Consider the following 56352-nt stretch of genomic DNA (forward strand, 5'->3'; position numbering starts at 1 on the left):
GGTCGGAGGAAGGAGCACGCATACCGTCTGGGCCATGGCCCAGACTCGCACGTCTCACCGACTCTGTGAATCCTCCGTCCGCGTCACCGCACTAGCCGTGCAATCGACCCCTCTGAGGGCGAACCAGTCCTCCAGTAGGCAGGAGACTCCCGCGTAGGCTCTGAGCGTTCCAGCCTGCAGGCCTCGGTCGCGCAGTTCCAGATCCAGCCAGAGCCAGGGGAGGAGCGCCGGGACGCCGTCGGGCCTGAGCACGATCGGCATGCGTTCTCCGTTCCCGAGCAGGATCTCGGTGCGGCCGTGTCTAGATCTGCCACGCCAGACCGGGGCGGGGGAGGGGAGGGAAGGGGGCTGCATCGATGGCGATCCCAAAGGACGAGACCATCATGCTTCGGATGCCGTCGACGGCAAAAGGGGCGGCCGAGCCGCCCCTGAGTCATTGCTAAATAACGCGATTTCGCCTAACTTGACACGAAATCACGGGTTTGGCTGGGCGAGTCTACATCTTTTTTCCCGCCCAAAAAATCGCCAATTCCCTTATAAGTCGCTGATTGGGTTAACTAATCCTCTTCCAGCCCCTCATCGTGTAAATTTACATTGGCGGCGTCCCGGACCTCTCCGACGGTGCGGGTTTGTCGTCGTCAATCGGATGCCCCCATCTCTTGCGATGGTGAGGCCATGACGAAGCGGAACCCACCGTTTACCCCAAGATCCGCGACTGCTCAGTGCGAGGACGCGGCCTGCCGATACCAGTCGATGTGGAAGGCTTCGATAAGGCACCCGGGGTGCGCGCCTGCCACTTGTTATCCTTCGGCACCGGTTCGACCGCGGCGACCGCTTGATTGCGAGCGGCGGCCACGAGGCCATCAGCATAAAATATAGCCAGCATCGACGAGCCGCACGCCGGCGGTAGGTCCTCCAACGTCAGTGCCGCATGCAACGAGGTAGGCACCGCCCGGTCCACGACCGGGGCTGGTGCTGTCGCGACGTCGACGATCAGCGGCGGCCAGACGTCACCGCAGGTCTCGGTCAGGCAAACTTTGTTGCCTATCCCGGTGGTCGCGCGCTTCCTGGCGTAGTGCACGTCCCGATCGTGGGGTGAAGCGATCATCGCCAAAGCCGGCGGGATGTCCTTGGCCTCCGATCCGCCGGCGGATGGTTCGGCGACGTGGAAGTTCTGCAGCCAAGCGCTGCGGTAGGCCATTACGGCGGGGACATTGCGCAGCCCGTTCGGCGCAGCTTTGGCATGTCGACAGCTGCAAGAAGATGATGCCCGTCCTCCCAACCGCTTCAGCGCACTCGCGGCGCCCCATCTGGCCGTGCTGGATACGGAAGTCGTTGATGGGATGGACGTAGCGCTTCATCCAGCTCGGATCGGTACGAAGCCGCAGCTGGTCCGGTCTGGAGAGCGCCAGAGCGTTCAGGGGAGCCGGTAAGGCCTCGATGGCGCAGCCGAGGGGGTTGAGGCTGCGGACCGCCCGTGAGCAGGGTGTCGTACAGCAAGGCTTCGGTGCCGCTAGCCACCACACGGGGGCTGAAATCACTCAGAACCGAGGCATCGAAGCCGGCGTCGGTCAAGTCGAGGCCGAGCAAGTACTCCCAGTTGATGCGAGCTCACCTCGCATCGGCCGCACGGGGGCGGACAGGTTCTCGGAAAACTGTAATCGCGTGATCAGAACGAGCCGCCAGGGGCAGGCCGCGTGCTGTCCGACGTAGGCGAACAGATCGGGCTCTCGCTCTAAACGGAGCTGCGCCAACGCCTCGAAAAGCGGTCTTTGTGGCCGATCCTAAGCACCACACCCGCAACCAGATCAGCGCCAACCGCCGCTACGAAGCTGTTGGCGCCTTAACAGGCTAAGCCTCCGTGATCTATGTCATACCACACGAAATGAGCGATGATCCCGCTTGATATCTTCGAGGAAAGCTGTAGTCTTGTTCTCTTCAGTGATTCGCGGGCGAGAGCCTGAGTCATTGTGTGCCCGGATTTGGGCCGCTCGAACGGCGTTGCCAACTAGGTGACGCTCGATGCGCTGGCTGTAGGCCAATACACGCACTTGATGTGTCATCGAAGCCTTAGAGCATAGGCCAAGTTTCGCTTGGCCCCTTATGCTGGTTGTAGGCACAATCAACTCAGCACCTCGGACATGCCTCTACAAACAAATGCCTCTTGCTGCGCTTTAAGCGATCAATAAGAGCTTCTGCTTGATTCGTTTTGGCACACATCTTGTCGCGAACATTCAAATCTTCGCGTCTGCAATTATGCAGTCACACGAAAATGCCCGCTGTCTTTGGCTGCATTGCTTTTAGCTGACAAGGTAAATTCTAGAGGCGACGCCACCTAGTACGTGCCGCTTGATGGGCAACTTGCTTCGGGGGTTCGTAATGAGTTACAGAAGAGTTCGACCATTTCGTGGAATTTTAGAGGGGAATCGCGACGACGGTATCATTTCGATTGAATTCATTGGGGCGGACGCAACAGTTTTCTATAGCCCAATCTGGTCCATAGATACGCTTCTTGAACTGCCGGCACTGCTCGGGCCGGGAGTTTATATCCTGTTGGGCCTTGGCGACGATGAATCAAAGCCCAGAGCGATCGTGGGCGAAGGAGGCATGTTACAGGAAAGGTTAGCTGCGCACGCTGGAGATGATGACCTTGATTTTGTTTGGGATGTATTGGCTGTAACCGGACCACGTGTAATGAACGAGACTATAAGGTTAATCTTACAGCGACGCTTCGTAGATGAAATAACGCATTGCGGAAGTGCAAGAATTGCGAACGGTCACGATGCAGACCGTTTCACTCGCTGTGATCACAGTTTAGCAGTAGCTGACAGCGTCATGGAAGACGTCAGGCCCTTCTTCAGCATGCTCACGCCTGGTCTATTCGCATCAACACCTCCGGTGCTGGTACCCATCAATGCTCGCCGCGCCGGGTTGCCGCGCGGAGTCGATGCCGAAGGTATGTCTTGGAGCCGGCATGAAATGAGGTTTCGAGGAGCGCACGCTTTGGCGTCAATGCGGGGACGAACAACTATGCTTCTACCCGGATCTCAAGTCCTGAACGGGGGGGATAAGCCGCTATGGGTAGCTCGAAAAAGAGACGAATTATTGCAGAGAGGCGCTATGCGGTCGATCGGAGACAACAGGCTGTTGCTTGTGGTAACAATAATATGTTTCGATACGGCGTACGAGGCCGCGACATTTGTCTCTGGCGGCGCGTCGATTTCAGCGCGCCTGATTTGGACCCCTATGGATCCTTAAGGCCGGAGTCTGGTTGCGCCAAATGGATCTCGATTATCCGGTTAATGCGAGAAATTGCCGTGGGTCAGCGCCCAACTATGAAAGATCTTGCCCATGCACCTATCATCTCTGCTTGTTGGGTGTCGCCGAAAGACACCAAATTGCTGCGCGGCTACGTTTACGGTCACCCAGAGATAACTGACGGAAGTTTGCATTCATTGCAACTCATCGTGATATCTCCCGATGACAAATGGGCTTGGGCTGATTCCATTTTCTGGAATCTTAAAACCAATCGCTAGCAGAGCAGGTGTACATAATATTCCAAGTGGCCCCATTGTTGGAATATCTTATGCATCCAAACTGCCTGATTTCGGCTACGCGTAGATATTCCCACACACCTTTGTATATGACTTACTTCTATATGGTGCGCATTCAAAGCAGTGTGGTGACGTGAGGGCAGGTTGGTGCAAAGAACATGCTGACACCAAGTTTTGCTCTCTGACCGATCGCCGACTATGATCATGATGAAAGGGTCCCTGCCCTTCATAGGCTATGGGATCGGATGGTTAATAGATCTTAGCCGAAACAGTCGATCCTATGCGTCACGTTCCATAAGATATCTTATGCGAATTCGAAATTCGTCCTTCCATCATGCTTGGAGCCGGACCAAAGGCAGGGTCATGTGGTGGAATTGGCCGGAAATTTGTGCCCGATGTGCCTACGAAAGTGCGAAAGCTATGCTTTGCACGGAGCCCATGTTGCAGAATGATCTTGGGAGGGGCATCAGGCGCCCTTCCCTGCCTATTCCGCCATCTTAAACGCGCTTCCGTCTACACTTTCACTCTTGAACGAAACGGAAGAAAGTAATTTATATCTAGATATATTTCAAAGTCGACTTGCTTCTCGATCCAGACGAAGAAGTAATTGTGCTGCATATCTTACTGCGCCAGCTTCGACCCAGTATCTTATGGTCTTGACAGGTGCCGCCGGACGTGACTCCAAGGTCGCGACGTGGCTTCGAGCGCGTAGTGTAAAGCTCGTTCGATCTAATTGATCTATACCTTCGTAACGGCTTGGCCATAAGTGCATCGCATCAGTCGAGCGGATCCGTTCAATGAGGTCGGACATTGTTGAACCAGCGGGTGCGATGTCGCGTACGCATCCCCGCGTACCGTGGACGTCGAAAATTACCTCGTTCCGGAGCTGTCCGCTTCTGACATCGGCGACACGTCCGGCTGGCCAAGATAGACCAGCTCTGCCCAGTGGCATGATGTGAGGCAATCGGGCCGTTCGACGGTTTATGGGGGACATACGCGCTTCGTTGACCAATCGGTACTCCCAGGGCCCCCTATGGAGTCGGTCGTGCACGATCTGCCCGTCGCCTCTCCATCCCAGAACGATTAGGTCCTCACCGGCTTGGACCTCGAGCGTTTGTTGCAATGCGCTAGCCTGGTTCCAAAGCGTCTGCGTGTTCCAAAAGCCTTGGCGACGACGAAGGGTGCCGGGCTCCGCGATCCGGTGCGTGACGACGAAACCGCAGCGTATGGCCTGACAGACGCGCACGGATGGTTCAGGGGATATATCGGTGCCGTCCTGCGACAAAATTCCTAGAGCGGCCTCGCGTATCACGTGCCTGAGCAGGGGAACTTCGATGGGCAGGTAGTCGGGTTCTTTGGTCTGCATGGGGCCCTCGGAAGTTGGACCCTTCTTCACATCACCCGAGTTTTGCTTTCAGTCAAATGCGTGCTCCGCAGACGCTGTTGAGGGCGCGCTGCGATCACGCTGGGGTAGCTGAAGTCAGCAAAGCCTATACCAAGCAGACCTGCACCGCCCGTGGCAGCATCGGCGATCCGGAAGGTGGAGTGGTACTCGCGGTCAGGCGATGGTCGTACTATAAATTTGGTGAGTAGCATGAGGGCGACCAGAGGCGGGGCCGAACATCGCCCTTCACAATCCTCAACGTGATCGTGAGGGACGGAGCGCCATGGCAAATCGCTTGACCGGCAAGTCAGTCGCTCAGTCAGCTCGGCCCAAAATACCGGTCAGGTCAATCCGACTCAATTGATTTGCGATGATGTAATTCGCATAGCAAAAATTCTGGAATGCGGCGATTAATTCTGCATCATCGGCACTTATACTACGATATGCTGCCCCGAGTCATCACGAAGTCATCGCGAAGGACGGCTGCAGCCCGCGACCAGGGCGGCGAGACCGCTCCGGGCGCCGGCCAGAGGGATCCGCTGCGTGTCGCCAGAGAGCGTCACGCGAAGGGTCTTGCCGGACAGGATCCGCACCCAGTCTTGCGTCAACGTTGTCGTGGTCTGGAGCACGATCTGGTCGTCGAGTTCCAGCTGTTTCGCCCGCATCGGCAGCGAGAGCGTGCCGCCCTCCGAGGCGAACTCGACCTCGGCCCGGGTGCCGTCCCGAGCGCGGTCTCTGTCGTCGTAGTAGTCGACACTCAGCTGTCCGCCCCGCGTGTCGCAGGTGAGCGCGAGGCTCTGCGCGCCGCTGTCCGGAATCTCGTAGGCAAGATGGACGCGACCGTCCCCTTCCCGCTTCTGCCAGCGCATCTCCTGCGCCATCGCAGGGACTCCAAGACAAGACCCTAGAATTGCCACGGTAAGAAAAGTGATCTCACGGCGCATGGCCTTCGATGTCCTCACGCTTCGTCCATGGAGTTGCTGCATGATGGGTGGATTCTGTTCCGTGCGTGTATCCGGCCGGTGGCGCGTGCTCGATGATGCTGCGTGCCAGGCCGGGAAGCCGTGGAAGCCCCCGGCGCTGTCGGGCGGCCTGTCGTCGCCCGACATGTGCCCGTCTTCGTCGACGCCGGGTCGAGCGCCAGCCCTTGTCCGCATGGTCGAAGGCGTGTGCCTCGGGCGATCCGGGGGCCGCCGTCGGTTGCGCGGAGCGCCAGAGCCGTCACGATCGCGTCCGGGAATGCGCCGAACCCGTCCTCATTCCTGTCACACGCGCCCTGCGGCCGTACGGCTGCGCGCCGGCGTTGCCTCATGGTGGCGCTCCCTCTGTCATGCGAACCGCAGCCAGCAGAACAGAGCCACGGTGCCCAAACCTGTCCGATGGCATCGTCGGAGCCGGTGGCCCTGTCCAGAGGACTAGCTCATCGCCGCGCCGTGACGTTCGCTGCAGCGCGGGGTACCATACGAGGGCGCTAGACATGGACAAGCCCCGTGCTCTTCCGGCGCAACACCGGCCGGACCCGGAGCCGACGGCACGGATGCTGCCGGCGCGCTGCGCGAGATGGATGAAGTCTTTGGGAAAGCGTCCGGGACGCGTCGGCAGGATCTCGACAACGGTGCAGGACCGGCTCGACCGCCCGCCCCTCGATCCGTGCGAGGCACGGGGAGATACGGGTCACAGCGCCCTCCCCTCTCCGCGGCCATCGGGCGTCCCCAGAGGGCGGCGTGCCCGTCGACCGAACCTTCCGGCGCTGACGAGGATCGTGCATGCCCCGTTTGGCGATCACCGGCACTGAGCAGCGATACAACACGGTCGCGGCCGTCGAAGACGGCGGGCGGTGGCGCATGATCCTGCCTTTTCCGCAGGACTCGATCCGGGCCGCCGCCCTGGTCGGCGCTGCGGGACTGGTCTGCCTGTCCGATGACGGGGAACTCTGCCTGATCGACTGGCGGGCGGGCCGGGATCGCGTGCGGCGCCGCCTGCCGGGCGAGGGACCCTTCAATCACAAGCTGTTCGTCACCCGCGATGCCGACCGGATCGCGGTCTATCGGAGCCATGGACCGAAGAACGACGAGCAGTACTTCGACGACATCGTCGTCCTGCGGGCGTCGGATCTCGAGATCCTGCAGCACGGGCGCGGGCTCGTCTGGCATGCCGATGGCCCTGTCGGGTCCCTGTCGCCCGAGGAAGCCTATCCGCCGCGCCCGGACGGGCCGACCATCCTGACCATTCACGGCGACCTGTTCGAGGATCCCGGAGGGCGACTGGCCTTCATCGGCTTCCGGTGCGGGCCGGGCGGGTCGGCCTACGGGCTGTGTCGGCTCGAACGGGCCGGCGCGACGCTGCGCTACGACCCGCTGCCGGACGCGGTGAGGCCCTACTGGTTCAGCCCCAGCGGCCGCTACGCCGTCACGCCGCACTCCGTCCCGCGCGGGGGCCCACCGGAGGCAGCGGCCGATACGGGTGACGCCGGCCCTCCCCGCCTCGGACAGGCCGTCGAACTCTGGACGACCGGGCCCGTCGCCCGCGCGGCGACGCTCGTCGCGCGGCCCGGCTCCGAGCCTCCGCGCGCGATCACCGAGGTGGCCTGGGAGCCCGACGAGCGGGCGTTCTGGATCAAGTCGGGGTATTTCTGGGATCGGACCACGGACTTCCAGCGCATCGGCCTGGACGGCACGCGCTCGCCCGTCTTCTCCTTCGCGCGCTACGACGGCGCGAAGGCCGTCTCCGCCTTCGCCGACGTGGCGGATGCGGAGCGGGTCGAGATCCGCTTCTTCAGCGACTCCGTCTACATCCCGCGCGCTCGGTGCGCCGACGCGGCGCCCGCCCGGACGATCACCCCGGAGGAGGACGGCTATCGGCCCCGGCCGTCGGCAGGCCCGAGCGCGTCGGCGGTCCGGCGCTTCCTGGCGCGCTCGCAGCCGGTGGTCACCGTCGCGGCGTTCTCGGCCGCCGCCATCGCCGAAGCCCTGGACGCGCTCACCGGCCGGATCCGAGCGGATCTGGGGGGACTCCTGCGGGGCGACGTGCTCGCGTTGACCTTCGAGGTCGGCGGGCGGGCGATGACGGAATCGGCCTTCTTCGCGCGCATCGCCCGCGAGCGCGTTGCCGTGGTTCCGGCGCTGCGCGCACTCCTCATGACTTATCTCGCGGTCCAGCCGGGGGTGGTGGAGGCCAGGAAGCTGTATCGCCAGATCTGGGGGCCCGAGGACGATCAGGGTGCGCTGGCACCGGCCATGCAGGCGCTGATCCACCTCGATCCGACGGCCCACGACGTCTTCCGCGACTACCTCGCCCAGCGCGACGGGGAGCACGAGGTCTACTCCACCGACGTGATGATGAGGACCTACATCGCCGAGGCGGGCTGGCGCGACCGGGCCATGATCCGGTTCGGCGTCTATTTCGCGCTGATCCGGTACAGGGATGGCCTGATCACCCTGAGTGGCGGATTCCTGGAGGAGTACGGCGTCCTCGATGCCGCCGCGGGCCTGCTGGAGCCCGCCGACTTCGCCGCGCTCATCCTCGAGGAACTCGACGGGTTCGCGGCGCGCCCCGATCTCGACTGTCGCCTCGGGAGGGACGACCTCTACCGCGAGCTCCGCGCGAGCCTCGCGACCACCGCTTACGGGCGGACGGTCCTGACGGCGCTCGCGGCCCGATCCGCCGCGTCGTCCCGCCTCGCGTGAACGACCCGCGCGCATCGCGCGGCGGTCCAGCCTCCGCGGGGCTGCCGGCCGAACCGACCTGTCCCCACTGACGTCCGGGCCGACAACCGATACGGTGGCGGGCGATGTACAAGCTCCCGCCCGGCAGCCTCTACCGGCTCCGCACCCTCGCGCAGACCGGCGCCCGCTTCTATCAGGTCAGCGGCTACATGCGGCGCATGGAAGTCCTGGGACTGGTTCTCGCGACGGGTCGGACGGATCCGGACACGAAGACCGTCGAGTACCGCATCACCGAAGCCGGCCGAGCCGAACTCGAGGAGCGTCACGGTCCGGCCTGGCCCGGCTCGGCCGAGGACTGACGCGCGGCGACGGCGCGACCCGAGCGCGATGGCCGGTGTCGCAGCCGCCGCGCGGTGCGAGCGGTTCAGGGAGAGGCCGCCGGCAACGGGGCCGTGACCGGGGCCGTGCCGGCGGATCGTCGACGGCTATCGGCTGCTGCCACCGCTGCCGCCCTGCGGCGCCGGGCGCTCCGGCTGGTTGGCGTTGCCCGCGGCTGAGGAGCTGTTGGAACGCGTGTCGGCGGCTTGCCCGGTCGGCGACCCCGTCACCGCGCCCGGCGCGCCGGTCGCGCCCGATTGAGGCGTGACGACGCCCGAGGAGGTCGGCGGCGCGCCCGGCGCGGTGGCCGGCGCCTGCGCGTAGGCTGTCCCGGCGAGGACGGCCGCGAGCGGCGCAGCGGCCGAGAGAGTACGCAAGAGAGTACGGTGTTTCATCGGGACCTCAATCATGGATTGAAGTCTTCAACGCCGGATGCGGGAAGAAGGTTCAGGGCGGACGAGAGCCGCCTTCGCGGAACTCGGCCCTGAAACGGCCCCGTCCGGCGATGAGCCGGACGGGGCTCGCGGGTCGCCCCCGGATCAGGCGGCTCGGACGGTGGCCATGAAGCGCCCCACCTCGGCAGCGAGATGCTCGGATTGGCGCGACAGCTCGGAAGCCGCTCCCAGAACCTGGCTCGCCGCCGCGCCCGTCTCCTCGGCCGCGCCGGCCACCCCGGCGATGTTGCTGGTCACTTCGCCGGTGCCCATCGCGGCCTGGCTGACGTTCCGGACGATCTCCTGCGTCGCCGCGCCCTGCTGCTCCACGGCCGCGGCGATCGAGGTGGCCACGTGGCTGATCTCCTGGATCCGCACGGTGATCGACCCGATGGCCGATACGGCCTGACCGGTGGAGGCCTGAACCCGGGCGATCTGCCCGGTGATCTCCTCGGTGGCCTTGGCGGTCTGCTCGGCCAGAGCCTTCACCTCCGTTGCCACGACCGCGAAGCCGCGGCCGGCGGCACCCGCGCGGGCCGCCTCGATGGTGGCATTCAGGGCGAGCAGGTTGGTCTGTCCCGCGATGGTCGAGATCATGCCGACGACGTCGCCGATGCGCGCGACCGACGCGCTCAGTTCCTGCACCAGCGCGCCGGTCTGGTCGGCCTCGTTGACCGCCACCCGCGCCATGTCGGCGGAGCCGTCGACCTGCCGGCCGATCTCCTGAACCGAGGAGCCGAGTTCCTCGGCGGCGGCGGCGACCGTGTTGACGTTGCTGGCGGCCTCCTCGGCCGCGGCCGCCACGGTGGTCGACCGGCTGGCCGTCTCGGTGGCCGTCGCCGTCATCGTCTGCGCCGTGGCCTGGAGCTCGGTGGCCGAAGACGAGACCATGCCGATGATCCCGCCGACCGCGCGCTCGAAACCGTCGGCGAGTTCGACCATCGTCCGCTTGCGTTCGACGGCCGCCGCCGCGTCGGCAATGCGCCGGATCTCGGCCTGCTCGGCGGCCTTCTGGGCCACCATGGCCTTGATGCCCTCGACCGCCTTGCCGACGGCACCGATCTCGTCGCCGCGGGCGGCCTCCTCGATCTCGGCGTCGACCTCGCCCCTGGCCATCCGCTGCAGCACGCCGACGAGGCTGGCCAGCGGCCGGTTGATCCCGAACAGCACGATCCCGCCGAGGATCCCGAATGCGACGAGAAGGCCCGACGCGGCGATGACCGTGAGCGTCAGCTTGATCTGCTCGGCGACGGCGACGGCGTGGTCCCTGGAGGCTCTGAGCTCCCTGGCGTTCGTCTCGGTCCGCATCTGGACGCCTTCCAGCACTTTGGCCCGCGCGGGGCGGCCCTCGTCGACCGAGATCGTCCGGGCCCCTTCGGCATCGTTCTTCATGCCCAGGGCGATGGCGCGGTCGGCCGCCGCGAAATACGCGCCCATATCGACCTTGATGGCTTCGTTCGCCGAATGCCGAGCCGGGGTGTCCGCGAGGGCGATGAGGCGGTCGATCGCCTCGTAGGCGAGCGTCCGCTCGCGCTGGAAGTGCTGACGCTCGGCAGCCATCGTGGCCGCATCGGTCTGTATGATGATGTTCTTCTCGGAGATCGTCGCGTTGCTCATGGCCAGCGCCATCTGCAGCGCTGTGACGGCGCGAACGGCGGCCACGTCGACGATCTGCTGGGTGTTCTTCTCGAGCTCATCGATCGCCGACCGCGCGAAGAAGACGATGCCGACGGCGGTCGCGAGCAGTAGGGCGGCCGGTATCGCGATCTTGGTGCCCAATCGCAAATTGCGAAGCCGACCCATGACATCCCCTCCAGTGTTCAGGATCGCAGAGAGCTCCGCAGGCTGCTCAATGCGGATAGAGTTGAGCCAAGATGCGGGTGCAAAACTAAATACAGGTTAATGATCGCGGTCTTCTTGCCGAGGATATCCAATAGTGATTTGAGGTTGCGCGCTCGGTATCGGAGCGCGATCAATAAAAACCGCGCTCGTCCGGGATTAAAGTTCCGCGGCGTGCTTCACAACCACTGGATGAACTTTCGTCGAGCGCGTGACCGCAATCGCGGACACCTCCCGCGGCGGTGTTCCAACGTCACGACCGGGGCGCAGCGACGCTGCCGGAGGGTGACCATCCGGACGAACCGGAGAAGCATTGCCGGCGGGCCGGGCGGCTGGCTCGGACCGTTGGCGGACCGTCTGCCCGGATGCGGAGGCGAGGGAGCGCCACCCGCGACCCGATCACACGGTTCCGCCGGACGCTCCGACTCGCCGCGGCGGGTGATGCCGGGCCGCAGGTCCGCGCGATCGCGCGCCGTTCCCGACCTGTCGCGGAGCGGGAACGTCCCGTCCGCGCGTGGACCGTTCGCGAGGCACGCAGCTCACCCTCCTCCACGTAGCGGGGAGGCCTGGGCCGCGCCGCATCGGCCAGCGTCTGATAACCTTTCCTTATCAGACGTAGCGTCACGCTCAGGCGCGACCGAGGGAGAGAGCCATGACGCTGCCCGCCACGCTTGCCGCCCGCGCCCGCGCCTTCGCCGACGCGGCGCTCTCGGAGAATTCCCGTCGGGCCTACCGCGCCGACTGGCAGCACTACGCGCGCTGGTGCGGCGGCCACGATCTCGCGCCCCTCCCCGCGGGTCCCGAGCAGGTGGCGAGCTACCTCACCTCCATGGCCGAGACCCACAAGCGCGCGACGATCGAGCGTCGGCTCGTCACGATCGGTCAGGCGCACAAGCTCCAGGGGTTGCCGTGGGTCCCGGCCCATCCGGCCGTCCGGGCGGCGCTGCGCGGGATGTTCCGGCGCTACGGCAGGCCGAAGAAGCAGGCCGCCGCGCTCGGCGTGCCCGAAACGCTCCGGATCGTCGCCGCCTGCGAAGGGACGGTGGCCGCGCTCCGGGACCGCGCCCTGTTCCTGTTGAGCTTCGCCGGCGCGTTCCGGCGCTCCGAGGTCGCGCGGATCCGCCACGAAGATCTCGCGTTCCGGGACGGCGCCGTCGATGTCTTCCTGCCGCATTCGAAAGGTGATCAGGACGGCGAGGGCACGGTCGTGACCGTCCTGGCGGGCGGGAGCCCCGCGACCTGTCCGGTCGCCGCGCTCCGGCGCTGGCTGCAGGCGGCGCCGGCCGACGGCTACGTCTTCCGGGCCGTCCGAGCGGACGGCACCGTGATGGACGACGGGCTGCATCCGGACTCGGTGGGCCGCATCGTTCAGAAGCGCGCGGCGGAAGCCGGCCTCGTCGCCGGACCGCGCGAGCGGATCTCCGCCCACGGGTTCCGCGCGGGCTTCATCACCGAGGCGTACAGGCGCGGATCGCGCGACGAGGAGATCATGGCGCATTCCCGCCACCGGGATCTCAAGACGATGCGGGGCTACGTCCGCCGGGCCAAGCTCGCCGACGCGCATCCGGGCCGCAACCTCGGCCTCTAGCGCCGAGGCGGCGCTTCGGGCCTTCGGGAAGCCCGCGGTCGCCGCCGCGGCGGCCGTCGACCGTTTCACGGCAGGGAATGGTGAATTGCGACGACTCGCTGTTCCGGAGCGCGCCGCGTCCCTGCATCATGGTCGCGCCGTCGGGTTCGCGCGTCCGGGCCGCGGCCCGGTCGGGCCGATCGCCGTCCCGCACTGCGGTCGCGCCGTCCGACCCGGCGGTGACGATCCCGACGCATGCCGTCCCGCCAGGATGAGGCGCGCCATGATGCGACACACGCACGGAGACGAGATGACGGGGCGCGGACCGGCCCGCGCGACGCGGCGGCGTGTGCTCGCCGGCGGCGTGCTGGCGACGGGCGCGGCGGCGTCGGGCACCGTGCGGGCGGAGGTCCACCCCGCGCGGGCCGGAGAGGTCCGCCACGGCACGGTCCGGGCCGACGGCGTGGACGTCTTCTACCGGGAGGCCGGTCGCCCCGACGCCCCGGTCATCCTGCTGCTGCACGGCTTCGCCAACTCGTCCTTCTACTTCCGGCACCTCATGCCCAAGCTGGCCGATCGCTTCCGCCTGATCGCGCCGGACCTGCCCGCCTTCGGGTTCACGCATGTCCCGGAGGATCGCGCCTACGTCTACGACTTCGCGTCGCTGTCGCGCACGACGGAGGCGTTCGTCGGCGCGCTCGGCCTCGACCGCTACATCCTCTACACGTTCGATTACGGGGCGCCGGTCGGATGGGATCTGGCGCTCGCCCATCCCGACCGCGTCGCCGGCATCGTGTCCCAGAACGGCAACGCCTATCTCGACGGGCTCGGCGACGCGGCCTGGGCGCCGCTGCGGGCCTACTGGGCCGCGCCGAACGCGGCCGCCGTCGCGGCGATCCGCGCCCGCATGACCCTCGACGGCGTCAGGGCCGCCTACGTCCAGGGTGTGCCCGACCCGTCCCGCATCGAGCCCGAGGCCTACACGCTCGACGCGGCCATCCTGGCGCGGCCGGGCAATGCCGACCGGCAGGTCACGCTCAAGCTCGACTACAAGCGCAATCTCGAGCGTTACCCGCTGATCCAGGCCTTCTTCCGCGCGCGCCGCCCGAAGCTCCTCGCCGTCTGGGGGCGCAACGACGCGTTCTTCATCCCGCCCGGCGCCGAGGCGTTCCGGCGCGACATCCCGGAGGCGCGCGTCACCTTCCTCGACACCGGGCACTTCGCCCTGGAGACGGACGGCGACGCGATCGCGGAGGAGATCCGGCGCTTCTTCTGACCCTCTCCACCGGGCATGGCGCGGACCGGATCGGACCGCCGCATCCGACACTATCCCCGGCCTGATCGTGACCCTACGGTCGCGGACCTGGATCACGGAGATCGGGCGGGTCGCGCCCGTCGAAAGGGAGATCGCGGTGCCGCAACCCCAGTCAGCCTCGTCGGCCATGCTGTTCCACATGGTCTCCGGAGGGCCGCAGCCGGTCGCCCCCTTCAGCCACGCGGTCGAGGTCGACGGCTTCGTCTTCGTCACGGGTCAGATGCCCGACACGCCGGACGGGCCCGGCGTCCTGCCCGACGGGATCGAGGCGCAGACCCGCAACGTGATGGCCAATCTCGCGACGGTCCTGGCCGGCCTCGGCCTGGGCCTCGAGAACGTCGTCGTCGCGCGCGCGTTCCTGACCGAGTTCAAGCGCGACTACGCCGCCTTCAACGTCACCTACAGATCCTTCTTCCCGCCCGACCGGCTGCCGGCCCGCACCTGCGTGGGCACGACGGGGCTCGCCTACGACGCCCTGGTCGAGATCGACCTGATCGCCCACCGCGGCGGCGCGACGTCGCCGTCGTCGGACGCGCGATCGGGCTGAGCCGCATCCTCCGCGCCCGGGCCGATCGGACGCGTCCGCGCTCAGCCTCGCAGCTGGCCGCCGCCGCGCACGACCAGGCCCAGGCCGACACACGCCGCGGTCAGGCCGAACACGACGACGTAGAGATGGTCGACCTGCAGTCCGGCAGCCGGGTAGTAGGCCGACCTCATCCATTCCGCGACCTGCAGGGCCGGATTGAACTTGGCCCAGTAGTACAGCCGTTCCGGCAAGTAGCTCGGCAGGAAGAGGACGCCGCTGGACACGTAGAGGACGATGCTGAACAGGGCGTAGCCGATCAGCCATCCGGGGAAGAAGCCGATGATCGCGACGTTGATCGTGCCGATCCCGATCCCGAGCGCGATCGCGGCGAGATAGCCGCCCACCGCCGTCAGCGGGTCCGCCGGGACCGGGTCCGTGCCGAGCGCGACCAGGACACCGCTCACGACCAGCAGGGCCAGGAAGCCGGTGACGATCTCGACGAGCACGCGGGAGAACACCAGGTCGAACAGCCTGACCTGCGGGTAGTAGGTCAGCGGCCGGTTGACGATCACGGACTTCATGACTTCACGCGAGATGTACTGGAAGACGAGCACGGGCACGGCGCCCGTGGCGAAGAACAGGGCCCTGTCGTCGCCGAGCGGCGCGGGCAGCTTCTGAACCGTGTAGATCGTGATCAGCACGAAGACGTGCACGCACGGCCAGAGAACGACGACCCCGTAGCCCCACATCGACGCGCCGAAGCGGGTGCGCATGTCGCGCAGCATCAGCGCGTGCAGGACGTGGAGGTAGGCCTCGACCGCGTTCCTCCGCGGCTTCACGCTCGTTCGCGCGCCCATGGACCATGGCCTCTGCTGTCCGACGGCGGTCGGGAGGGGACGACGGTGCGGATGTCCGGAGGGGCCGGGGCGATGATCGAGGTCGGATCCGCCCGGCCGCGCTGCCGCCTAGGCGGCGCGGGCCCGCGACGCGTCCCGCAGGCGCGTCACCGTCAGCCAGGCCGCGGAGACGAGGAAGTAGAAGGCGCCGAACGCCGCGTAGGGCGCGACATCCACGATCCCGGGGACCGCGGCGCCGGCCGCCTGCCGGATGAAGAAGCCGCCGGCGAGCGCCGATTGCGCGCCGCTCAGGACCATGGCCCACTGGGCGCCGGCCCGCCAGCGGCGCGCGCCGGTGAGAAGCTGGAGCAGTCCCGAGAGGATGGCCCAGGCGCCGAACACCGCGAGCACCGCGTTCGGGCCCCGTCCGAGGGCGACCGCGACCGCGAGCGCGGTCGCCGCGCTGATCGCCGCGTTGAGGGCCTGGCTGGGACTGCCCGCGAGGCCGCCGTTGCGCCGGGTGTCGGCCAGGTTGGCGAGCGCGTCCCAGGCGGGATAGGCGACCAGGAGCGTCGCGGCGACCGCCGGCATGCCTCTCCCGAAGCCGAGCGCGGCGGCTACCCAGGCCGTGGCGACGCCGGCACGCACGAAGTAGTAGGCGGTGAGCCAGGGCAAAGCAGGACCGCGATCGCGCTGCGGGTCGGTTCTCATCGTCGGCTCCTTCGTGTACTGAGCGCGGCTCGACGGACCGGATTTATTCGTGAACAATGCAGATGGACATGATAGATGCCGATTTATAGCTTCGTAGATCCGGATGCGCCGAGCGAATACGGGCTTCGATGGGCCCACGTTTAGGATCGGGAGCCGGCGCCAGCCATGTCGGAAACGCTGGAAAACTTGACCGATCTTCCGGAGGGCGGGCCGCGCAGCGCCGCGTCCGGCGACCTGCTGTCCCACGTGCTCGCGCAGATCCGCCTCACCGGGGACCGCGTCGAGTCCCGGCCGGTCGCGCCGGGCGAGCGCCTGGATCTGGATGCCGGCGCCGGCCACGTCCTCGTGGTGATCGCGGGCGCCCTACGCCTCGAAGGCGATGGGGAGCCTCTCGCTCTCGGTGCCGGCGACCTGCTGTTCCTGCCCCACGGCCTCGGAACCGGGCGATTGGTCGCCGCCGAGGGCGCGGACGTCGTCGCCTGCCGGTTCTGGTTCGATCCCTACACGCTCCGCAGCATGATCGCGCTCCTGCCGAAGCAGATCTGCATCCGGCGCGAGGAGGGCGCCGGATGGCTCGACGGCCTCGTGCACTTCCTGCTGGTCGAGACGACCGACGCCGAACCCGGCGCGGCCCTGATGATCTCGCGCATCATCGACCTCGCGGTCATACGCACGCTGCGGACCTGGGTTCATCTCGGCCGGACGTCGGGGTGGCTGGCCGGCCTGGCCGATCCCCGCATCGCCCGCGCCCTCAAGGTCATGCACGAGAGGCCGCTGCAGCGCTGGAGCGTGGAGGCCCTGTCGGACGTCGCCGGCATGTCGCGGTCGAGCTTCTGCGAGCGGTTCAACGCGCTCGTCGGTCGCTCACCCCTGCGCTACCAGAACGAGTGGCGCCTGAACCTCGCGCGGGACATGCTCGCCGCGGGCGACGCCCGCGTCGGCGAGATCGGCCTGCGCGTCGGATACGAGTCGGAGGCGGCGTTCAGCCGGGCCTACAAGGCGCTGTTCGGCCACTCGCCCCGGGAGGCGACCGGTCGCGCCGCCGGGGCGCGGCCGGAAAGCTGAGTTCCGGCGCTCCGACGCCGTCCCGCCCGGAGTCGCGGTCTCAGCTTCCGCGGTAGGTCGCGTAGCTCCACGGCGTGATGAGCAGCGGGACGTGATACTTGGCGTCCGGGTCCGAGACGCAGAAGCGCACCGGCACGCGGTCGAGGAACGGCCGCTCGGCGCCGGCACCCGTCCCGGCGAAATACGCGCCGACGGCGAAGACGAGCTCGTAGGTCCCGGGCGTCAGGGCGTCGCCCGCGAGCAGGGGGGCGTCGGTCCGCCCGTCGCCGTTGGTCGTGGCCGACGCGACGGTCTCCCCGGTGCCGTCCCCGCTGCCGTCCCCGGCCAGGCGCCGGAGCTCGACGGTGACCCCGGCCGCCGGCTTGCCGGCGGCCGTGTCGAGGACGTGTGTCGAAAGATGGCCCATCGGCGTCCTCCCGGACGGAAAGGCCCGCGCCCGCGGCCCGAGGCGGGCGAAGGTCTGTCGGGCCGAAGGAGACGGTGGAGACGAGCACGGGGCGGGGGGCTCGGACAACCCGAAAAGCGTCCGGCATTTCCCGAATGATTTTGAAGGTCCTTGGCGCCGCGGCGGGTCGCTGCCGGCCGCGGTTCGGGGCACACCCGGGGTCGCGGCTCGGGCCGAACCACGAGCCGACATCGAGGCCGAACCCGGCCCCACGACAGATCGCGGAGGATCCGTCCCATGTATCCGATCCTGCACGAATGGGGCGGGTTCCTCATTCGATGGACCCACGTCGTCGCCGCGATCGCCTGGATCGGCGCGTCGTTCTACTTCATGCATCTCGACGCCAGCTTGCGCGCCATTCCGGCAATCCCGACCGGCAAGGGCGGCGAGGCCTGGGAGGTGCACGGCGGCGGCTTCTACCAGGTGCGCAAGTATCTCGTCGCGCCCGACCGGATGCCGGAGCATCTGATCTGGCACAAATGGCAATCCTACGCGACCTGGCTGTCGGGCTTCTCGCTGCTGTGCTGGGTCTATTACGGTCAGGCCGACCTCTACCTGATCGATCCGGCGGTCCGCGTGATCACGCCGATGACCGGGGCGGCCATCGGCCTCGGCGCCCTCGCCCTCGGCTGGCTGATCTATGACGGGCTCAACCGCTCGCCCCTGGCCAACCGGCCGCCGCTGCTCGCGACCGCCGTGTTCCTCACGGTCGTCGCCTTCGCGTACGGCTTCCAGCAGGTCTTCTCCGGCCGGGCCGCGATGCTGCACACGGGCGCGGTGATCGCGACCTGGATGACCGGCAACGTGTTCCTCGTCATCATGCCGAACCAGCGCAAGGCGATCGCCGAGCTGGTCGCGGGCCGGGTCCCGAACCCCGCCTGGGGCAAGCAGGCGAAGAACCGCTCGTCCCACAACAACTACCTGACGCTGCCGGTGCTGTTCTTCATGCTGTCCGGCCACTACCCGATGGCGTGGTCCTCGCCCTACAGCTGGACCATCGTCGGTCTCGTGGTGATCGCGGGCGGCGTCGTCCGCCACTACTTCAACGTGCGCAATGCCGGCGGGGGCGACCGCTGGTGGACCTGGGGCGTCGCGACGGCCTGCGTGGCGGTGGCGGTCGCGATCAGCGTCGCCTCGTCGCCGGGCGCCCGCGAGCAGATCGGCCTGTCGACCGCCGCCGAGGCGGCCCCGGCTCCGGCCCCGGCGATCAGCCTCGCGGCGGCCGGGGCGGGCGCGCTCGAGGGCCCCGCGGTCGACGACGCCGTGATGGCCGTGGTCGGGACGCGCTGCGCCATGTGCCACGCCGCCGAGCCCCTGTGGCCGGGCCTGACGAGCCCGCCCAAGGGCGTGCTCCTCGACAGCCCCGAGCACGTCGCGCGCTTCGCGCCGGCCATCCGCCTGCAGGCCGTCCTGACGCACGCGATGCCGCCGAACAACATCACCGACATGCAGCCCGAGGAGCGCGCGGCGCTCGCCCGCTGGCTCGCCGCGCGATAACCGTCGGACCCCGTCTATTCGCGCCAACGCAGGATCCCGCCCGTGACCGCACCGGATACAGACGGCCCCCCGCGCGACTTCGTCGGCTACGGCGCGGCGCCGCCCGACGCCCGCTGGCCCGGCGGCGCCCGCGTCGCCGTCCAGTTCGTGCTGAACTACGAGGAGGGCGGCGAGCGCTCCGTCCTCGACGGCGACCCCCACGCCGAGATCTTCCTCTCCGAGATCGCCGGGGCCACGCCCTTCCCCGCGCGGCACATGAGCATGGAGAGCCTCTACGAGTACGGCGCGCGCGCGGGCGTCTGGCGGATCCTGCGCCTGTTCCGCGAGCGCGGCGTGCCCCTCACGGTCTTCGGCGTCGCGAAGGCGCTCGCCCGCAATCCGGCCGCCGTCGAGGCCTTTCTCCGCGACGGCCACGAGATCGCCGGCCACGGCTGGCGCTGGCTGCCCTACCAGGACGTCCCGGAGGCGATCGAGCGGGAGCACCTCGCCCGCGCGGTCGAGACGATCCGGAGCCTGACCGGCGAGACGCCGCTCGGCTGGTACACCGGCCGCGACAGCCCGAACACCCGGCGGCTCGTGGTCGAGCAGGGCGGCTTCCTCTACGATTCGGACAGCTACGCCGACGACCTGCCCTACTGGGTCCGCGTCGCCGGCCGGGACCACCTCGTGGTGCCCTACACCCTCGACACCAACGACATGCGCTTCTCGATCCCCGGCGGCTTCCCGTCGGGCGAGCAGTTCTTCGCGCACCTGCGCGACGCCTTCGACTGCCTCTACGAGGAGGGGGCGGGCGCCCCGAAGATGCTGTCGATCGGGCTGCATTGCCGCCTCGTCGGGCGCCCGGCGCGCCTGCCGGCCCTCGCCCGGTTCCTCGACCACGTCCTGGCCCGTCCCGACGTCTGGGTGACCCGGCGGATCGACATCGCCCGGCACTGGGCGGCCCACCATCCTCCTGGCGCCCCGGCGGCGGGACCGACCCCGGAGAGGACAGGTCCGTGATCACCATCGCCGCGCTCAACGCGCTCGCGCGCGACGCCTTCGTGGACCTCCTCGCCGAGGTCTACGAGCACTCCCCCTGGGTCCCCGAGGCGGCCTTCGACCGCGGGCCCTTCGCGGGGCGCGCGGACCTGCACGCGGCGATGGAGGCGACGGTGGCCGGCGCCGACCGGGTCCGCCAGCTCGCCCTGCTGCGGGCGCATCCCGAACTCGCCGGGCGGGCCGCCCAGCGCGGCGAGCTCACCGCGCATTCCAGCCGCGAGCAGGCGGGAAGCGGATTGCTGGGCTGCCCCTCCCCCGCGGTGGCGCGGCTGCAGGACCTCAACCGGGCCTACGCCGAGCGCTTCGGCTTCCCGTTCATCATCGCGGTCCGGGGCCTCGACCGCGACGCGATCCTCGCCCGCCTGGAGCAGCGGCTCGGCAACCCGCCGGAGACCGAGCGGGCCGAGGCCCTGCGGCAGGTCGGACGGATCGCCGCCCTGCGCCTGGAGGCCCTCGTCGCGGACTGACGCGCGCCCGTCAGACCGCCCGGCCGCCGACCAGGGCGAGCTGCTCGCTCACGTGCTGGCGCAGGGCCTCGTGCGTCATGTCGACGAAGGTCTTGGTCCGGGCCGACAGCATCTTGCGGGACGGGTAGAGCAGGCCGAGCGTCACGCTGGTCGGCGGGGTGTGCTCCAGGACCGGGACGAGCCGGCCCTCGGCGAGGTGCGCCGCGACCTCGAACAGCGGCTTCAGGACGATGCCCTCGCCGGCCAGCGTCCAGGCGGTGAGCGTGTCGCCGTCGTCGGCGTCGATGTGCCCCGAGACCGGCAGGGTCACGGTCTCCTGGCCGTCGACCAGGGTCCAGCGGAACTGCTCGGCGCCGGGATAGCGCAGCAGCAGGCAATCGTGCTGCAGCAGGTCCGCCGGCTCGGCGGGCGCGGGGTGCTCGGCCAGGTAGGCCGGCGCCGCGCACAGGACCCGCTCGATCTCCGCGACCTTCCGCAGGGTGAAGGTGGAATCGCGCATCTGCGACAGGCGGATCGCGACGTCGACCGCCTCCTGCACGAGGTCGAGGAGGTGCTCCGACAGGCGCAGCCGGACATCGGTCTCGCCGTGGCGGTCGCGGAAGCGCGGCACGAGCGGCGCGACGACCCGGCGGCCGAGGCCGAGCGGCGCCGTCACCTTCAGCACCCCGCGCGGCACCGCGCCCGCGGTCTCGACGCTCTTCTCCGCCTGCTCGACCGCCGCGGTGATGTCGAGGCAGCGGTCGTAGAAGATCCGGCCGGCCTCCGTGAGGCTCATGCGCCGCGTCGTCCGGGTGAGCAGGAGGCAGCCGAGATGCTCCTCCAGGGTCTGGATCCGGTAGCTCACCACCGACGGTGACAGCCGCAGCGAGCGGCCGGCGGCCGAGAAGCTCCCCGTCTCCGCCGAGCGCAGGAAGATGCGGATGCTTTCCAGAGAGATCATGGGCGGGGATCGTCAGGAGCGTTTCGGACCTGTCAACGGACTGTCCCGACAATGTGAACTCGGCGTCCGACCCGATCATCCCCCGCGGCGTGACGCTTCGGTCGGTGCAGCCCGCTCCGTCATTGCGAGCGCAGCGAAGCAACCCAGGGCTGCAGGACATCGGGGAACGTGGTGCCGGCTGGATGGCTTCGCTCCGCTCGCAACGACGGCGGAACCGATCTGATCGACCGAAACGGCATCAGAAGACGTGGAACGCGACGCCGGCGAGGAAGCTCTTCTCCTCGGTGCCCTTGAAGGTCGCGGTCTCGACGTTCCCGAACTTGTTGTGCCAGTACTGGAACCCGACGAAGACATCGACCCGGTTGGGCCGATCGTAGACGAGCTTGCCGAGATCGAGCACGAGGTTGGTGCGCGACAGGACTTCGAGCCCGCGGGGCGGGTTGAAGGCGAAGGCGGCCGGGTTGCTCACGCCCCGCCCCTTCGGCAGCACGATGTTGTTGAAGCCGACGAGGCTGAGCGGCAGCCCCGTGAAGGTCAGGGGAAAGTTGTAGACCAGCTCGAATTCCGGGACCGTGTCGAAGCTCTGGTCGCGGTCCGGCTGGAGATTGAACCCGTTCCGGTTCCACTCCTTGTAGGCTTGCACGGAGAGGTTGAGAAAGCCCGCCGGCACGTCGAAGGCGAAGTTCAGGCCGCCGACGATGTCGCGCTTCTTCGAGCCGAAGGCGTCGTTCTGGGCGTTGGCGTCGAAGCCGAAGGCGAGGGACACCTCCTTGACGAGGCCGGGAACGGTGAAGGCCTTCGTGCCCGTGAGCGCGTTGAGGCTCAGCGTGCCGCGATACAGCCCGTAGGCTTCGGTGTTGCCGTAATCGGCGAAGAACGGGGCGGCGACGGAGCCCGGCGCGTTGGTGGTGCCGGCCGGGAACTGGGACCCGGACTTGAGGATGTCGAGGGAGAAGAAGTTCGTCCCGTAGGCCCAGGCATCGGCGTGGGAGATGTTCAGGATGTGCTTGGGCGCCGCGCGGGAGACGAAGCTGCCGTCGGGGCGCTGGATCTGGATTCCGGGCGAGACGGTAGGGAACTGGTAGCGGTAGCTGATCTGGGTGTCGGCGAAGAGGAAGAACGGGCCGTCCTCCACCACCGTCGTGGCCTCGGGCGCCACCGGCGCCGAGGAGGCCGTCCCGAGGTCCTGCGCCCCCGCCGCGCACGTCATCCCGAGCGGCAGCAGCGCGGCCGCGATCCGACAAGCCATGGTCATGTCCGCCCCCTCCTCCCGGCCGCCTTCAGTGCGAAGCGTCGGCCCGCAAACCCGCGCGCTGGCGCGCGACCTCGTCCGGCGTGACCGCCTGACCCTGCCCGCCCCACTCGGCCCGCATCCAGGTCGCGAGGTCGGCGAGCGCCGCGTCGTCGATCAGGGCGGCGAAGGGCGGCATGGCCTCCATCCGCTCGTTGCCCGGGAAGCGCTGCGCCGGGAGCCCGACGAGGATCGCCCGCAGGAGGCCGCCCGCGCCCGCGACCCGCATCGCGGCGTTCGTCCGCAGCGGCACGGAGACGTGGGGGATCCCCTCCCCCGCCCCGCCGTGGCAGCCGGCGCAGAGGCCGGCGTAGCTGGCCCGACCCCGGGCCGCGACCGCCGCGGGGATCGCCGCGGGGGGGACGGCGACCGGCGTCTCGGGCTCGGCCGGCAGGGCGTCGCGGTCGAACAGGTAGGCGGAGAGCGCCGTGAGGTCGGCCTCGTCCATGTGCTGCGTCGAGAAATGCACGACGTCGAACATCTGGTGCGTCGCGCCGCCCTGGGCCGAGAGGCCCGTGCGCATGAACCCGACGAGCCCGTGCGGGGTGAAGCCCATCCGCGCGAGGCCCGCGGGCGTGATGTCGGGCGCCTCGACGCCCTCGATCGTGGCGCCGCGATAGACGGCGTCCGGGCGCATGGCCTGGAGCGCGTTGCGCGGCGTGTGGCACTCGCCGCAATGGCCGAGGGCGTCGGCGACGTAGCGGCCCCGGTTCCACAGGGGGGAGCGGCCCGGATCGGGCGCGGCGACCGTGGCCGGCAGGCTCAGGAGGTTCCAGGCCGCCAGGGTCCAGCGCTGGTCGAACGGGAAGGCGAGGGTATTGGCCCTGTTCTCCACTGCGACCGGCGCGCGGGTCATCAGGTAGGCGTAGAGGGCGTCGACATCCTCCGGCGTCAGGCCGCGATACGACGTGTAGGGCATCGCCGGGTAGAGGTGGCGGCCGCCCGGCGCGATCCCGTCGCGCAGGGCCCGGTGGAAGTCGGCGCGGCTCCAGCCGCCGATGCCCTGCGGGCTCGGCGAGATGTTGGTGGCGTGGATCGTGCCGAAGGGCGTCTCCAGGGGCAGTCCCCCCGCCCAGGGGGGGCCGCCCCGGGCCGTGTGGCAGGCGAAGCAGTCGGCCGCGGCGGCGACCTTGGCGCCGCGGGGGGCGAGGCCGCGCACGGCCTCCGCGCTCAGCGGGGTCTCGACGTCGCGCGCGACGACGCTGCGCTCCAGGGCGCCGGAGGCGACGAGGCCGGCCGCCGAGACGGCCACCGCGAGGGCGGCGGCGAGCCCGGCGCCGACGCGCCGCGCGGGGGTGGTGAGGGACGGGATCCGCACGGCGCGCCTCAGGCGGTCACCAGACCGGGGGTCGCCAGCACGAGGTCGCGCACCGCCTGATGGTAGCGGACGTAGCCCGTGCAGCGGCAGATGTGGCGGTCGAGCGCCTCGGTGACGACCCGCTCGACCTCGTCGCGGCGGATCGGCTCGCGGCGCAGGCGCTCGATCAGCACGCTCGCCCCGGTGACGAAGCCCGGCGTGCAGTAGCCGCACTGGAAGGCGAATTTCTCGATGAAGGCCTGCTGGACCGGCGAGAGCACGACGGTGCCGTCCGGCGCGGTGCGGGCATGGCCCTCGACGGTGCGGATGCTCCGCCCCTCGAACCAGTGGGCGCCGGTGATGCAGGCGCGCATCTCCCGCGGGCCGGCCGCCTCCTCCAGCATCACCGTGCAGGCGTGGCAGATGCCCTGCCCGCAGCCCATGCGGCTGCCGGTGAGGCCCAGCCACTCGTGCAGGACGTCGAGCAGGCTCGTGCCCACGGGGACGGGGATCGGACCGACCGCCGCGCCGTTCACGCGGAGCGAGAGGTCCTTGATCTCGATGGCGGCGCTCATGCCAGTGCCTCGCGGATGCGCTCGGGCCGGATGGGGAGTTCGTGGAAGCGGTGGCCGATCGCGTGCGCGACGGCGTTGGCCAGCGCCGGGACGACGGCGATCATCACGACCTCGGCGATGCCCTTGGGCGGGTCGGTCTCGGAGAGCGGCGGCAGGATCTCCACCGTCTGGTTCCACGGGGCCACGTCGCGGGCGCGGGGAAGCTCGTAGCGGTTCCAGTTCCACGTGCCGTCGCCGGGGCCGTCCTCGTAGAGGGGCAGCACCTCCTTGAGGGCGTGGCCGATCCCCATGGCGAGGCCGCCCTGCACCTGGCCGGAGACCAGCTCGGGCACGATCTGGCGGCCGCACTCGAGGATCGAGTGGTGGGACAGGATCGTCACGTCGCCGCTGGCGGTGTCGACCGCGACCTCCGCCAGGGTGGCCATCGGCGCGTAGTAGGTCGTGCCGACATTGTTGCGCTGGGTCGGAGGGTAGAAGACCGCCGCCCGGGGCACGAAGTGCCAGCCCGCATCCGCCATCAGGGCGCGGCGCTCGGGCGGGGCCCCGGCGCCGTAGCGCACCGCCAGGGCGTCGATCGGCAGGCGCGTCCGGCCCGTTGCGGGCAGGTCGAACTCGGCCTCGGCCCATTGCCAGCGGTTGAAGGTGTGGAGGGTCACGCCCACCGGCAGCCCGAGCCGGTGCGCCTCGGCGGCCACCGCCTCCAGGGACAGCGGCGGCAGGCCGCCGCCCAGCACCCGGCCGTCCACCAGCCGCAGCTCGTCGCGGGCGACCACGTGGTAGGAGGCCAGCGCCCCGCCGCCGCCGCCCCGCGCCCAGAGCGCGCGGGCGGCGGGCCAGACGGCGTGGTCGACGAGGAACCGCGCGGCCGTCCGGGTGGCGTGGCCGAGGTAGTAGGCGGAGTTGGTCGCGCTCATCGGCGAGGTGAAGCGCGGCGTCCAGCGGGGGTTCTGCGCCCGGCGGTCCTCCTCTTCCTGGGGCGTCGTGTAGGGCTGGTCGGAGGTCTCCAGCGGCATCTCGGGCCAGCGCACCACGCCGAACGCGGTCTCCGAAGGCACCCGGCCGAGGATCTCGGCCACCATGACCGCCTGCGAGGTGGTGACGCCCGGGCCCATCTCGTGGGCGACGTGGCGCAGGCTCAGGCGGCCCCGCGGGTCGAGCTCCAGCGACGCGACCGCCGCCTCGGCGCCCGTGCCGTAATCCTTGTGCACCTGCGCGAAGCCGACGCCGTAGCGGTGGCCGGGATGGGCGGCCTCGTAGGTGGCCTTGCGCGCCGCCCGGTCCCGCCAGAGCGGGTGCGCGGCGGCCTTCGTCAGGATCTCCGCGTTGCGCAGCGCCCCGGCCGGGACCGCGCCCTGGCTGTTGCGCTGGCCCGAGCGGAGCACGTTGCGCAGGCGCAGGTCGATCGCGTCGATGTCCAGGAGCGCCGCCGCCTCGTCGACCATCATCTCGGTGGCCGACATGGTCTGGAGCGTGCCGAAGCCCCGGGTCGATCCGGCCTCCACGGCCCGCGAGGCCAGGGCGATCGCCTGGAAGTCGCTCTTCGGCAGGTAGTAGATCGACTGCGCCGCGGTGGCGCCGACGAAGGAGACCGCGACGGAGTAGTTGGGGCGCCCGCCGCCGTCGCAGGCGAAGCGCCCGGTCATGGCCCGGAACCGGCCGCTGGCCCGGTCCACCAGCAGGACGTTGTCCATGCGGAAGGCGTGGCGCTTCAGCCCGTTCTGGAACTGCTCGAACCGGTCGTTGGCGAGGCGCACCGGCCGGCCGCCCGCGTAGAGCGCGGCCACGACGCAGAGGAACGGGAAGATGTGGTGGTCCTTCGTCCCGTACCCGACCGTGTAGCCGACCTTGAGATCGACCTCCCTGAGCGGGAACCGGGATTTCGAGACCAGCGCGGCGGCGGCCTCGGCCACGTCGTAGGGCGACTGCGTCGCCATCATCAGGCGCAGCGTGCCGGTATCCGGATCGTACCAGACGTTGCCGTTGTCGGCCTCCATGGCCGAGGCGTCCGTCGACTGCGACCGGTAGGTCCGCCGCATCACCAGGGCGTCCGCGCCGGCGCCGTCGATCTCGGCGGCGATGGCGGCCGCCGCCGCCATGCCCCGGGCGAAGGGGCCGTCGTCGCCGGCCTTCGGCCAGGCGGGCTCGTCGCCGGAGAAGCCGGCGAAGATCGGGGACTGCGCGAACGGCGAGAACCGGTCGGGCGCGTCCGGCGCGTCGCCCTCGATCCGCACCCAGCGCGAGGCGCCGTAATGGGCCGGCGGCCTGGGACCGGTCTCGGCGCCGTACTGCACGACGTCGTCGGCGAAGCGCAGGGCGCGCTTGGCCGCGGCGAAGCGCGGGAAGTCGGCGTAGATCAGGATCGCCACCGGCTGCCCGAGCAGGCGCGGCGTCTCGCCCTGCGGCACGAGGAACCAGTCGCCGAAGAAGTCGGCGTGCGGGACCGAGACCCCGTCCGCCACCAGGTCCTCGTGCCGGACGATCCGGTCCGGCCGCAGGGCGGCCGGGAGCCGCGACAGGTCGAGGCCGGTGAAGCGGCGGTCGGCGCGGGTCGCCGCGACGAGGAAGGCGTGGGCTTGGCCGTCGGGCCAGCCGGCGAGGTCGCGGGCCCGGTAGTCGCGGGAGAAGGTCTTGGCGCCCGTGACCTTGGCGACGGCGTCGAGGCGGTAGCGGGGCCGGCCCGGCGCGGCCCACGGGGAGCCGGCGGACAGGCCGGTCTCGGCGAGCTGCGCCCGGGCCGGGGGCGCCAGGAAGGAGACCTTCACGGCGACGCCCGCCGCCGCGCCGGCCTTCAGGAAGTGGCGCCGCGAGAGCGCCTTGATGGTCTCGGCCGACATGGCTTCTCCCCTCAGGCCCGGTCCAGGACGGCCGCGTGCGGGAAGGCGGGCTCCGCGTCGGCGACGCGGTGCCCGGCCCCGGCACCGAGACGGTCCGAGTTCAGCAGCAGGTTGAGGACGATCGCCCCGATGGCGCCGAGGGTGATCCCGCTGTGCAGGATCGGCCCGGCCCAGTCCGGCGCCGTGGCGGCGAAGAGCTTCGGCGCCGCCATCGGGATCAGGCTCAGGCCGATGCTGACCGCGACGACGATCTGGTTCCGGCGATCCCCGAGATCGGCGCCGCCCACGATCTTGAGCCCCGCCGCCGCGACCATGCCGAAGATCACGATGCCGGCGCCGCCGAGCACGGCCGGCGGGATCGACGCCACCGCGAAGGCGACCTTGGGCAGGAGGCTGACGCCCAGGATGATGAAGCCCGCCGCGACCGTGACGTAGCGGCTGCGCACCCGCGTCATGTTCACGAGGCCGACGTTCTGGGAGAACGAGGTGTGCGGGAAGGTGTTGAGGCAGCCCGCGATCAGCGTCGAGAGCGAGTCCGCCATCCGGCCGCGGGTCAGGGTCCGCTTGTCCACCGGGCGCCCGACGATGTCGCCCACCGCCAGGAACATGCCGGTCGACTCGACCAGCGTGACCATCATGACGATGCACATCGCCGCCACGGCCGTCAGGTGGAAGGTCGGCCAGCCGAAGTGGAACGGCGTGACGAGGGCGATGAGCGGGCGCTCGGCCAGCCCGTCGAGGCGGAACAGGCCGAGCGGCCAGGCGAGGCACAGGCCCGCGACGAGGCCGATCAGCACGGCGACGTTGGCGACGAAGCCGGTGGCGAAGCGGCTGACCACCAGGATCACCGCCAGCACGAAGGCCGCGACGCCGAGATGGACCGGGGCGCCGAAATCGGCAGCCCCGAAGCCGCCGCCCGCCCAGTTGATCCCGACCGGCAGCAGCGTGACGCCGATGATCAGGATGACCGTGCCGGTGACCAGCGGCGGGAAGAAGCTCGCGAGCCTGGAGAAGAACGGCCGGAGCAGCAGGCCGAACACACCCGCCCCGATGGTCGCGCCGAAGATGCCCGGCAGGCCGATCGTCGGATCCTGCGCCATCGCCACCATCGGGCCGACCGCCGCGAAGCTGACGCCCATGATGACCGGCAGGCGGATGCCGAAGACCCCCAGGCCGAGGGACTGGATCAGGATCGCGATGCCCGTCACCAGCAGGTCGCAGTTGATCAGGTAGGCGACCGTCTCGGTCGGTAGATTCATCGCCGCGCCGAGGATGAGCGGCGGCGCGACAGCCCCCGCGCTCATCACGAGCACGTGCTGCATGCCGTAGGCGAGGAGCTTGGGAAGGGGCGGGATCGCGTCGACCGCGTCCACCTCGCGCGTTGTCCTGTCGTGAGACGTCATGGGCGTGTCCTCCGCCAGCCGGGACCTGTCGAGGCGTCGTCCCGTGATGGTGTCGTCGGGGACCCGGCAGCGGTGGCCGGACCTCTTCCGGGTCCGGGCCGCCAGGAGCGGGTGTGGGGCCAGTCGCAGGGCGGGCCGTGGCGGCACGCCCGGGGGCGGGGGAGCGGGCTCTCGGCGGCCGCTCCGGGGTCATGCGCTGCCGACTTGGCTGGCTCTCAAACCTTGCATGGCTGGCCGCGAATGCCATGCCGGGATTTCGGAAGCAGTTTGCGAAAAATCGCCAAGGTGGCCGGTGGCGGCTGCCGTATGCTGCGGCCCGCTGACGGCCCCGAGACGGTGCGCCCGGCACGGCGTTCCTGCTGCCAGAGGGCGGCATCTGGCCGTGGGGAGGCGTCGCGGCCCGTCCGGCGCGGCCTCCAGGGCGTACCCGGAGAGACGCGATGACCTCCCTGCTGCTGACGAACGCCGACATCCTGGTGACGATGGACGCGCAGCGCCGGGAGATTCCCGGCGGCGCGGTCTACGTGGAGGACAACCGCATCGTCGCCGTCGGCCCCGCCGCCGAGGTGCCGCAGCGGGCCGACACCGTCCTCGACATGCGCGGCCACGCGGTGATGCCGGGCCTCGTGAACACCCACCACCACATGTACCAGACGCTCACCCGCGCGGTGCCGGCCGCGCAGGACGCCGAGCTGTTCGGCTGGCTGAAGGCGCTCTACCCGATCTGGGCCCGGCTCACGCCCGAGATGGTCCGCGTCTCGACGCAGACCGCGATGGCGGAGCTGATCCTCTCGGGCTGCACCACGTCGAGCGACCACCTCTACATCTACCCGAACGGTTGCCGGCTCGACGATTCCATCGAGGGTGCCGAGGAGATCGGCATGCGCTTCCACGCCGCCCGCGGCGCGATGAGCGTCGGGGAGAGCGCGGGCGGACTCCCGCCGGACTCGGTCGTCGAGGACGAGACGGCGATCCTCGAAGACACGCGCCGTCTGATCGAGGCCTGGCACGATCCGGAGCGCTTCGCCATGCGCCGGATCGTGGTGGCGCCCTGCTCACCGTTCTCGGTGAGCCGCGGCCTGATGCGCGATGCCGCCGAGCTGGCCCGGCACTACGGCGTCTCGCTCCACACCCACCTCGCGGAGAACGACGACGACGTCCGCTACAGCCTGGAAAAATTCGGGATGACGCCGGCGGAGTACGCCGCCGACCTGGGCTGGACGGGCCCCGACGTGTGGCACGCCCACTGCGTCAAGCTCGACCGCGCCGGCATCGCGCTGTTCGGCCGGACCGGGACCGGGGTGGCGCACTGCCCCTGCTCCAACATGCGCCTCGCCTCGGGCATCGCGCCCGTCCGGCAGATGCGGTGCGCGGGCGTGCCGGTCGGGCTCGGCGTCGACGGCTCGGCCTCCAACGACGGGTCGCACATGCTGGGCGAGGCGCGGCAGGCCATGCTGCTCGCCCGCGTCGGCTTCGGGCCGGCGGCCATGAATGCGCGGGAGGCGCTGGAGATCGCGACGCTGGGCGGCGCGAAGGTGCTGAACCGGGACGATATCGGCGCGCTGGCCCCCGGCATGGCGGCCGACATCGTCGCCTTCGACCTGCGCGGCCTCGGCATGGCGGGGGCGCTGCACGACCCCGTCGCCGCCCTCACCTTCTGCGCGCCGCAGACGGTGGCCTGGAGCGTCATCAACGGGCGGATCGTGGTCCGCGAGGGCCGCCTGACGACCCTCGACACCGGGGCGCTGACCGCCCGCCACAACGCCCTCGCGGCGGCCCTGGTGCGCGGCGAGGCGTAGGCCGCCCTACTCATCCTCCGCGGAGGGGCTCGCGGATCCAGACATCGGGTTCGGCGACGCTGCTCCAGGATCGGGCGCGCGTCCCGATCAGCGTCGATGTCCTCTGGAGATTTGAGAAGATCCTGGCACGCAGAGATGGAGCCGGGTTAATGACCCCTTGTAATTTCTTCGATTGATAACTCATGTGCGACCGTCTTTCCGAGCGGAGCGAAGCAACCCAGAGCAGCGCAGCGCCTGTAAAGGTCGCGCGACCCTGGGTCACTTCGCTTTGCTCGTGATGACGGCGAGGAATGCGTCGACCGCAGCATTCGGACGAAAGATGTATTACCTTCGGGTCGAGACCGTCAGAAATCCACCTCCGTCGCCAGCCCCTTGGCCACCGCGCGGTCGACGGCCACCGCGGCGACCGCGAGGTCCTGCAGCCCGACCCCGGTGCCGTCGAACAGGGTGATCTCGGACTCCGAGACGCGGCCGGGGTGATCGCCGTTGATCACCGCCCCGATCTCCACGATGGCATCCGCGGCGAGGAGCCCCCGCGCGACGGCGTGCTGCGCCTCGCCGATGCTGACCGACTGCGCGACCTCGTCGGTGAAGACCGTCGCGCCCGCGAGCAGTTCGGCCTCCACCTCCTGCTTGCCGCGCGTGTCCGTCCCCATGCAGGCGAGGTGCGTGCCCGGCCGGACCTGCGCGGCCTTCAGGATCGGCGCGAACGAGGACGTGATCGTCACGACGACATCGGCCTCGGACCCGAGCCGGTCGAGGTCGACCGCCTCGAACGGCACGCCGTGCTCCCGCGCCACCGCCTCCATCCGGCCGAACATGCCGGGATGCAGGTTCCACGCGAGGACCCGATCGAACGGCCGCTGCGCCAGCGCGGCGCGCAGCTGGAACGCCGACTGGTGGCCCGCGCCGATCATGCCCAGCACCCGCGCATCTTTGCGGGCAAGGTGCCGGACGGAGATGGCGCAGGCCGCGGCCGTGCGCAGCGCGGTGAGGAGGTTCCCCCCGACGACGGCTCGGCAGCGGCCGGTATCGGCGTCGAACAGGAACACCGTCGACTGGTGGTTGGTCAGGCCCTTCGCGGCGTTGCCGGGCCAGAAGCCGCCGGCCTTGAGGCCGAGCGCGAGGCTGTCCCGGTCGAAGCCCGACTTGAAGCCGTAGAGCGCGTCGGCGTGGCCGATGGCTTCCCGGACGACCGGGAAGTTGCCGGCTCGCCGCCGCGCCATGGAGGCGAAGACCTGTTCGACGGCGGTAAAGCACTCCGCCTCGGTCAACAGCCCGTCGATCGCGTGCTCGGGAACGATGATCATCGCGGATGTGTCCTCAATTCGTGAGCCGGCATGTCGCCCTCGTCATCGCGAGCGTCGCGAAGCGACCCAGGGCAGCGGGCCCCGTCGAGGCGCGTCCCCGGATCGCTGCGCCGCGCTCGCGATGACGGACGGTGTGCAGGGTGCGTCAGTAGGCCTTGCCGCGGGCCGAGACCGGCCAGAGCGTCTCGACCCGGCCGTCGCGGACGCCGACATACCAGTCGTGGACGTTGCAGGTCGGATCGCAGTGGCCGGGGACGAGGCGCAGACGGTCGTTAACCTTCAGCCGGCCCTCGGGATCCTCGATCACCCCGTGCTCGTCCGAGCACTTGATGTATTTCACGTCGTCGCGGCCGAAGACGAAGGGCAGGCCGGAATCGACCGACTGCACCTTCAGGCCCGCGTCGCAGATCGCCTTGTCGGCCTTGGCGTGGCTCATCACGCTGGTGAGGATGAACAGGGCGTTCTTCCACTCGCCCGCATCGATGCGGTTGCCGTCCCGGTCGCGGATACGCCCGTAATCGGCATCCATGAACGCGTAGCTACCGCATTGCAGCTCGTTGTAGACGCCGGATCCGGCCTCGAAATAGTAGCTGCCGGTGCCGCCGCCGCTGACGAGTTCCGGCTCGAGGCCCTCCCGGTTCAGCGCCGCGACGGCGTCGCGCACCTGGGCGATGGCGGCGTCGAGCTTGGCCCGCCGCTCCTCGTAGCCGTCGATGTGCTGCATGGCGCCCTGGTAGGCCTGGAGGCCCGCGAAGCGCAGGTTCGGCGCGGCCGCGACGGCCTCGGCGATCGCCACCACCTCGGGGGTCGTCCGCACGCCGCAGCGGCCGGCGCCGCAATCGATCTCGACGAAGCAGTCGAGCTGCGTGCCGTGCCGCTGCGCCGCCGCCGAGAGGTCGGCGACGTTCGCCACGTCGTCGAGGCAGACGATGATGCGGGCGCCGTGCAGCGGCAGCCGCGCCAGCCGGTCGATCTTGCCCGGGTCGCGCACCTGGTTCGAGACCAGGATATCCTTGATGCCCGCGCGGGCGAAGACTTCCGCCTCCGAGACCTTCTGGCAGCAGACCCCGCAGGCGCCGCCGAGGCTCTGCTGAAGCTTCAGGATGTCGACGGACTTGTGCATCTTGCCGTGGGCGCGGTGGCGCATCCCGTGCGCCTTGGCGTAGTCGCCCATCTTGCGGATGTTGCCTTCCAGCGCGTCGAGATCGACGATCAGGCAGGGCGTCTGGATCTCGTCCTCGCGCATACCGGGCAGCGCGGGGACGTCGAAGCCGACTTCGAGATCGGCGGATCGGGCGTTCATGTGCATCGTGGGCCTCCCGTTATTGCCAGGGCAGCGCGTCGAGATCGACGTTCCCGCCCGTGATGATCACGCCCACCCGCTTGTTCGCGAAGACGGGGCGGTTCTTCAGCACTGCCGCCAGGGCGACGGCGCTGGACGGCTCCATGACGATCTTCAGCCGCTTCCAGATCAGCTGCATCGCCGCGACGATCTCGGCCTCGGAGACCGTGAGGATATCCGCGACGTGGTGGCGGACGAAGTGCCAGGTGAGGTCCTTCAGCGGCACCTTGAGCCCGTCCGCGACCGTCACCGGCGCGTCGTCGGCGATGATCCGCCCGGCCTTCAGGCTGCGATGGGCGTCGTCGGCCTGCTCGGGCTCCGCCGCGTAGACGGCGATGTGCGGGGCGAGCCCGGCCAGCGTCAGGCAGGTGCCCGACACCATGCCGCCGCCGCCGATCGGGGCAATCACCGCGTCGAGATCCGGGACCTGCGCGATCAGCTCGCGGGCGCAGGTCGCCTGCCCGGCGATGACGCGGGGATCGTTGTAGGGATGCACGAACTCCGCGCCGGTCTCGGCGACGACCTCGGCGAACACGGCCTCGCGCGATGAGGTGGACGGCTCGCACTCCACCACCCGGCCGCCGTAGCCGCGCACGGCGTCCTTCTTCGCCTGGGGCGCGGTGCGCGGCATCACCACCGTGCAGGGGATGCCGCGCCGGCCCGCCGCGTAGGACAGGCAGGTGCCGTGGTTGCCCGACGAGTGGGTCGCCACGCCCCGGGCAGCCTGCGCGTCGGTGAGGCTGAAGACGGCGTTCGAGGCGCCCCGCGCCTTGAAGGCGCCGGCCTTCTGCAGGTTCTCGCACTTGAAGAACAGCTGCGCGCCGGCCGCTTCGTCGATGATCCGCGAGGTCAGGACCGGCGTCTCGTGGATGTAGGGCCGGATGCGCTCGTGGGCGGCCAGGACGTCGTCGAGGGTGGGCGTGATCAGGGCGCTTTCCATGGCGCGCCCCCTCAGGCGGCGGCGCGCAGGGCGGCGGCCGGGGCGCGGCGGTACACCGCCTGCGCGGCCGCGACCCCCGATCCCAGCGCGATGCGCAGGCCGAGATCGGCCATCGCCATCTCGGCGGCGGCGATCCCCGACAGCGCCATCACATCCGTGAGGCTGCCGAGGTGGCCGATGCGGAAGACCTTCCCGGCGACCTCGCCGAGGCCCACCCCGAAGGCGACGTCGTAGTGGCGCGCCGCGTGGGTGACGATCCGCGTGGCGTCGAAGCCCTCCGGGGTGCGGATCGCGCTCACCGTGTCCGAGTAGAGGTCCGGGCGCGCGGCGCAGAGTTCCAGGCCCCAGGCGGCGACGGCGGCGCGGATCCCGTCCGCGATGCGGCGGTGCCGGGCGAAGACGGTCTCGAGCCCCTCGGCCAGGAGCAGCTCCGTCGACAGCTTCAGGCCGTTCAGGAGCCCGACCGCCGGCGTGTAGGGATAGGCGCCATTGGGGTAGCCCTTCGCCATGTCGCGGATGTCGAAATAGGTCCGCGGCAGCGTCGCCGTCGCCGTGGCGGCCATGGCCTTGGGCGAGAACGCCACGATGGCGAGGCCCGCGGGCAGCATGAAGCCCTTCTGCGAGCCCGTCACGGCGACATCGACGCCCCACTCGTCCATGCGGAAATCCATGGACGCGATCGAACTGACGCCGTCGACCAGCAGCAGAGCCGGGTGGTTGCTGGCATCCAGCGCGCGGCGCACGGCGGCGACGTCCGAGCGGACGCCGGTCGCCGTCTCGTTGTGCGTGACGAGCACGGCCCGGATGCGGTGCGCCTTGTCGGCCGCGAGGGCCTCGGCGAAGCGATCTGCCGGAAGCCCCTCGCCCCACGGGGCTTCGATCATCCGGACATCAAGGCCGTGGCGGCGCGTCATGTCGATCCAGCGGTGGCTGAACATGCCGTGGCGCGCCGCCAGCACCGTGTCGCCGGCGCTGAGCGTGTTGGAGAGCGCGGTCTCCCAGCCGCCCGTCGCCGTCGACGGGAAGATGAACACCTCGGCGTCCTCGCTCTTCAGGACCTTCTTCACGCCGGCGAGCGCCGGATGAAGGATCTGCGCGAACAGCGGCGACCGGTGATCCAGCGTCGGCATGTCGGCCGCGCGGCGAAGCACTTCCGGCATATTGGTCGGGCCGGGAATGAAGACGGGATTCTGTGCGAACATCGGCGGCGCTCTCCTCCAATACGGGAACGATAGCACCGCCGACACCGTATTGATATTTTCTTGAAAAACTTTTTCATCGACGAGTGAAGCGCAAAAAGACACGCTGTGGCAACGTCTTACCTTTTTCCGTTGTGAGAAAAATTTTTCCATCCTAGGAATCGCGTGGGATCGGCGAAGGCGAGGACGCCATGGATTCGGGAAACCGGCGGCGCGGGCGGCCGAAGGGGTTCGGAGGCGCCAAGCCGGCGGCGACCATCCAGGCGCTTGACCGCGCCCTCGATGTCCTCGACGTCCTGGCGGGCGGCGACGGGCTGACGCTCTCGGAACTAGCCGGCAGGCTCGAGCAATCCGTGGCGACCATGCACCGGGTCCTCGCGACGCTCGAGCGCCGCGGCCTCGTCGAGATCAGCGCCGACAAGCAGGAGTGGCACGTCGGTGCGGAGGCCTACCGGCTCGGATCGGCGTTCCTGCGCCGCCACAACGTCGTCGAGCGGAGCCGGTCGATGATGTGGACGCTGATGCAGGAGACGGGCGAGACCTCCAATCTCGGCGTCGAGAAGGAAGGCAACGTCCTGTTCGTCAGCCAGGTGGAGACCCACGAGACGATCCGCGCCTTCTTCCCGCCGGGCTCCCTGTCGCCGCTGCACGCGTCGGGCATCGGGAAGGCTCTGCTGAGCACCTACGCGCCGGCCCGGACCGAGCGCCTGTTCCGGGGAAAGACCTTCGCGCGGTTCACCGACAAGACCATCGGCTCACTGGACCAGCTGCGCGACGACGTCGAGGCGACCCGCCGCCGGGGCTACGCGATCGACGACGAGGAGCGGAGCATCGGGATGCGCTGCGTCGCCGCCCCGATCCTCAACGTCCACGGCGAGGCTATCGCGGGGATCTCGGTGTCGGGGCCGACGCACCGGCTGTCCGACGAGAAGCTGCGCGCGATCGGCGAGCGGGTGCGGAGAGGCGCCGCCGCGGTCTCGCGCGCCCTCGGCGCGCCCGCCGCGACGATGACCGCGACGCCCGACGCGCCGGGCGAGCCTGACCAGGACTGACCAGCGGTGCGGCGAGGCGCGCCCTAGCGCCCGGGATGCGGGCGGCGCGGATCGACGGTGCCGACCGCCGACGGGGGCCTGCCGTCGCCGTCGAGGATACCGGCGCGCCCGTCCGGCGCCGTCCGCGGATCCGCGAGCGTCGCGCGGCCCTGGAGGCCGCCGGGGGCGGTGACGGCCGGGATGCCGGCGGGGGCGGTGAAGCTCTGCGCCAGGGCGGGCCCGGACAGGCCGATCCCGATCACGGCGCCGATCAGAAGACGAGAGGTCATGGCGGAGGTCCAGCTCAGGTCTGTCGCCGGGATCATCCCGGCCGCGTTACGCCTCGATGTGGGATCCGCGACCCCGGGGTCCAACACGCGGGACGAGCCCCCCGTGCGCCCGCGCACTGCGCCGCGTGCCGCGCCGCCCGGGCGGTGCCGCCCCGCGGCCCGCGTCCGCCCCGCAGGGCTCCGTGACCGTGGCGGGCGAAAGTCCGGAACGGAGAAGCCGAGCTTCGAGTTGAGGGGCCGCTGAATCAGGGGCCATCCGTGAGACCGTCTCTCCTCGCCACGCTCGGGCTGCTGCTCGTCGCCTACCCGCACGCGTCCGGGGCGCAGGGCGTTCCGGACTCGCGAGGCGTCCAGAGCGTCCAAGACGTGCAGGATGTCCGGGACCTGCCGGCCGCGACCGTCGAGCCGGGCGAGCCTCGCCCGGGACCGCCCCCGCCGCTCCCGGACATCTCGGACCCGAACGGCCGGGCCGGCGAGGCCCTGAACGAGCCCGGCGAGCGCTCCGGCATCCCGAAGGCCCTGCGCTCCTCCGGATCGAAGGCGGGCGGGCCGGCCAACGACCTCAACCCGAGCGGGCAGGCAGAGGCGCCGGCACCGCCGAAGGGCGACCTGGGCCGGGTCATCGCCGGCAAGGAGCTGTTCCACGGCAATTACTGCGGCACGGGTCAGCGCGGCGAGGGGCTGCCGCCGACCGACGCCCTCGATGCCGCGTGCATGCGCCACGACGCCTGCTACGACGCGGCGGGCTACCGTTCGTGCGCCTGCGACGCGACGCTGAGGCGCGAGGCTTCCACCGTGTCGGACAGCCCGGACGCGGCGCTGGAGGTGCGGCGCCGGGCGCTGAGCGTGATCGAGGCTACCGCCGCGATGGCGTGCCGCGCGCCCTGAGCGCCCGCCGCGATGCGGGAATCTCGCCCCGGTGACGCCACCATGGACTTGCATCCCGGCGCATGCCTGCTTTGACGGGCCGCAGTCGAAGTCCGGTCTCGCCCCTTGTCCCACCGCACCGCATCGCAGGCTCCTGTCGCGCCCGCCGCCCGCCGCGGGGCGGGCGCGGCGCGCTGGATCCCGCCCGCGATCCTGGCCGCCGGCCTCCTCGCGACCGGGCTGAGCACGGCCCTCACCTGGCAGGCGGCGGCGCTGCGCGACCGCCTGACCTTCGAGCACGCCACCGAGATCGAGCTGCGCACGGTCGAGGACCAGTTCCGCACCTACACGGCGCTCCTGCGCGGCGCCGCCGGCCTGTTCGCAGCCGACGGCGACACCGTCACGCTGGCCCAGTTCCGGGCCTACGTGCAGCGGATCGAGTTCCAGCGCCTCTACCCCGGCTTCCTCGGCATCGGCTTCACGCCGACCCTGCCCGCCTCCGCGCGCGAGACATTCGCCGCGCGCGCCGCGGCCCTGGGCGTCGAGAATGCCCGGGTCCGGCCGCCGACCGACAACCCGATGATCAGCCCGGTCCTGTTCGCCGAGCCGCCGAACCCGCGCAACCTCGCCGCCATCGGCTACGACGTGATGTCGGACCCGGTGCGGCGCGACATGGTCGAGCGGGCCCGCGACACCGGCCAGCCGGCCGCCTCGGCGCGGATCCAGCTCGTGCAGGAGATCGACGCGAACAAGCAGGCGGGCTTCCTCGTCGCCATGCCGGTCTATGCCGGCGGTGGCGTGCCGCCGGACCTCGAGGACCGGCGGCGGCGCTTCCTGGGCTTCGTGTTCGGTGCCTTCCGGGCCGACGACCTGTTCAACAGCATCGTGGCGGCGGAGGCCGAGGAGGACGCGGCCTTCGCCATCTACGACGGCGCGCCGAGCGCGGCGAACCTGCTGCACCGGTCCGCGCGGGCCTCCGCCGCCGGGGCGGGGCGCCTCACCCGCGAGGCGCATCTCGAGCTCGGCGGCCGCACCTGGACCGTGGCGTTCGCGCAGCGCGTTTCGCCCCGGCGCGGCTCGGCGCTGCCGGAGATCTGGCTCGTCTGCGGCGGCGGCCTGTTCGCCACCGCCCTGCTGGCCTTCGCGGCCTACCGGCAGCGCCGCACGCAGGACGAGATCCGCCAGCTCAACGCCTCGCTGGAGGCCCGCGTCGAGGAGCGGACGCGCGATCTCCGGGCGGCGGCCGACCGTCTGCGGCAGGCCGGGGAGGAGCGGGCGCGCATGGAGGAGGCGCTGCGCCAGTCGCAGAAGATGGAGGCGGTGGGCCAGCTCACCGGCGGGCTGGCGCACGACTTCAACAACCTTCTGGCGGGCATCTCGGGCTCGCTGGAGCTCATCGAGGCCCGCATCGCCCAGGGGCGGTCGAAGGATGTCGGCAAGTACATCGCCGCCGCCCAGGGCGCCGCCCGGCGGGCCGCGGCCCTCACCCACCGCCTGCTCGCGTTCTCGCGCCGCCAGACGCTGGCGCCCAGGGCGATCGACGCCGACCGGCTGGTCCGCGGGATGCTCGACCTGATCCAGCGCACGGTCGGGCCGAGCGTCGAGGTGCGGCACTTCGGGGCAGACGGGCTCTGGGCCGCGCTCGCGGACCCGTCCCAGCTGGAGAACGCGCTCCTGAACCTCTGCATCAACGCGCGGGACGCGATGCCCGGGGGCGGCCGGATCACCATCGAGACCGACAACCGCTGGATCGACAGGCAGCAGGCCGACGCCCAGGACATGCCGGAGGGGCCGTACCTGTCGCTGTGCGTGTCCGATACCGGCACCGGCATGCCCCCGGAGGTCGTTGCCCGGGCCTTCGACCCGTTCTTCACCACCAAGCCGATGGGCGAGGGCACCGGCCTCGGCCTGTCGATGATCTACGGCTTCGCCAAGCAATCCGGCGGGCAGGTCCGGATCACCTCGACGGTCGGTCAGGGCACGAACGTGTGCATCTACCTGCCGCGGCACTTCGGCGAGGCGGACGCGGACGGGCCCGACCCGGGCAGGGGCCTGATGGCGCAGGCCGAGGCGGGCGAGACCGTGCTGATCGTGGACGACGAGCCGACGGTGCGCATGCTGGTGACGGACGTGCTGAGCGACCTCGGCTACACGGCGATCGAGGCCGCGGACGGCGCGGGCGGGCTCAGCGTGCTGCAATCGGGCGCGCGGATCGACCTGCTCGTCACGGATGTCGGCCTGCCCGGCGGCATGAACGGGCGCCAGATGGCCGACGCCGCCCGGGTCGGCCGACCGGAGCTGAAGGTGCTGTTCATCACCGGCTTCTCCGAGACCGCGCTGCCGGGCGACGGGCGTCTCGAGCCCGGCATGGCGGTGCTGACGAAGCCCTTCGCCGTGGAGGCCCTGGCCGCCCGCATCCGCGAGCTGATCGCGCGCTGAGCCGGGCCGGCCGCGACGGCGGCGCATCGCCTGTCTCGAGGTGCGCCGGATCGGCGCAGGGCGCCCTCGGGCGGCACGGCCGCGGCCACCGCCGCCCTGCCATTCGTTGAGATCGCGGCCCCGGAGGCCTATGCAGGGACACCATGGAACTCCAAGCGTCCACCGTCCGTCCCCTGGCGCCCCCCGTCCGCACGCCGTCGCCGCGCGGGCCCGCTGCGCCGTTCCTGCCCATGAGCCGCGCCGAGATGGCGGCCCTGGGATGGGAGTCCTGCGACATCGTGCTGGTGACCGGTGACGCCTACGTGGACCACCCGAGCTTCGGCATGGCCATCATCGGCCGGCTGCTCGAATCGCAGGGCTTCCGGGTCGGCATCATCGCCCAGCCCGACTGGCACTCGGCGGAGCCGTTCAAGGCGCTCGGCAAGCCGAACCTGTTCTTCGGCGTCACCGGCGGCAACCTCGATTCGATGGTGAACCGCTACACGGCGGACCGGCGGTTGCGCCACGACGACGCCTACACGGCCGGCGGCGAGGGCGGCCGGCGCCCGGACCGCTGCACCATCGTCTACACGCAGCGCTGCCGCGAGGCCTTCAAGGACGTCCCGGTCGTGCTCGGCGGCATCGAGGCGTCGCTGCGCCGGATCGCGCACTACGATTACTGGTCCGACAAGGTGCGCCGCTCGATCCTGGCCGACGCCAAGGCGGACCTGCTGATCTACGGCAACGCCGAGCGCGCCGTGGTCGAGGTGGCGAACCGCCTCGCGGCCGGCGAGGCGCCGCACCAGCTCGACGCGATCCGGGGCGTCGCCCTGTTCCGCCGCGTGCCCGCCCACTACACCGAGCTGCCCGCCGACGACCTCGACTCGACGGACGAGGCCGCCACCCGCCGGCCCGGCGAGACCGTGATCCGGCTGCCCGCCTACGACGAGGTCAAGGACGACAAGGAGGCCTACGCCCGCGCCTCGCGCGTGCTGCACCGGGAGGCCAATCCCGGCAACGCGCGCCCCCTCGTCCAGCGCCACGGCGACCGCGACCTGTGGCTCAACCCGCCGCCGATCCCGCTGACCAGCGACGAGATGGACGCGGTCTACGACCTCCCCTACGCCCGCGCCCCGCACCCGTCCTACGGCGACGCGAAGATCCCCGCCTGGGACATGATCAAGTTCTCGGTGACGATCATGCGCGGCTGCTTCGGTGGCTGCACCTTCTGCTCGATCACCGAGCACGAGGGCCGCGTCATCCAGAACCGCTCGGAGGGCTCGATCCTGCGCGAGATCGAGCGGATCCGCGACAAGACCCCGGGCTTCACGGGCGTGATCTCGGATGTCGGCGGGCCGACGGCGAACATGTACCGGATGGCCTGCAAGGACCCGAAGATCGAGGCGGCGTGCCGGCTGCCCTCCTGCGTCTTCCCGGACGTCTGCCCGAACCTGAACACCTCGCATGACGACCTGATCCGGCTCTACCGGAAGGTCCGCGAGGTGAAGGGCGTCAAGAAGGTGATGGTCGCCTCGGGCGTGCGCTACGACCTCGCGGTGAAGAGCCCCGAATACATCAAGGAGCTCGTCACCCACCATGTCGGCGGGCGCCTGAAGATCGCGCCCGAGCACACCGAGCGCGGCCCCCTCGACAAGATGATGAAGCCAGGGATCGGCACCTACGACCGGTTCAAGGAGATGTTCGACGCCGCCGCCAAGGAGGCGGGTAAGAAGTACTACCTGATCCCGTACTTCATCGCGGCGCATCCGGGCACGACCGACGAGGACATGATGCACCTCGCGCTCTGGCTCAAGAAGAACAACTACCGCGCCGACCAAGTCCAGACGTTCCTGCCCTCGCCGATGGCGACCGCAACCGCGATGTACCACACCGAGATCAACACGCTGCGGGGCGTGAAACGCGGCGGCAGCGAGTCGGTCGAGGCGATCAAGGGCCTGCGCCAGCGCCGGCTGCACAAGGCGTTCCTGCGCTACCACGACCCCGAGAACTGGCCCCTGCTGCGCGAGGCGCTGCGGGAGATGGGCCGCGCCGATCTCATCGGGCCGCGGCCGGACCAGCTGGTGCCGTTCTCGCAGCCGCCGGGGACCGGCGCCGGGGCGGGCCGGACGGGCGGCCAGCCGCGACCCCGCTACACGGGCGGCGGCCAGCGCTTCACCACGAAGGGCGTGCCGCTGCGCAAGTGACGGTTCGTGACGGGTCCGGCGCGCCGTAACGAATTGATACGCGCCGGCCATATTGCCGCGCGGCCGGCCGGTCAGCCTCACCGGCGATCGACACGGAGGTCGCGATGGCTGTCGCCTGCCCTGTTCTGACGCCCGAAGAGCGCAAGGCGTCCGAGATCCTGGACGCCGCGCAGCGCGCGATGATGGAGACGGTGCAGGCGGCGGTGGCGGAGGCCGCCGCGCGGGTGCGCCAGCAGAACCTCGATGCCGGCCTCGATCTCGCCCCGCCGCCCCGGGCCTATTTCGAGTCCGTGGTGCACCAGCGGATGTACCTGACGCTCTGCGGGGCGGCGGTCGGCACGTTCGCGGGCGGCGACGCCAGGACGGCGATCGGCCTCATCCGGAATCAGCAGCTGATCGCCAACCGCTACTGGGGGGCCGGGATCGCGGTGACGCCGAGGGCGCCGTGACGGCGGCGCCCGAGAGCGCCGCCGGGATCGTCCTGGCGCGCGTCGACCGGCTCGCCGGGATCAGCGCCTACCCGTGGACCCTGACGCGGCGCGTCTTCAGCCCGCAGCAGGCCGAGGCCGAGGCGCTCGTCCTCGGCTGGATGGCGGAGGCCGGCCTGTCGGCCCGGCGCGATCCCGCCGGCAACCTCGTCGGCCGGATTGAGGGCGCGGTTCCGGGCGGCCCGGCCGTCGTCGTCGGGGGCCACGTCGACACGCGCGAGGATGCCGGCCGCTACGACGGGACGCTCGGCGTGCTGATCGGCATCGCCGCCGTCGAGCGCCTGATCCGGCACGGACCGCCGCCGCGCCACGCGGTCGAGGTCGTCGCCTTCGTCGCGGACGCGGCCGGCCGGTTCGGTCCCCGGCAGCTCGGCAGCCGGGCCGTGGTCGGGCGGCTCGCCCCGGACGCGCTGGACTGGGACGACGCCTACGGCGTCACCCTGCGTCGCGCCCTGGAGGCGCACGGGCTCGACCCGGCGCGCCTCGCGAGCGCGCGCCGGGCCTCGGACGCGATCCTGGCCTATCTCGAGGTCGCCGCCGAGGCCGGCCCCGTGCTGGAGCGATCGGGAGCGCCGGTCGGGATCGTGCCGGCCCTGTCGGAATCGACGATGCTCCGGGTCACGCTGACGGGCGCCGCCGTCGACGCGGCGGCGAACCCGATGCCGGGCCGGCGGGACGCCCTCGCCGGGGCGGCCGAATGCGTCCTCGCCGCCGAGCGCGTCGGCCTGGCGCGGGAGGGGGTCACCGTCACGGTCATGCGCCTCGACGTCGCGCCGGTGCCGACCTTCGTGGTCGCGGGGGCGGCGACACTGGGCGTCCGCGTCGATTCCGCCGACGACGGCGCGCGGCGCGCGGCCCTGGCGGAACTCGCCGCGGCGCTCGAGGCGGTCGCGGCGCGGCGCTGGCTGGGGATCACCGTCGAGCGCAGCGTCGATCCCGACGCCACCCGGTGCGATCCCGGTCTGGTCCGCCTGTTCGAGGAGGCCGTCGAGGCCGCGGGACACCGCGCCGTGCGGCTGGCGCAGGGTGTGACCACCGACGCGTCCCACATGGCCCTGCTCGGACCGATCGGCCTCGCGCTGATCCGCTGTCGGGGCGGCGTCGGCTGGGGGGCGGCGGGGACCGTCGACCCGGCGGACGTCGCGGTCGGCCTCGACGTGCTCGCCGGCGTTGTCGGCGCGCTCGCGGGCGGCGCGCCCTCCCCGCGCGAGCCGCGGGACGGGCACCTCAGCCCGCCTTGGCCGGCAGGGTGAAGAGGTCGATGAAGGACCGCGCCAGGTCGGCGGGGCCCGCGACGGCGAGCGTCCCGCCGGCGCCGTCCCGGTCCAGCGGCGCCTTGCCGTAGACCGTGCGGCGCATCGCCATCGTGTCGCCGGTGAAGGCGAGGTCGGGCGCCTCGGCGACGCCCCGCCGCACGCGGATCTCGCCGCCGGCCACCGTCGCGACGAAGTCCTCGCCTGGGAAGTGGAAAGCGACCGTCGCCGACAGCGCCGACGCCCGCCCGCGGTCGACCAGGGCCTCGAGCGACATCATGGCCGACGCCCCCGACATGAACAGGCTCGGATCGTGCCGCGGCGAGCGGGCGGCCCAGCGGCCCAGATCGCGCATCAGCGGCGCGGCCTCGCGGCCCCAGTCGGTGAGATCGTAGACCTGCACGTTGGCCGGCGACGGCAGCCGGTAGCGCAGGGCGATGCCCGCCGCTGCCAAGCTCTCCAGCCGCTGCGTCAGCACGTTCGCGCTGATCCCCGGGAGGTTTGCCCGGATCTCGCTGAACCGCCGGGGACCGTAGACCAGCTCGCGCATGATCAGCAGCGACCAGCGCTCGCCGATGAACTCCAGCGCGAGGGCCGTGCCGCAGGCGTCGTCGTACAGGCGCTCGCGAGGCCGGGATGCTAGATCGGTTATTTTTTCTGACTTCATGGTTGCTTTGTGTAACCGAGAATGCGAGCCTGGGCAAAGCGGGGCCGGAGGGGGCGCCGCGCAGCGGCCGCAGCGCCGATTGTCACGGAGGAGCGCCCGATGCCACCCGCCGAGGGGACACCCATCTGGTTCGAGCTGAACGCGTCCGACCCGGACGCCGCGCAGGCCTTCTACGAGGCGGTCGCCGGCTGGCGCGTCGCGCCGTCGCCGATGCCCGAGCACGGCGGCTACCGGATCGCGGAGGCCGACGGGGCGCCCGTGGCCGGAATCCGGCGGCCGATGCCCGAGGCCCCCGGCCTCCCCGGCTGGGCGGTCTACCTCGCGACCTCGGACGTCGACGCCCTGGCTTCCCGCGCGGTCGATCTCGGCGGCGCGGTCCGGTTCGGGCCCGTCGACATCCCCCATGTCGGCCGCTTCGCCATGGTGAGCGACCCGCAGGGCGTGGTCTTCGCCGCGATGAATCCGGCCCGTCCCGGCGCGAGCCGGGCCTTCGGGCCGGTGCCGCTCGAGACGGAGCGGACGCGCGGCCACGGCGTCTGGATCGAGCTCGCCACCCCCGATCCCGCGGCGGCCCTCGCCTTCTACGGGGCGCTGTTCGGCTGGGAGAAGCTCGGTGCCATGCCGATGGGCGACTTGGGCGAGTACGCCTTCATCGGGCGGGGCGACCTGCGCCCCGGCGCGGTGATGTCGAGCGCGGCCACCGGCGCGCCGGCCCGCTGGAACTGGTACATCCACGTCGCCGACATCGACGCCGCGCTCGCGACCGTCCGGGCGGCGGGCGGCACGGTCCTCCAGGGACCCGACCCGATCCCCGGCGGCAGCTACGCGGCCAACATCGCCGATCCGGCGGGCCACCAGCTCGGCCTCGCCGGCCCGCGGCAAGCCACGTGAGGAGCGTCCGGCCATGACGAGCGACAAGCTGACGACCTGCCTGTGGTTCGATCGCGGCGAGGCCCGCAAGGCCGCGGACTTCTACGCCGCGACCTTCCCCGACAGCCATGTCGGCGCGCCCATGAACGCCCCCTCGGATTTCCCCGGCGGGTCCGCGGGCGACGAACTCACGGTCGCGTTCACCGTCCTCGGCCGTCCGTTCGTCGGCCTGAACGGCGGCCCGGCCTTCCGGGCCAACCAGGCGGTCAGCTTCATGGTGCTGACCGACGATCAAGCGGAGACCGACCGCTACTGGGACGCCGTCGTGGGCCACGGCGGCGCGGAGAGCGCGTGCGGCTGGTGCACGGACCGCTGGGGCTTCTCCTGGCAGATCACGCCGCGCGCGCTCCTGCACGCCAACAGCCACCCCGACCGGGCTGCGGCCCGGCGCGCGTTCGAGGCCATGATGACCATGCGCAAGATCGACATCGCCCGGATCGAGGCTGCCCTCCGCGGGGACTCCGCCCATGCGTAAGATCACCGGCTCCCTCTTCCAGTCCCTCGACGGCGTGATCCAGGCACCGGGCGGTCCGGAGGAGGATCAGACCGGCTTCGCGCACGGCGGCTGGACCTTCCCGTACTTCGACGCGTCGCTCGCCGGGCCGATGGGCAAGCTGCTCGGCGGCGATTACGAGCTGCTGCTCGGCCGGCGCACCTACGAGATCTTCGCCGCCTACTGGCCGCACAACGCCGAGCAGCCGATCGGCGCGACCTTCAACGCGATCCGCAAGCATGTCGTGACCGGAAGCGACGCCGCCCTCGGCTGGAACAACAGCCGGCACCTCACCGGCGACCCCGTCGCGGCGGTCACCCGCCTCAAGGAGAGCGCGGGCCCCGACCTCCTCATCCAGGGCAGCAGCAGGCTCTATCCGGCGCTGCTTCCGGCGGGCCTCATCGACCGGCTCGTCCTGATCACATTCCCGGTCATGCTCGGCCGCGGCAAGCGCTGGTACGCGGACGACCCGGCGGCGGCCCGCACCTGGACGCTGGTCGAGCAGAGCCACTCGCCGAAGGGCGTCCACGTCGCGGTGTTCGCGCGGGACGGGGCGGTCCAGACCGGCAGTTTCGCCAGCAAACCACCCAGCGCGGACGAGATCGCGCTCCGCGAGCGCCAGGCGGCGGGTCGCTGGTAGACCGCCGCCTGCGGCAGCGACCGGCCGGCCGCGCGCACGGCACGGGGTCGTGACCCGTCGGAAGCCGGCAGGTCCCGTGTCAGCCTTCCCTCAAACCTCTTGGCGGCCGCGCCGCGGCCGGGGTAGCCTGCCGCCAGGCCGATGCGGCCTGCCGCTCGCCCCGGAACCGGGATGGTGAACGCATCGCGGACGACCCACCCCCACCGTGTCCCTGACCGGCGCCGGGTCGGCAATGCGGGCACCGACGGACCGACGCCGGCTCGGGGAGAGGACCATGACGACCGTCGATCAGGCCAAGACCATGGCCAAGCGGCTGCGCGCCGCGCTGGCAGCCCGCGACCTCGCCGTCCCGCACGCGGCCGCCCTCGAACTCGTCGCCGCCGGGCTGGGCTACGACGACTGGAACACCGCCTGCGCCGTCCTGGACCGGGACGCGGATGACGGCCCCCGTTTCCTGGAAGCGGTGCCGGTTCTGCGCATCTTCGACGAGGCCAAGGCGCGCGCGTTCTACTGCGGCTTTCTCGGCTTCACGCCCGGGTTCGAGCACCGGTTCGAGCCGGGTCTGCCGCTCTACATGGAGGTCGCCCGCGCGGGATTGCGATTGCACCTGACCGAGCACCACGGCGACGCCACCCCCGGCTCGACCGTGTTCGTGCCGATGCGCGGCATCCGGGCCTATCACCGGGCGCTCACCGACCAGCGCTACGGCTATGCCCGGCCCGGCATCGAGCAGGCGCCCTGGGGCGAGGTGCTGGAGGTGGCGGATCCGTTCGGGAACCGGTTGCGATTCTGCGAGCGCCGAACCGGGTGACCGGTCGGGCGGGCGGTCCGATCCGCCGCCGACCCAGCATCTGGACTCGATCGGCACCTGACGGCGACGACGGCGTTCAGAGCGACGCCCGAGGCGTGGTGTTGCCCTCGATCGCGAAGGCGGCCTGTGGGGAAAGGCCGATCCCGGGCGCATCCCCATCGCCGGCCGGGTCCCGATGCCGCCGGCGTGCTGGGCCCGCCTCCAGTCCGAAAGCGGATCGTAGGTGCCGGCCCGGAGCCCGTGCTGCAGCGCTCTCACCGCGACGGAGCCGCACGCTCGTATGGGTGCTCCCATAACGACCTTGATGTGGGTTAATAGGGGCGATCTCAAAAAACTTATTGAACATAGACACTAGGTCTAATATCTGACAATTTTTAGATCAATATTGAGAGAGCCGGCCACATCGCTTTGGTGCGCGCCTGCCTTTCTGGAATCGATTGAATTGCGTTGGAGGGAGCGATGACTGATTTTTTCAAGCAAATCATTCATGCGCCACAGTTGCTTATTACCTGGACAATGTTTTTCGGGTTCGGACTGGCATTTTATGTAGCTTATATTGCAAAGAACCGCGCGAAATTCTCATTCCGTGGACTTGCGAAGCACTGCGTGCCGTTCAATGTCCTCACGGAAAAAAGCTTCCACACAGATGTAAAAATATACATCATTGGAAAATTGACAGGCAGTTTCATCGTGATACCTGCCATATTTCTCACTGCTGTTTGCTGCAATGCATATAGTTCTCTCGCGCATCTACTTTTCCCGGATTTCAAGAACCTCGAGTTTAGTATTTTTTATGCCAGCATTTGCACGATCGTCGTGTTCGTTGTCGTGGAATTCTCGGATTTTATCTGCCATTATGTTGAGCATAAAGTGCCGTTCCTGTGGGAGCTTCATAAAGTCCATCATTCGGCGCAAACTCTGAACCCTCTGACATCGAAGCGAGGCCATCCCGTGGGGATGGCGCTCGAAGCCATCGTTCGAGGGCTTCTGACTGCCGTGCCCGGTGGCTTGTTCATGTTCCTGTTCGGTCTCAGCGTCGTTGAAGCAACGTCACTATCTTGGGTCGCATCGAAAGTTTTCATTCTTCTCACTCTCGATCCGCTGAAGCATTCGCATCTTCCGATAAGCTTGGGTTTCTTCGATAAATTCCTGATCAGCCCGCATATGCACCAGATACATCACAGCAAGGTGCAGGCGCATTGGGACAAAAATTTCGGTACAAATTTGTCTATATTCGATTGGATGTTCGGGACTGCCTACAGACCGAGTCGGAACGAGATGCCGGTATTCGGCATCTCTGGCCTCAAAGACGAAACGTTGATGAAATACAACTCTCTGTACGGGTCCTATGTCGCGCCTCTGACCAGGAGCTACAGAAAGATCCGGAAAATGTTCAATCATGAAACAGGCTCAACCGAGCGATCGGCATCCTAGCTGGGGGCTCATTCAGGCCCATGCGATGACACGGGAGACGAGCGCGACGGCGGCGAGATGATCATGGGTCAAGCGATCGTGGTGGGTCGTGACGGGCCGCCAGTTTCTGAGGTGTCCGCAAAGGCACGCGACTCGATTGCGTCGCCGGTCGGCGATCCGGCTGTGCTTGTAGGGCACCGTCCGCGTGGCCGTGGACGGGATGGTGGCGATCAGTTCGGTGGCTCTTGAGCCAATCCCCCAGGCTCTGCGCGTCGCAGGCTCTGTCGGCCGTCAGAGCCCGTGATGAGCCACCTGTTGTAGCGGTTGTGGATCGTCGTGTGGGTGCCGTGGGCGGAGGGCGTGTCCTGCCAGCGGCAGCCGACCTTCGGGACGTGCCGGATGCCGCTGATCACCCGCCTGTCGTCGATCCGAGGTTTGCCCGGTTGGCCATGCGGCAGAAGCGGCTCGATCCGCGCCCAGGCGTCGTCTGAGAGCCAGAACAACCGCGCCATCGCGATCCTCTCGCGCGGAGAACTCCACAATCAGGAAGCGGACGCGAGCGGACGCAGATCGTTGTATGAGTGCCCGAACTAGGGGAGGAGGGCCGCGATGGGCGTCGATATCGCGCGCGTGAAGGCGCTCATCGCGACGTTGGAGGCTGTGACCTCCGCCCCCCACTTCCACAGGACGGCCTTCCGGACGCCGCGCAAGACCTTCGCGACGCTGGACGAGGTGGGCCACGACATCAACCTGATGTTCGACCCGGACCTGCGCGACTTCTTCTGCGAGCAGGTGCCGGCGGCTTTCAGCCCCGTTCCGGGCGGCTGGGGGCGGATGGGCGCGACGCGGTGCGACCTCGCGATCGTCGACGAGGCGACCCTGATGTCGGCCCTGACGGCGGCCCACCGGCTCGCCGCGCCGAAGCCGCGCGCGCGGCGCGGCGGCGCCTGAGACCGGCGCCCGTCGCCCACGCCCCGCCGACCGTGACGGTCCCGACCCCCAAGGTCGGGCCGGGATCCGTCCGCCGGCCTGACCTCAGGCCGGGATCCGTCCGTCGGGCGTGTAGCGGTCGACGGCCCGGGGGAGCTCGCGGGACAGCCGGGAGAGCAGCTCATCGCGGGACAGTCCCGTCCGCTGGGTGAGAGCCGAGAGGACGTCGGGTCCGATCGCCTGTTCCAGGTGGCGCGGCGCGATCTCCTGGTTCGGTCCCGTCTTGACCCAGGACTGGGCGGCCGTCCCGTGACCGGCCTGCTGGAAGCGGTCCAGCATCTCGCCGAGTCCGCTGTGCAGGAACCCGCCGGGAGCCTCGCCGCGCCGGTCGCCCAGGAGGCCGCCGAGGAGACCGCCCAGGCCGGCACCGGAGCCGCCGTTGGAGCCGCCGGCCGGACCGCCGGGGCCCGCGGGCGCGGTCTGACCGGCGCCGCCCAGCAGCTCCGCGAGCTTGTCGCGGTTCTGGTAGCCTGCCAGGGCGAGGAGGCCCAGGAGCGCCGTCATCGAAGGGTAGCCATCACTCATGGTTCGTCTCCCGCTGCGGGCAGCGGGCCCGCGCCCGTTCGCCACGCGACGCCAACCAACGCGCGCGGACCCGGTTGCGATGCGGGCGGCCCCGCCGAGGCCGGCGCGGCCGCATCGCGAACGGCTCTAGCCCGCCGCGGCACCGACGGGGTTGTCGACGCCGATCGGGTAGGTGCCGTGCCCCGCCCGCACGCGGCCATCCTCGAAGACGAGCACCTCGCTGACGCTCACACCCTTCTGGTTGCGATACTGGATCACCAGCGTGTCGATGCCCGCGAAGACCTGCTCTACCGCGAAGTGGAGGTCCGGGATCCGCCGCAGGGCCTCCGTCCAGTAGGCGCGCAGCGCATCCTTGCCCTGCACCGTTCCGCCCGAAGCGGGAGCGATCCGCGCGGCGCCCGGCGAGGTGAACACGGCGTCGTCGTGGAAATGGGCCAGCACCCGCTCGACATCGTGGGCGTTCCAGGCGGCGCACCACGCGTCGGCGAACGCGTTCCAGTCCACGGGGTGCGACATCCCGGTGATCTCCATGCAAGTGCCGGACTCGGGCACCGCGTGACGGGCCGACGGGAGGCTACCGCACGCTCGCGGCGATGGGTAGGCCGACGGGCCCCGGGACAGGGCCGGCCGAGGGGCTGCATGCCCTCGGCGCCGGCGAACCCGGCCGGAGGTCGGCTCAGCGCCACCCGAGCGCGGGGGCCACGTGCGTGAGCAGGCTCTCGATGAGGTGGGCGTTGTAGGCGACGCCCAGCTGGTTCGGGACCGTCAGCAGCAGGGTGTCGGCCTCCGCGATCGCCGCGTCGGCGCGCAGCTCGTCGACCAGCCGGTCCGGCTCCGCGGCGTAGGAGCGGCCGAATACCGCCCGCATATTGTCGATGATGCCGACCTGGTCGCTGCTCGTTCCGCGCCCGAAATAGGCGCGGTCGAGGTCGTTCACGAGCGCGAAGATCGAGCGCGAGACCGAGACCCGCGGCGTGCGGGCGTGCCCCGCATCCTGCCACGCCTGCCGGTAGCGGCGGATCTGCCTGGCCTGCTGGACGTGGAACGGCTCGCCGGTCTCGTCCGCCTTCAGGGTCGAGCTCTGCAGGTTCATGCCTTGCTGCGCCGCCCAGATCGCGGTCGCGTCGGAGGCCGATCCCCACCAGATGCGGTCCCGCAACCCCTCGGAATGCGGCTCCAGGCGCAGGAGTCCCGGCGGGTTGGCGAACATCGGCCGCGGGTTGGGCTCGGCGAACCCCGTTCCCTTCAGGAGGTCGAGGAAGACCTCGGTGTGCCGGCGCCCCATATCGGCGTCCGTCTCGCCCTCGGCCGGGGCGAAGCCGAAGTGCCGCCAGCCGTCGATGACCTGCTCGGGCGAGCCGCGGCTGAGCCCGAGCTGCAGGCGTCCGCCCGCGATGAGGTCCGCCGCGCCGGCATTCTCGACCATGGAGAACGGGTTCTCGTAGCGCATGTCGATGACGCCGGTGCCGATCTCGATGCGCTTCGTCCGGGCGCCGACTGCCGCCAGCAGCGGGAAGGGCGAGGCGAGCTGGCGCGCGAAATGGTGGACCCGGAAATAGGCGCCGTCCGCCCCGAGCTCCTCCGCGGCGACCGCGAGGTCGATCGACTGGAGGAGTGTGTCGGCCGCACTGCGCGTCGCCGACCCGCCGGTCGGCGACCAGTGCCCGAAGGACAGGAACCCGATCGTCTTCATTTGCAGAACCTCCGCCCGCCTGCCGGGACCGGCGATAGCCGCCGGAATCCGGCCGGGCAACGATCCCGCGCCGCGGTGCTGACCCGCGCGGCTGGCCGCGCGCCCGGCGATCCGGCAGACTCGGTCCCGGTGACCGGGCTCGGTGACCGGTCCCGGTGATCCGGCGGGCCGGCACGAAAGTGGCAGGGGCACCGGCGGGCCCGTCCTGGGGACCGGCGCTCGGGGAGGCGTAGCGATGGATCGCGTGTCCGCCATCACGGCCGCCGTGCGCGCGCAGCGCGCCCGGGTCGAGGCCCTGTTCGCGGAGCTGGCCCGGTGCGGCCGGACGGAGCCCGGGTTTACCCGGCCTCCTACAGCCCGGAGGAGACCGCGGCGCACGCGGCGGTGGCGCGCTGCGCCTCCGATCTCGGCCTCGCGATCGCCCGGGACGCCGCCGCCAACACCGCCATGACGCTGCCGGGGCGGGACCGAACCCTGCCTCCGATCCTGATCGGCTCCCACCTCGACACCGTGGCCCAGGGCGGCAACTTCGACGGTGCCGCCGGCGTGGTGGCCGGGCTCGCCGCCGTTGCGGCCATCCGCCAACTCGGCCTGGAGCCGGAGCGGGACATCTCCGTCCTGGGCATCCGCGCCGAGGAGAGCGTCTGGTTCCAGGTCTCGTATATCGGGAGCCGCGCGGCGCTCGGAGCCCTGCCGGACGGGGCGCTCGACGCGGCCCGGATCGACACGGGCCTCAGCCTCGCCGACCACATCGCCCGGGAGGGTGGCGACCCGGACGCGCTCGCCCGCGGCCCGGCGGCCTTCGACGCAGCCGCGATCCACGCTTTCCTGGAGGTGCATATCGAGCAGGCGCCGAGCCTCGAGGAGGCCGGGATCCCGGTCGGGCTTTGCACCGGGATCCCCGGCAACGTCCGCTATCCCGACGTCCGCATCGCCGGCCGCTACGACCATGTCGGGACGCCGCGCCGCTTCCGGCGCGACGCGGCCATGGCCGGGGCCGAGATCGCCCTGGCGCTGGACCGGGTCTGGGCGGAGCGCGAGGCGGCCGGGTGCGCGATGGCCGTCACCTTCGGCCGGTTCCACACCGACGCCGCGGCGCACGGCCTGACCACGGTCCCGGGCGAGTTCCGGTTCAGCCTCGACATGCGGGCCTACGCGGCCGCGGTGCTGGCGGAACTGGAGGCGGCGTTCCTGGCAGCGGTGGCGGAGGTGTCCGACCGCCGCGGCGTGACGGTGACGCTGGGTCCGCGCGCCGAGGCGGGCGTCGGCGCCGTCGCGCCGCGGATCCGTGACGGGTTCGCGGCGGCCGCGGACGCCCTCGGCATCGCGACGCGGCCCCTCGGCAGCCCGGCCTCCCACGACGCCGCCGCCTTCGCGAAGGCCGGCGTGCCGATGGCGATGCTGCTCGTGCGCAACGCCAACGGCAGCCACAATCCCCGCGAGGCCATGGTGATCGACGACCTGCTCGACGCCGTGGCGATCCTCACCGCGTGGCTCGTGGCGGAGACCTGCGGCGGCTGACGGGCGCCCGGTCAGGCGGCGAAGCGCGCGAGGCGGCCGACGGGTTCGCCCAGCACCGCGTCGTCGCGCATGACGGGGATCCCGCGCACGATCGTGGCGACCGGCCAGCCGGTGACCGTCAGTCCCGCGAACGGCGTCCAGCCGCAGGGCGAGACGATCCAGGAATCCTCGATCCTGCGGCGGGCCTTCAGGTCCACCAGGGTGAAGTCCGCGTCGTAGCCGGCCGCGATGCGGCCCTTGCCGAGGAGCCCGTAGACGCGGGCCGGCCCGGCCGCCATCAGGTCGACGAGGCGGGCGAGGGACAATCGCCCCGCAACGACGTGGTCGAGCATCACCGGCACCAGGGTCTGGACCCCGGTGAGGCCGGCCGGGCAGTCCGGCCAGGGCTGCGCCTTGGCCGCCCGCGCGTGGGGCGCGTGGTCGCTGCCGACCGTGTCGACGGTGCCGTCGTGCAGGGCCGCCCAGGCGGCCGTCCGGTGGCGCGCATCGCGGATCGGCGGGTTCATCACGCCGAGGCCGCCGAGCGTGTCGTAGCACTCGGGTGCCACCTGGGTGAGATGGTTGACCAGCACTTCGACGGTGGCGAGGTCGCGGAAGTCGCGCAGGTAGGCGAGTTCCTCGGCGGTCGAGACGTGCAGGATGTGGGTCGCCCGGCCGGTCCTGCGGGCGAGGGCCATGAGGCGCCGCGTGCCCAGGAAGGCGCATTCCGCGTCGCGCCACTCCATGTGAGTCCGGTAGGGCTGGCCCCGGCTGAACAGCGGCCTGCGCGCCTGGAGCCGGTACTCGTCCTCGCTGTGGAAGGCCATGCGCCGGTGGCCGGCGCGCATCGCCCGCTCGAGATGCGCGTCGTCCTCGATCATCAGCGCCGCCGTGGAGCTGCCGGCGAAGACTTTGACGGCGCAGACCCCCGCCTCGCGCTCCAGGGCGGCGAGCGCGTCGATGTTGGTCTTGGTGCCGGCCACGTAGAGGCCGATGTCGCACCAGCTGCGGCCCGCGACGTAGTCGCGCTTCCAGGCGAGGCGCCCGGCGTCGGCGATCGGCGGGACGGTGTTGGGCATGTCAAAAAGGGTTGCGATGCCGCCGAGGATCGCGGCCCGCGTGCCGGTCTCGATCGTTTCCACCGCCGGGTCGCCGGGATCGCGCAGGTGAACGTGACTGTCGATCAGGCCGGGCAGGACGTGCAGGCCCGCGGCGTCGATCACCGCCTCCGCCGTCGCTCCGGCCGGGACCCCGAGGGCCGCGATGCGCCCGTCGCGGATCCCGACATCCGCCGTCTCGGTGCCCCACGGCGTCACGCAGGTACCGCCGCGGATCAGGAGGTCGTACTGCATCGCCGGTTCCTTCTCACGGGGCGGCCCGGAGCAGCACGGCCCCGAGGGCCGCGGCGGCCGCCTGCTGGCAGGGCTCGATGACGGGGCAACCGATCGCGGCCTCCGCGGCGGCCCGGTGGCGCGCCATGCCGGCGCAGCCGAGCACGACCACGTCGGCGCCGTCGCGCTCGACCAGGGTCCGACCGGCCGCGATCAGGCGCGGGCCCATCGCGGCGTCCGCCGTCTCGGAGGCCCGCGCCTCCACCGGCCGGCTCCCGGCATAGCGATCCCCGAGGCCCATCTGGCGCACCGTGCGGCGCTGGCGCCGGACGCTGCCCTCGGACAGGGCCACGATGCCGAAGCGCTCCCCGAGCGTCAGGGCCCGCAGGATCCCCCACTCGGCGATGCCCATCACCGGGCGACCGCTCGCCGCCTCCCGGACCGCGTGCAGGCCCGGATCGCTGAAGCAGGCGATCACGAAGGCGTCGGACGGATCGTCCGCCACGCACCGGACGAGCGGCATCACCACCGAATCCGCGTCCCGCTGGGTCGCGATGCTCTCCGGGCCCTCCGGCAGGTCGGTCACCGCGAGGATGGGGCCGCCCGGCAGCCGCAGCGGCGCCAGGGCGGCGTCGATGGCGGCCGTCACCGCCCGGGACGCGTTCGGGTTGATGATCAGGATGCGCGCGGGCTCGGTGGTGTCGCGAGGCCGCATGGCGCCTTCCCTCTGAATACCGGTCGATCGGGATCGACCGCGATGCCGCGACGTCGACCGACCCATCGTGACCGCGGAAGACCTCAAGCGAAACCCGGGCCGCATGGCCGCCGATCCGATCGGGAGGCACCGTTCTTGCCCGCCCGCTTACGCAAGGGAGAGGTTATCGATGCAGGACGAAGCTCCGGACGCCACCGCCGAAATCACGCTGGTGAAGGGGGCCCGGTGGGTCGTCGCCTGGGATCCGGACAGCGGCGGTCACGTCTACCGCACCGGCGCGGACGTCGCCTTCGCGGACGGCGCCCTCATCCATGTCGGGCCGGGCTACGCGGGTCCCGAGCCGGCCCGGACCGTCGACGCCTCCGGCTGCATGATCATGCCCGGGCTCGTCGACATCCACACGCACCTGTTCTCGGAGCCGATGAACAAGGGGATGTGGGAC

General features: G+C 70.4%; 49 protein-coding genes and 1 pseudogene (1 of these 50 only partly in view). 25 read left to right on the top strand and 25 right to left on the bottom strand.

The annotated features are described in order from the left end of the window. Positions 1-697 precede the first annotated feature (697 nt). Complete coding sequence (locus BLW78_RS23030; RefSeq protein WP_091682367.1) at positions 698-1201, bottom strand: hypothetical protein; 504 nt, start codon at positions 1199-1201, stop codon at positions 698-700. Between the two features lie 1876 nt (positions 1202-3077). On the opposite strand from BLW78_RS23030, the gene BLW78_RS30995 reads away from it, so the two are divergent. Continuing rightward, positions 3078-3536, top strand: a complete 459-nt coding sequence (locus BLW78_RS30995; protein WP_132368689.1) for a DUF6634 family protein — start codon at positions 3078-3080, stop codon at positions 3534-3536. Between the two features lie 1869 nt (positions 3537-5405). Here BLW78_RS30995 and BLW78_RS23035 read toward each other — a convergent pair. Beyond that, the gene (locus BLW78_RS23035) at positions 5406-5819 is read right to left on the bottom strand and encodes a hypothetical protein (RefSeq protein WP_082557983.1); all 414 of its coding nucleotides are present in this window, start codon (positions 5817-5819) and stop codon (positions 5406-5408) included. 885 nt (positions 5820-6704) lie between these two features. Here BLW78_RS23035 and BLW78_RS23040 point away from each other — a divergent pair. Together BLW78_RS23040 and BLW78_RS23045 are read left to right on the top strand one after the other, a co-directional pair. Next, positions 6705-8624 (top strand): hypothetical protein, encoded by a 1920-nt coding sequence (locus BLW78_RS23040; RefSeq protein ID WP_244527031.1) that lies wholly within the window; start codon positions 6705-6707, stop codon positions 8622-8624. A gap of 104 nt (positions 8625-8728) precedes the next feature. Continuing rightward, on the top strand, positions 8729-8962 hold the full coding sequence (locus BLW78_RS23045) for a hypothetical protein (RefSeq protein ID WP_091682370.1): 234 nt from the start codon (positions 8729-8731) through the stop codon (positions 8960-8962). 126 nt (positions 8963-9088) lie between these two features. On the opposite strand, the gene BLW78_RS23050 is transcribed toward BLW78_RS23045, so the two are convergent. Both BLW78_RS23050 and BLW78_RS23055 read right to left on the bottom strand, forming a co-directional pair. Beyond that, complete coding sequence (locus BLW78_RS23050; protein ID WP_244527032.1) at positions 9089-9391, bottom strand: hypothetical protein; 303 nt, start codon at positions 9389-9391, stop codon at positions 9089-9091. A 129-nt stretch (positions 9392-9520) separates the two neighbouring features. Next, entirely contained in the window at positions 9521-11218 is a 1698-nt protein-coding gene (locus BLW78_RS23055) for a methyl-accepting chemotaxis protein (RefSeq protein ID WP_091682378.1), read from the bottom strand. A gap of 688 nt (positions 11219-11906) precedes the next feature. Here BLW78_RS23055 and BLW78_RS23060 point away from each other — a divergent pair. From BLW78_RS23060 to BLW78_RS23070, 3 genes are all read left to right on the top strand, one after another. Then, positions 11907-12842, top strand: coding sequence for a site-specific integrase (locus tag BLW78_RS23060; RefSeq protein ID WP_091682380.1), 936 nt, complete (start codon positions 11907-11909; stop codon positions 12840-12842). Positions 12843-13131: 289 nt separating this feature from the next. Then, positions 13132-14097 carry an alpha/beta fold hydrolase gene (locus BLW78_RS23065; protein ID WP_170855223.1) on the top strand — a complete coding sequence of 322 codons (966 nt, stop codon included), beginning with the start codon at positions 13132-13134 and terminating at the stop codon, positions 14095-14097. 166 nt (positions 14098-14263) lie between these two features. Beyond that, positions 14264-14683, top strand: a complete 420-nt coding sequence (locus BLW78_RS23070) for a RidA family protein (protein WP_091682381.1) — start codon at positions 14264-14266, stop codon at positions 14681-14683. A gap of 41 nt (positions 14684-14724) precedes the next feature. On the opposite strand, the gene BLW78_RS23075 is transcribed toward BLW78_RS23070, so the two are convergent. After that, positions 14725-15519: an ABC transporter permease gene (locus tag BLW78_RS23075; RefSeq protein ID WP_091682383.1), complete on the bottom strand. Its 795-nt coding sequence runs from the start codon at positions 15517-15519 to the stop codon at positions 14725-14727. 108 nt (positions 15520-15627) lie between these two features. Further along, complete coding sequence (locus BLW78_RS23080) at positions 15628-16209, bottom strand: DUF308 domain-containing protein (protein WP_091682384.1); 582 nt, start codon at positions 16207-16209, stop codon at positions 15628-15630. A gap of 165 nt (positions 16210-16374) precedes the next feature. On the opposite strand from BLW78_RS23080, the gene BLW78_RS23085 reads away from it, so the two are divergent. Continuing rightward, entirely contained in the window at positions 16375-17274 is a 900-nt protein-coding gene (locus BLW78_RS23085; RefSeq protein ID WP_091682386.1) for a helix-turn-helix transcriptional regulator, read from the top strand. 40 nt (positions 17275-17314) lie between these two features. Here the strand turns inward: BLW78_RS23085 and uraH are convergent, their stop codons facing one another. Next, positions 17315-17680 carry a hydroxyisourate hydrolase gene (gene uraH, locus BLW78_RS23090; protein WP_091682388.1) on the bottom strand — a complete coding sequence of 122 codons (366 nt, stop codon included), beginning with the start codon at positions 17678-17680 and terminating at the stop codon, positions 17315-17317. 276 nt (positions 17681-17956) lie between these two features. On the opposite strand from uraH, the gene BLW78_RS23095 reads away from it, so the two are divergent. The 3 genes from BLW78_RS23095 to uraD are packed head-to-tail and all read left to right on the top strand — an operon-like array spanning position 17957 to position 20721. Then, on the top strand, positions 17957-19216 hold the full coding sequence (locus BLW78_RS23095; RefSeq protein ID WP_091682389.1) for a urate hydroxylase PuuD: 1260 nt from the start codon (positions 17957-17959) through the stop codon (positions 19214-19216). A gap of 42 nt (positions 19217-19258) precedes the next feature. Beyond that, positions 19259-20215, top strand: coding sequence for an allantoinase PuuE (gene puuE / locus BLW78_RS23100; RefSeq protein WP_091682390.1), 957 nt, complete (start codon positions 19259-19261; stop codon positions 20213-20215). Further along, positions 20212-20721, top strand: coding sequence for a 2-oxo-4-hydroxy-4-carboxy-5-ureidoimidazoline decarboxylase (gene uraD, locus BLW78_RS23105; protein WP_091682391.1), 510 nt, complete (start codon positions 20212-20214; stop codon positions 20719-20721). The genes puuE and uraD overlap by 4 nt, the downstream gene beginning before the upstream one ends. A gap of 10 nt (positions 20722-20731) precedes the next feature. On the opposite strand, the gene BLW78_RS23110 is transcribed toward uraD, so the two are convergent. The 6 genes from BLW78_RS23110 to BLW78_RS23135 form a co-directional block, all read right to left on the bottom strand. Further along, entirely contained in the window at positions 20732-21661 is a 930-nt protein-coding gene (locus BLW78_RS23110; protein ID WP_091682392.1) for a LysR family transcriptional regulator, read from the bottom strand. 238 nt (positions 21662-21899) lie between these two features. Next, complete coding sequence (locus BLW78_RS23115) at positions 21900-22916, bottom strand: hypothetical protein (protein ID WP_091682393.1); 1017 nt, start codon at positions 22914-22916, stop codon at positions 21900-21902. Between the two features lie 25 nt (positions 22917-22941). Next, positions 22942-24270, bottom strand: coding sequence for a c-type cytochrome (locus BLW78_RS23120; protein WP_091682395.1), 1329 nt, complete (start codon positions 24268-24270; stop codon positions 22942-22944). An 8-nt stretch (positions 24271-24278) separates the two neighbouring features. Further along, positions 24279-24824, bottom strand: coding sequence for a (2Fe-2S)-binding protein (locus BLW78_RS23125; RefSeq protein WP_091682396.1), 546 nt, complete (start codon positions 24822-24824; stop codon positions 24279-24281). Then, positions 24821-27658, bottom strand: coding sequence for a xanthine dehydrogenase family protein molybdopterin-binding subunit (locus BLW78_RS23130; protein WP_091682398.1), 2838 nt, complete (start codon positions 27656-27658; stop codon positions 24821-24823). The genes BLW78_RS23125 and BLW78_RS23130 overlap by 4 nt, the downstream gene beginning before the upstream one ends. An 11-nt stretch (positions 27659-27669) precedes the next feature. Continuing rightward, a complete protein-coding gene (locus BLW78_RS23135) occupies positions 27670-29061 on the bottom strand; it encodes a nucleobase:cation symporter-2 family protein (RefSeq protein ID WP_091682399.1) in 1392 nt (463 codons plus the stop codon). Between the two features lie 440 nt (positions 29062-29501). On the opposite strand from BLW78_RS23135, the gene BLW78_RS23140 reads away from it, so the two are divergent. Next, positions 29502-30860, top strand: a complete 1359-nt coding sequence (locus BLW78_RS23140) for an 8-oxoguanine deaminase (protein WP_091682401.1) — start codon at positions 29502-29504, stop codon at positions 30858-30860. A 344-nt stretch (positions 30861-31204) separates the two neighbouring features. On the opposite strand, the gene bhcD is transcribed toward BLW78_RS23140, so the two are convergent. From bhcD to bhcA, 4 genes are all read right to left on the bottom strand, one after another. Beyond that, positions 31205-32170: an iminosuccinate reductase BhcD gene (gene bhcD, locus BLW78_RS23145; RefSeq protein WP_091682403.1), complete on the bottom strand. Its 966-nt coding sequence runs from the start codon at positions 32168-32170 to the stop codon at positions 31205-31207. A 145-nt stretch (positions 32171-32315) separates the two neighbouring features. Then, positions 32316-33479, bottom strand: a complete 1164-nt coding sequence (gene bhcC / locus BLW78_RS23150; protein WP_091682405.1) for a 3-hydroxy-D-aspartate aldolase BhcC — start codon at positions 33477-33479, stop codon at positions 32316-32318. Between the two features lie 13 nt (positions 33480-33492). Then, entirely contained in the window at positions 33493-34452 is a 960-nt protein-coding gene (gene bhcB, locus BLW78_RS23155) for a beta-hydroxyaspartate dehydratase BhcB (protein WP_056530229.1), read from the bottom strand. 11 nt (positions 34453-34463) lie between these two features. After that, the gene (gene bhcA, locus BLW78_RS23160) at positions 34464-35654 is read right to left on the bottom strand and encodes an L-aspartate--glyoxylate aminotransferase BhcA (protein ID WP_056530226.1); all 1191 of its coding nucleotides are present in this window, start codon (positions 35652-35654) and stop codon (positions 34464-34466) included. Between the two features lie 188 nt (positions 35655-35842). Between bhcA and bhcR the strand changes: the two genes are divergently transcribed. Continuing rightward, positions 35843-36703 carry an HTH-type transcriptional regulator BhcR gene (gene bhcR, locus BLW78_RS23165; RefSeq protein ID WP_091682406.1) on the top strand — a complete coding sequence of 287 codons (861 nt, stop codon included), beginning with the start codon at positions 35843-35845 and terminating at the stop codon, positions 36701-36703. A gap of 23 nt (positions 36704-36726) precedes the next feature. Here the strand turns inward: bhcR and BLW78_RS23170 are convergent, their stop codons facing one another. Further along, complete coding sequence (locus tag BLW78_RS23170) at positions 36727-36972, bottom strand: hypothetical protein (RefSeq protein WP_056530886.1); 246 nt, start codon at positions 36970-36972, stop codon at positions 36727-36729. Between the two features lie 258 nt (positions 36973-37230). Between BLW78_RS23170 and BLW78_RS23175 the strand changes: the two genes are divergently transcribed. The 5 genes from BLW78_RS23175 to BLW78_RS23190 all read left to right on the top strand — a co-directional run bounded on the left by BLW78_RS23175 (position 37231) and on the right by BLW78_RS23190 (position 44202). Then, on the top strand, positions 37231-37860 hold the full coding sequence (locus BLW78_RS23175) for a phospholipase A2 family protein (protein ID WP_026605148.1): 630 nt from the start codon (positions 37231-37233) through the stop codon (positions 37858-37860). Positions 37861-37965: 105 nt separating this feature from the next. Further along, positions 37966-40278 (top strand): CHASE domain-containing protein, encoded by a 2313-nt coding sequence (locus BLW78_RS23180; RefSeq protein WP_091682408.1) that lies wholly within the window; start codon positions 37966-37968, stop codon positions 40276-40278. Between the two features lie 143 nt (positions 40279-40421). Further along, a complete protein-coding gene (locus BLW78_RS23185; protein WP_056530220.1) occupies positions 40422-42461 on the top strand; it encodes a YgiQ family radical SAM protein in 2040 nt (679 codons plus the stop codon). A 104-nt stretch (positions 42462-42565) separates the two neighbouring features. Next, complete coding sequence (locus BLW78_RS31490; protein WP_020094510.1) at positions 42566-42910, top strand: hypothetical protein; 345 nt, start codon at positions 42566-42568, stop codon at positions 42908-42910. Next, positions 42907-44202 carry a hydantoinase/carbamoylase family amidase gene (locus BLW78_RS23190; RefSeq protein ID WP_170855224.1) on the top strand — a complete coding sequence of 432 codons (1296 nt, stop codon included), beginning with the start codon at positions 42907-42909 and terminating at the stop codon, positions 44200-44202. Before BLW78_RS31490 ends, BLW78_RS23190 begins: the two co-directional genes overlap by 4 nt. On the opposite strand, the gene BLW78_RS23195 is transcribed toward BLW78_RS23190, so the two are convergent. After that, positions 44177-44869, bottom strand: coding sequence for a winged helix-turn-helix transcriptional regulator (locus BLW78_RS23195; protein ID WP_056530214.1), 693 nt, complete (start codon positions 44867-44869; stop codon positions 44177-44179). The two genes, BLW78_RS23190 and BLW78_RS23195, sit on opposite strands and share 26 nt — an antisense overlap. Positions 44870-44968: 99 nt before the next feature. On the opposite strand from BLW78_RS23195, the gene BLW78_RS23200 reads away from it, so the two are divergent. The 5 genes from BLW78_RS23200 (at position 44969) to BLW78_RS23220 (ending at position 49177) form a co-directional block, all read left to right on the top strand. Next, entirely contained in the window at positions 44969-45760 is a 792-nt protein-coding gene (locus BLW78_RS23200) for a VOC family protein (RefSeq protein WP_056530210.1), read from the top strand. Between the two features lie 13 nt (positions 45761-45773). Then, positions 45774-46274 carry a VOC family protein gene (locus BLW78_RS23205; RefSeq protein ID WP_020094506.1) on the top strand — a complete coding sequence of 167 codons (501 nt, stop codon included), beginning with the start codon at positions 45774-45776 and terminating at the stop codon, positions 46272-46274. Further along, on the top strand, positions 46267-46932 hold the full coding sequence (locus BLW78_RS23210) for a dihydrofolate reductase family protein (protein ID WP_056530206.1): 666 nt from the start codon (positions 46267-46269) through the stop codon (positions 46930-46932). The genes BLW78_RS23205 and BLW78_RS23210 overlap by 8 nt, the downstream gene beginning before the upstream one ends. Positions 46933-47206: 274 nt before the next feature. Continuing rightward, positions 47207-47743 carry a glyoxalase superfamily protein gene (locus BLW78_RS23215; RefSeq protein ID WP_042670241.1) on the top strand — a complete coding sequence of 179 codons (537 nt, stop codon included), beginning with the start codon at positions 47207-47209 and terminating at the stop codon, positions 47741-47743. A 459-nt stretch (positions 47744-48202) separates the two neighbouring features. Further along, positions 48203-49177 (top strand): sterol desaturase family protein, encoded by a 975-nt coding sequence (locus BLW78_RS23220; protein WP_082557980.1) that lies wholly within the window; start codon positions 48203-48205, stop codon positions 49175-49177. 287 nt (positions 49178-49464) lie between these two features. Here BLW78_RS23220 and BLW78_RS31825 read toward each other — a convergent pair. Then, positions 49465-49668, bottom strand: a pseudogene (locus tag BLW78_RS31825) (transposase); the annotation flags it as partial. 97 nt (positions 49669-49765) lie between these two features. On the opposite strand from BLW78_RS31825, the gene BLW78_RS23230 reads away from it, so the two are divergent. Then, entirely contained in the window at positions 49766-50107 is a 342-nt protein-coding gene (locus BLW78_RS23230) for an MmcQ/YjbR family DNA-binding protein (RefSeq protein ID WP_056526985.1), read from the top strand. A gap of 84 nt (positions 50108-50191) precedes the next feature. Here BLW78_RS23230 and BLW78_RS23235 read toward each other — a convergent pair whose 3' ends face one another. The 3 genes from BLW78_RS23235 to BLW78_RS23245 form a co-directional block, all read right to left on the bottom strand. Then, a complete protein-coding gene (locus tag BLW78_RS23235; protein WP_091682412.1) occupies positions 50192-50671 on the bottom strand; it encodes a YidB family protein in 480 nt (159 codons plus the stop codon). A gap of 126 nt (positions 50672-50797) precedes the next feature. After that, positions 50798-51187 carry a nuclear transport factor 2 family protein gene (locus BLW78_RS23240; RefSeq protein ID WP_091682445.1) on the bottom strand — a complete coding sequence of 130 codons (390 nt, stop codon included), beginning with the start codon at positions 51185-51187 and terminating at the stop codon, positions 50798-50800. Between the two features lie 160 nt (positions 51188-51347). Continuing rightward, positions 51348-52364: an LLM class flavin-dependent oxidoreductase gene (locus BLW78_RS23245; protein ID WP_056526992.1), complete on the bottom strand. Its 1017-nt coding sequence runs from the start codon at positions 52362-52364 to the stop codon at positions 51348-51350. Positions 52365-52679: 315 nt separating this feature from the next. Between BLW78_RS23245 and BLW78_RS23250 the strand changes: the two genes are divergently transcribed. After that, the gene (locus tag BLW78_RS23250; RefSeq protein ID WP_244527033.1) at positions 52680-53885 is read left to right on the top strand and encodes a hydantoinase/carbamoylase family amidase; all 1206 of its coding nucleotides are present in this window, start codon (positions 52680-52682) and stop codon (positions 53883-53885) included. Positions 53886-53896: 11 nt separating this feature from the next. On the opposite strand, the gene BLW78_RS23255 is transcribed toward BLW78_RS23250, so the two are convergent. Together BLW78_RS23255 and BLW78_RS23260 are read right to left on the bottom strand one after the other, a co-directional pair. Continuing rightward, positions 53897-55216 (bottom strand): dihydroorotase, encoded by a 1320-nt coding sequence (locus tag BLW78_RS23255; protein ID WP_091682413.1) that lies wholly within the window; start codon positions 55214-55216, stop codon positions 53897-53899. Positions 55217-55229: 13 nt separating this feature from the next. Continuing rightward, positions 55230-55910, bottom strand: coding sequence for an aspartate/glutamate racemase family protein (locus tag BLW78_RS23260; RefSeq protein ID WP_020094496.1), 681 nt, complete (start codon positions 55908-55910; stop codon positions 55230-55232). 169 nt (positions 55911-56079) lie between these two features. On the opposite strand from BLW78_RS23260, the gene BLW78_RS23265 reads away from it, so the two are divergent. Then, positions 56080-56352: the 5' end (the start) of an amidohydrolase family protein gene (locus BLW78_RS23265; protein ID WP_056527005.1), read on the top strand. The gene runs 1194 nt beyond the window's last position; the window shows 273 of its 1467 coding nt (coding positions 1-273); the start codon lies at positions 56080-56082; the stop codon falls past the right edge of the window.

The sequence above is a fragment of the Methylobacterium sp. 275MFSha3.1 genome, assembly GCF_900108435.1.
In the GTDB taxonomy this organism is placed as follows: domain Bacteria; phylum Pseudomonadota; class Alphaproteobacteria; order Rhizobiales; family Beijerinckiaceae; genus Methylobacterium.

What these genes read in the sequence shown, in the direction of transcription:
- BLW78_RS23080 (WP_091682384.1), bottom strand. Translation starts at nt 16,209, where the DNA reads ATGAGAACCGACCCGCAGCGCGATCGCGGTCCTGCTTTGCCCTGGCTC.
- BLW78_RS23035 (WP_082557983.1), bottom strand. Translation starts at nt 5,819, where the DNA reads ATGGCGCAGGAGATGCGCTGGCAGAAGCGGGAAGGGGACGGTCGCGTC.
- BLW78_RS30995 (WP_132368689.1), top strand. Translation starts at nt 3,078, where the DNA reads ATGGGTAGCTCGAAAAAGAGACGAATTATTGCAGAGAGGCGCTATGCG.
- BLW78_RS23045 (WP_091682370.1), top strand. Translation starts at nt 8,729, where the DNA reads ATGTACAAGCTCCCGCCCGGCAGCCTCTACCGGCTCCGCACCCTCGCG.
- BLW78_RS23230 (WP_056526985.1), top strand. Translation starts at nt 49,766, where the DNA reads ATGGGCGTCGATATCGCGCGCGTGAAGGCGCTCATCGCGACGTTGGAG.
- BLW78_RS23095 (WP_091682389.1), top strand. Translation starts at nt 17,957, where the DNA reads ATGTATCCGATCCTGCACGAATGGGGCGGGTTCCTCATTCGATGGACC.
- BLW78_RS23125 (WP_091682396.1), bottom strand. Translation starts at nt 24,824, where the DNA reads ATGAGCGCCGCCATCGAGATCAAGGACCTCTCGCTCCGCGTGAACGGC.
- BLW78_RS23110 (WP_091682392.1), bottom strand. Translation starts at nt 21,661, where the DNA reads ATGATCTCTCTGGAAAGCATCCGCATCTTCCTGCGCTCGGCGGAGACG.
- BLW78_RS23130 (WP_091682398.1), bottom strand. Translation starts at nt 27,658, where the DNA reads ATGTCGGCCGAGACCATCAAGGCGCTCTCGCGGCGCCACTTCCTGAAG.
- BLW78_RS23070 (WP_091682381.1), top strand. Translation starts at nt 14,264, where the DNA reads ATGCTGTTCCACATGGTCTCCGGAGGGCCGCAGCCGGTCGCCCCCTTC.
- bhcR (WP_091682406.1), top strand. Translation starts at nt 35,843, where the DNA reads ATGGATTCGGGAAACCGGCGGCGCGGGCGGCCGAAGGGGTTCGGAGGC.
- uraH (WP_091682388.1), bottom strand. Translation starts at nt 17,680, where the DNA reads ATGGGCCATCTTTCGACACACGTCCTCGACACGGCCGCCGGCAAGCCG.
- BLW78_RS23235 (WP_091682412.1), bottom strand. Translation starts at nt 50,671, where the DNA reads ATGAGTGATGGCTACCCTTCGATGACGGCGCTCCTGGGCCTCCTCGCC.
- BLW78_RS23115 (WP_091682393.1), bottom strand. Translation starts at nt 22,916, where the DNA reads ATGACCATGGCTTGTCGGATCGCGGCCGCGCTGCTGCCGCTCGGGATG.
- BLW78_RS23220 (WP_082557980.1), top strand. Translation starts at nt 48,203, where the DNA reads ATGACTGATTTTTTCAAGCAAATCATTCATGCGCCACAGTTGCTTATT.
- bhcB (WP_056530229.1), bottom strand. Translation starts at nt 34,452, where the DNA reads ATGGAAAGCGCCCTGATCACGCCCACCCTCGACGACGTCCTGGCCGCC.
- BLW78_RS23200 (WP_056530210.1), top strand. Translation starts at nt 44,969, where the DNA reads ATGCCACCCGCCGAGGGGACACCCATCTGGTTCGAGCTGAACGCGTCC.
- BLW78_RS31490 (WP_020094510.1), top strand. Translation starts at nt 42,566, where the DNA reads ATGGCTGTCGCCTGCCCTGTTCTGACGCCCGAAGAGCGCAAGGCGTCC.
- BLW78_RS23140 (WP_091682401.1), top strand. Translation starts at nt 29,502, where the DNA reads ATGACCTCCCTGCTGCTGACGAACGCCGACATCCTGGTGACGATGGAC.
- BLW78_RS23085 (WP_091682386.1), top strand. Translation starts at nt 16,375, where the DNA reads ATGTCGGAAACGCTGGAAAACTTGACCGATCTTCCGGAGGGCGGGCCG.
- BLW78_RS23245 (WP_056526992.1), bottom strand. Translation starts at nt 52,364, where the DNA reads ATGAAGACGATCGGGTTCCTGTCCTTCGGGCACTGGTCGCCGACCGGC.
- BLW78_RS23030 (WP_091682367.1), bottom strand. Translation starts at nt 1,201, where the DNA reads ATGGCCTACCGCAGCGCTTGGCTGCAGAACTTCCACGTCGCCGAACCA.
- BLW78_RS23065 (WP_170855223.1), top strand. Translation starts at nt 13,132, where the DNA reads ATGACGGGGCGCGGACCGGCCCGCGCGACGCGGCGGCGTGTGCTCGCC.
- BLW78_RS23195 (WP_056530214.1), bottom strand. Translation starts at nt 44,869, where the DNA reads ATGAAGTCAGAAAAAATAACCGATCTAGCATCCCGGCCTCGCGAGCGC.
- bhcD (WP_091682403.1), bottom strand. Translation starts at nt 32,170, where the DNA reads ATGATCATCGTTCCCGAGCACGCGATCGACGGGCTGTTGACCGAGGCG.
- BLW78_RS23260 (WP_020094496.1), bottom strand. Translation starts at nt 55,910, where the DNA reads ATGCGGCCTCGCGACACCACCGAGCCCGCGCGCATCCTGATCATCAAC.
- BLW78_RS23185 (WP_056530220.1), top strand. Translation starts at nt 40,422, where the DNA reads ATGGAACTCCAAGCGTCCACCGTCCGTCCCCTGGCGCCCCCCGTCCGC.
- BLW78_RS23050 (WP_244527032.1), bottom strand. Translation starts at nt 9,391, where the DNA reads ATGATTGAGGTCCCGATGAAACACCGTACTCTCTTGCGTACTCTCTCG.
- bhcA (WP_056530226.1), bottom strand. Translation starts at nt 35,654, where the DNA reads ATGTTCGCACAGAATCCCGTCTTCATTCCCGGCCCGACCAATATGCCG.
- BLW78_RS23255 (WP_091682413.1), bottom strand. Translation starts at nt 55,216, where the DNA reads ATGCAGTACGACCTCCTGATCCGCGGCGGTACCTGCGTGACGCCGTGG.
- BLW78_RS23240 (WP_091682445.1), bottom strand. Translation starts at nt 51,187, where the DNA reads ATGTCGCACCCCGTGGACTGGAACGCGTTCGCCGACGCGTGGTGCGCC.
- BLW78_RS23205 (WP_020094506.1), top strand. Translation starts at nt 45,774, where the DNA reads ATGACGAGCGACAAGCTGACGACCTGCCTGTGGTTCGATCGCGGCGAG.
- BLW78_RS23215 (WP_042670241.1), top strand. Translation starts at nt 47,207, where the DNA reads ATGACGACCGTCGATCAGGCCAAGACCATGGCCAAGCGGCTGCGCGCC.
- BLW78_RS23040 (WP_244527031.1), top strand. Translation starts at nt 6,705, where the DNA reads ATGCCCCGTTTGGCGATCACCGGCACTGAGCAGCGATACAACACGGTC.
- BLW78_RS23060 (WP_091682380.1), top strand. Translation starts at nt 11,907, where the DNA reads ATGACGCTGCCCGCCACGCTTGCCGCCCGCGCCCGCGCCTTCGCCGAC.
- BLW78_RS23075 (WP_091682383.1), bottom strand. Translation starts at nt 15,519, where the DNA reads ATGGGCGCGCGAACGAGCGTGAAGCCGCGGAGGAACGCGGTCGAGGCC.
- BLW78_RS23135 (WP_091682399.1), bottom strand. Translation starts at nt 29,061, where the DNA reads ATGACGTCTCACGACAGGACAACGCGCGAGGTGGACGCGGTCGACGCG.
- bhcC (WP_091682405.1), bottom strand. Translation starts at nt 33,479, where the DNA reads ATGCACATGAACGCCCGATCCGCCGATCTCGAAGTCGGCTTCGACGTC.
- BLW78_RS23170 (WP_056530886.1), bottom strand. Translation starts at nt 36,972, where the DNA reads ATGACCTCTCGTCTTCTGATCGGCGCCGTGATCGGGATCGGCCTGTCC.
- BLW78_RS23210 (WP_056530206.1), top strand. Translation starts at nt 46,267, where the DNA reads ATGCGTAAGATCACCGGCTCCCTCTTCCAGTCCCTCGACGGCGTGATC.
- BLW78_RS23055 (WP_091682378.1), bottom strand. Translation starts at nt 11,218, where the DNA reads ATGGGTCGGCTTCGCAATTTGCGATTGGGCACCAAGATCGCGATACCG.